A 56,417-nucleotide genomic window follows, 5' to 3' on the forward strand; every position below is an offset into this window, starting at 1 on the left:
ATTGTTTATCAAAACGTCTTAGGTCTAGCACCCTGACGCTCTTGCTGTATCCCGCTCCAAAGATCAATGCTATTAGTAATGCGAATATCCCAATCGCAAAAATAACGGTTGATGGCGAATGCTTGCGCAGCAAGTAAATGCAACAAAAGACGACCGCTTGCGCCAAATAGGAGATACAACGGTAGACCGTTCGTTCTATCGGCGTCAGCTCATCCTTCCATTTATTGCTATCCATAGTATCTCTTGGTAACTATCGCTAGTAATACTTCAATTCTGCGGAACGACATAAGGTTGCGCCGCCGTCGTACCCACAGTGAACAGAGTCTGCGTCCATTTTCCTTGCGGAAGCAATGCACCGCCGATTGTACTCACCGTGTTGTATAGGACCGATGCTTGACTTGGCGGATTGTTAAAATTGCTTAAGGACTGCAGGCCCGCTGAGGCAACGGCAGCGGCAACGTCATACGGAGGCGGTAGCCACGGAGATGCAAGCGCCAACGCGGTCGAGTCCTGGTCCGTGATAGTGGCAGCGGATGGCATCATTGCATTGATTGGAGAAGCATTAGCGTTTGCAGCGATCGCATTAACCTGCGCCATTGCTACCGACTCGTTGCACGGTGAGAACGCCGTACATGCCGAGGGCAGCAGACTATTCTTTTTCTGGTGGAGCATCTGGTTGTACAACTCGACCGCCGATCCAGTAGCCGCGCCCGCCGTGCCGCCCACAAGCGTGCCACCTACGCCCGCCGCCACATTCGCAGCGAGGTGTTGCCGAGTAGTTCCGAGCCCGTATCTGCTGCGACACCCTTGGACAGGCTCTCAAGCTGCCCCGTGAGCTTCGAAGACAGGCCCGCACCAGCCGCACCACCGATCGCCCCGAATGCGCTGCCCCCACCGAGGCACCAATCAGCGCGCCGCCCGCAAGATGCAGCAGCACGCGATTATCGCCGCCTTCATCCAAATAGTTTTTCAATTACCGCGCTCCCTATCACTGCCGCGATTACAGCGATAAATACCCAGTAAAAAGTCTTTTGCTTTTTGCTCATACGTGCCCACTGTTCGGGCGTTGGCCCTCCGCCAGTTGCCATATCAATCTCCTTTACTTGGCGCCCACAGGGGAGGAATGACCCCAAGGCATTACCCCGATGGTTTTTCCACCAGGTGACCCAAACCCAATTTCGACGGCCGTACTACCGGCATACGCATGGGTGACCGCGCCGAACACATTGACACCAAAGGGTATTGGTACTGAAACAAAATATTGACTACCATCACCATTCAGAAATGAATTGGTTGCATCTGCGTCTTGCGCGCCAAATATCCATCCCAGCGTTGCGGTGCCGCTCGGCATCCACGAAACGGCCGATGGATTAGTCATTGATACTCCACTACCAACATACCGGTGGCCGTCATACAGGTTCACCGCAAGCGTCCCATTAGCCGATAGTACGCCCCCGTTGGCGGTCGCGTAGTTGGGCTGGAGAGTACCAGCGGCAGCATCTGCATTCGCCCCCAGAGCCTGAATTGCCGCATTCAGCGTTGCATCGCTACACTGCGCGCCCGCACCGCATACCTGGGTTAGAAAGTCTTTGCGCATCCCGAACGGATTGCCCGTGCCGCCCGTGCCATCGCTATTACCAGTGCTGCGGTTGTACAGGTCCGCATTCGATGCCGTGAACGCGCCCGCGCTACCGCCCACCAGCGCACCACTCAACCCGGCCAGCACGTTCGACGTCACATTGCCCAGCGTCATCGATCCCGTCGCGCCGCCAATCTCATCGGCCAGACCATTCAGCTTTCCAGCCAGCGCCGACGACACCCCGGCGCCCGCCGCGCCGGCCGCCGCCGAGCCAATCCCGCCTCCGGCAAGACCTCCAAGCAGCGCTCCGCCCGCAACGTGCAGCCCCACGCGGTTCGTCCCGCCTTCCGCCCACGAATTCGCCTCGGCCTGGTACTTCGCGTAAGTATCCATGTCACCGGAGGCCTTTGCCGCATCCGCCGCCTTCTGGGCAGTCTCCTGCTTTGCATTCGCGTACGCCGCAATCCCCTGCGCCACCACCTGGCCCGCCGCCTGCGCCGCCGCCATCGTGTCCGCCTGCTGGTTCAGGATATGGTTCACGTCCGGTGTGTTCGAGACCGTGCCGTTCGTGTTTGTGGTATCGCGACTCAGGGCGGCCGCATCCTGCGTCTGGTGCGCGCCGTCCGTGATAATGATCGCCCCGGCACCGATCGCGCTGCGCGTGGTGGCGCTGTCGTCACCGTTCTCGTTCAGGACCATTGGTACCGCACCGCCCGCGCCGCTCACCGATCCCGGCCCAACCGCCTTGCCGGTACTCCCGACACCGACGCCCGCACTGACCCCTGTACTCGTCGCGCTGTAGTGCGACCGGTTCTCGATATCGCTGAACGTCAGCGTGCCGGTCGTCAGGCTGTTCTTCGACGCATCGGCATAGCTCGCAATCACTGCGCCCTTGAGGTCCGTGTTGCCGTTGACGTTGATGTTGAAACCGCCGTCACCCGCCTGGATACCCGCCTGCTCCTTGACCTGGGCATAGTTCGAATCCGCATGACCGTTCTGTGCGCTGAAACTCGCGCTGCCACCGCCCTGGCTGACGCTGAAGCCGCCGCTCACACCGCTCTGATGCACGGTGCTGACGGTCGTATCCTGCACGCTTTCAACGTTCAGGTTGCCGCCCACGTTTGCCGTGACCGTGCCGCCGTTCACGTTCGATCCGATGATGTTCGTATCGCCGCCGCTCAGAATGGTCACGCTGTTCGCACCCGTGACGTGCGCGTTGTTCCGCATGGCCGCGTCGCTGTTCGCATCGCCGTGCGCATTCGATATCGACGCCGACACGCCGAAGCCCTGTGTGCCGTAGGACACGCCGACGCTCGCGCTGCTCGACTTGTTGGTGCTGGCGGTGGTATCGGTATCGGTCGTATTGAGCAGATTGACCTGATTCTTTGCGGCCAGCACCACGTCATTCGCGCTCACGTTCGAACCCGCGACCGTGATGTTGCCCGAGCCCGCCGTCCCGTTACCCGTTGCGATAAACGTGGTCGTGCCGCCCGCCTGGACTGTCGAGCCGGTATGCGTGGTCTGGTCCTCGCTGGACGTGCTTTTGCTCTGACTGCTGCCGAAGCTCAGTTGTGCGCCGATGCTCGGCGCGTTCGGACCCTTGGCGCCATCGGCCAGTGCCTTGGCCCCCAGTGCGGCCATGCCAGCGTTACCGCCTGCCGCGATCGCATGCAGCGCCGTTGCGCGGTCATCGCTGTTGCCGCTCGCAAGGCTCTGCCCCTGCTGGACAGCACCGTTGATCGCATCGCCCACGCTTCCCGCGAGACCGAGCGTAAAGCCACTCTGTTTCATCTCCTGCGTTTCGTCGTGGTGTGACGTATTCGTCGCCGCATCGATGATGACGTTGGCCGCCGTGCCGGTCACGTTCTGCGCGGCAATGACGTCGCTGCCGGTGATATGCAGGTCGTTGCCCGCCGTCATCGTCACGCTGCCGTTCGTGCTGCCCACCAGACTGCCGTTGCTGGTGACGCTGTTGTCGTGCGTCGTGTCCTTCTCCTCGCGCGTGCCATAGTTGATGCTCGCGCCGCCACCGCTCATCGCACCAAAGCCGGAAGCCTGCTCCTCATGAAGCGTGCTGCTCTGGCTCGTATTCTGAGCGGTCGTGATGTCGAGGTCATGACCCGCCGCGAGCGTCATGTCGTTCGTCGAAGCGACGGTGGACCCGTTGATATTCAGATCGTGCGCCGCACTGGCCGCTACGGTATCGCCCGATACGGTCGAGCCGACCGATAGCACCGCATGCGAGGTGGACGTGTCGGTGATCCTGTTGCTCGACAGGACGCTGGCGTGGCTGTTCTGCGACCAGTGGTCCGCGTCGTGCGTTTCGGTCACCGCGCCGACCGTGATATCGCCGGTCGATTGCAGGATGACGCCGCCACCGGTTGCGCCGCTCACACCGCCCGTGCCCACCGATGAGCCGAGAATCGAGAGGTTGCCCGTCCCGGACTGGCCCGCCGCGAGCGTGACGTTCCCACCCGCGTTGATGCTGCTGCCATGGGCGGTTTCGTCGTAGGTCGAATCCTTATGATGCGCGAGATCGCCGCCCATCGACTGGCCGCTATACGTTGCTGTGTCCTTCGCCGCTGTCACCGTCAGGTCGCCGCCCGCCACCATCGTCGCATTGCCGCCCGCCTGAACCTGCGCTCCGGTCAGCGTCGTATCGTTGCCCGAGACAGTGGTAAGGTTACCGCCGGTCGTGATCGTGCTGCCAATGCTGGTTGTGGTGATGCTGTGGTGGCCGTTCAGGCCATCGGTGGTTCCCGCGTCCTGGGTGGCCGTGAGCGTCGTCGTGCCGAGGTTGATGTCGTGGCCCGCGCCGATGGTCGTATCGCCGCCGCTCTGGAGCGCCGCCCCAATCATGTTCACGTCATGGCCTGCGAGCAGCGTCGCGCTGTTGCTCGCGGAGATCGTGCCGACCGACTGGACCGCCATGCCAGTTGCGCTGGACGTGAAGCCGGCGTTGCCACCCGTCACCGCTGCCTGGGCGGTTGTGCTCTGGTCGACGAGATCGCGGCCTGCGCTAACCACCGTATCGACGCCGCCAATGCGTCCGCCGATGTTCGTCACATCCTGCACGGCGGCTACCGTCGTCGCGCCGCCGCTACCGATCACGCCCCGGTTCACGACGTTGTTGCCGATGACCGTGGTCGCCACGTCGCTTGCGACGTGGCCGCTGCTCGTCACATCGCCTGTCGCGTTCAGGTTCACGCGGTTACCGGCCACCAGCGCGCCGCTGTCCTGAAGGTCAACGGTGCTGGACTGCGCGAGATAAACCTGGGGCACCAGCACCGTCTGCTGCGTACCGTCCGGCAGTGTGACGGTCTGGCTCACCAGCCACACCATGTCGGTCGTCAGTTGCGCCATCTGTGCATCGGTCAGCCCAACGCCCACCGTGAGGTCAAACGCCTTCGCATACGACACGCCGTTGTTCATCAGCGCCGTGTATTCGTCCAGGTTGCTGGTGTAAGGCCCGAGGAACGTCCGCCCGGTCAGTTGCGTGACCTGTTCCATCACCAGTTGCTGCTCATACATGCCGTCACCGAGACGCTTCTCGGTTACCTGGGGATTCAGGCCGAGCTGGGCGAGCATGTAGTCGCTTGAAATGAACTTCGTATAGCTCGTCAGGCGCGGATCGGTGACGACGAGATAGGGCGCGCCGGGCGCGCTCTGATACGTGTACAGCGCGCTGGCCGGAAGCTTCAGGCCTGGAATACCGCCTGCTGCGCCGCCGAGCGTCTGCGGCCGGTTACCCGAGGTACTGGTGCTACCCAGCTGGGTGCCGGTTGCGTCACCACCGGATACGCCTGCGCCCGTGACTGTCTGGCCGACGCGATCCACCGAGCCGATGGTAATGTCCTGTGCGTCGGTCTGAACGGTCTGGTTGGCCGCAGCAATCGCGGGCAGCGAGGCAACCGTCGTGGACGGTAGCGGCACAGTGTCGTCTTTGACATCCGGCCTCGTGTCGTCGCTGTCGCTGGTCTTTGCGTGCCAGTAGAAGGTCGAGACATCTGTTTGCGTGCCGGTCTGCTGCAACAGGATGCCGGTATCGTTCACCGAGCCGCCTGTCGCGCGGCGTACGAGGTCACCGCCTGCGGCCATCGTGGACGATTCATTGCTGATCGTGCCGCCGTCTGCGTTGACGCGGATCGAGCCCTGCGCCTGGATCGTTGCTGCTGTGCCGGCGTTCAGAAGCTGGTCGGTCACGGTCGTGGTGGTACACGTGCGGCTCAGTTCAACGTAATCGTGGCTGTCCGTGCCAAGCGTCGTATCGATCCTGACCTGGTCAGGCGCGATGTTCTTCGTCGGATCGTAGTCCGGATAGAAAGTGAGCGTGACCGTACCGTCGCTGTTCTGGACCAGACTCTGGTAATACTGCACCGCGTTATTGGTAATGGTGCGGGTCTGCGGGTCCGCGACACAGTAGGTGGTCGGGCACAGCCTGTAGGTATCCGTCAGTGGCGTAGTGAGCGAGAACGTCTGGCTAGTGGCGTCGATGTTGGTCACCTGTGAAGCAGGCAACGTCACGACCAATGCCTTTGCCAGTTTGCCGATTACCTGACCACCGATGCCCCCCACGCCGCTGAAAATCCACTGCTCATAGATCGCGCTGTGGTAGCTGGCGACTTCGTCAACCGGAATGCCCCCCGTCCACAGCGTCAGCGTCGGCCCCACGGTCGTGACAGGCGTTCCGGCTTCGGTCTGAACGCCCGTGCGCTGGTTGGTCAGCGTCCGCGCGGCCACGTCGATATCGCCCGCCGCCTGGATGCTGGCCGCGCTGTTCGTGATGATGCCCGTCTGGTTCGCGAGCAGGCCCGTGGAGTCGCGCGCATCGTCGCGCGCCAGTTCCATGTTCCCCCCGCTGTAGATCAGGGCGCCGTCCGCGTTCGTCAGCGAACTGCCCGCGTAGATACCAAGGAACGATGCCCCGGCGATGACCGCCTGCGCGCCCTCATTAGTCACGTCCGTGGCGTTCACGATGACGTTGTTGCCAATCACCGCGCCCGTGTTGTTCAGGCTCGCGCTGTGCGTCGTGACCGCATCGCCCTCGATCTCGCCCGCGTTCGTGATATCGCCCGTGGCATTGACGGTGGTCGCCGCCGAATTCATGTCCGCGCCGGTCGCGTTGACGACATTGGCCGCGTTCACCGTCAACGCGTTGCCTGCTTCCAGTGCAGCGGTGTTCGTGAACGTGCCGCCAACACCGAGCGTCAGGTTGTTGTCCGCATGCAGGGCGGTCGCTGCGTTGCTGGCGAAGTCGCCTTGGAGCGCCAGCGTGAGGTCGCGACCCGCCGTGATCCCGCCGTCGCCCGCGAGCGTACCGCTCATGCCGATGTCGCGGTTGGCGCGCACCGCGCCGCCTGCGTTCGACATGGACGCCACCCGCAGGGATACGTCCTGCGCGCTCTCGATGGAGCCGTCGTCATTATTGAGCGTCGCGGCGGGCTGGTTCAGGTTCAGCGCCGTGCCGCCATACAGCCTGCCATCCGTGTTATCGACCGTATCCGTGATGGCAAGGGTGGCGGTGCCACCCGCCACCACCTGGCCTCCGGACCGGTTCGCCAGGTTCTGCGCGTTGACCTGTACATCGCCGTTGCCGCCCAGCACGCCAGCCGTGTTCGTGATCGTGCCGGCAGCGCTGAGCGTGGTCTGTCCCGTTCCCGCGTTGGTGATCGAGCCGGATGTGTTGTCAATGCCCGAACCCGCTACGGCAAGCGTCCCGGCCGCGCCGTTCACGGCAATCACACCGCCCGCGTTGATGACCCTGCCGGACGCGTCGAGCGTCAGGTCTGCGCCGCTCTGTGCCGAGCCGCCCGAGTTGTCGAAATCGCCCTGGGTGGAAACCGTGAGGCCCGCGTCGCCGTAAATCTGCCCGGCGTCGCGGTTAACGATGCCGCTGGCGGCGGCGATGCTCGCGGCCTGCTGCGCGGCGAGCTTGCCCCCCGCATTGTCGAGCGAGGCTGCGGCAGTTTGCAGCGCGCCGTTCGTCCCGATCTGGCCGCCAACGTTAGAGAGTGCCCCGGCCGAGCTTACGGCCAGCGTGCCTGTGCCCGCGTGCCCGATCTTGCCGCTGTCGTTCGTGATCGACTGCGCGCTTACCGTGAGGTCCTGCGCGTTGGAGGCAATCGTGCCGTGTGTGTTGTCCAGCGCGCCGCCCGCGCTGATCGTCTGGGCCGCTGCACTGGTCTGCTGGATCGTGCCGTGACGGTTTATCAGCGCACCTGTGCTCGATACGCGCAACTGGTCGCCGTCAATCAGGCCCGAGGTATTGTCGATGAATGCCCCGGACACGGTGGTATCCGTCGCGGAAAGCCGACCCTGCACGTTGGAGAGCGCGCCCGTCGCCGTGGCATTGAGCGAGCCGCCTGCCGTCACCATGCCGCCGTCGTTGGTGATTGCCCACGCGGCGAGCGTGGCATTGCCAAGCGCCGACACCGTGCCCTGATTGGTCAACGTGTCCGCCGTCAGGCCCACATCGCCGTTGCTGCCGATGACGCCGCCCTGTTCGCCGTCCACCGCCGTACCCGACGCATTCACAAGCGCGCCCGCCGTATTCACTGTCAAGCCGTCGCCGTTGAGCGACACGATGCGGCCCGCCGTGTTGTCGATGGACCCGGCGACGATGCTTTCTTTTCCGGCGGCCTGCAATACGCCCTGCCGGTTGGCGAGCGAGCCCGCCGTCTGCACGGCCAGCGCGCCGCCCGAGAGCGCCCGACCGGCTGTGTTCGTGATCTGGCTGCCTGCCAGTTGCATGTTTGCGGCACTCGCGAGCGTTGCGCCGCTGGTGTCAAGCGTGCCGGTTGCGCTCGCCGTCAGCGCGCCGCCTGCGGTCGCGCTCGCGCCTGACGTGTTCAGATCGCCACCCGTCGCACTCAGCGCAAGATTGCCATTCGCTGCTGTCGTGCTTTCTGCGAGGTTCACCGACGCACCGCGCAGGGTCGCATTGCCGCCAGCGAGGTTCGTGCCGGTGGCCGACAGCACGCCCGCTGCGCTGAGATTCAGATCGCCGCTCTGGCCAACGCTGCCATCCGCATTGATGCCCGCACCGAAGGTGCCGCTTGACGTGACGTTCCCCGCACTGATGGTCAGGTTCTGCTGCGTGTAGGTCGAGCCGCTGTTGTCTACATCGCCCGCCGCTGACACCGCAAGATTGCCGCTCGCGGTTGTCTTGCCGGTGAGAACCAGCTTGCCCTGCGTCGTGAGCGTCAGGTCGCCCGCCTGGGCGGCGATCACGCCCGCATTGGACACCCCGACACCGTATTCATTGCTGACCAGAACGATACGGTTGGCGTACATTCCGCCAAGCTGGCTCACGTCGATGGACACACCTGGCGCTGCGCCGCTGCCTGCGATGGGCGTCGCGGCCAGCGTGTCGTGATTGACCCGATTTGCGCCGGCGATAACATTCAGGTCGTTGGCACGGATGGCCGCGTTAGCCTCCACCGCGCGGGAGATCAGGTCCACCTGATCAATATTGGTCGCGTCCAGGCCCGCGCCCTGGACGGTAATCATGCCGCCAGTTACGTTGAAACCGCTCAGGTTGCCGCCCGCATCGAGCATCGGCGTGCCGGTGGTGAGAATGCCGCGCGTGGTATTGATGAAGCCGCCGCCATCGACCACGATCCCCGAACCGTTTGCCACGACGACTTCGGCCCTGTTGCCCGCCACTTCGAGATAGCCGCGCAACTGGCTGGGCGAATTGCTGTTGACCTGGTTGAGAATGATCCGCGCGGACTGGCCTGGCGAAAGATTCGGGTTACCACTCACCTGTCCTGCGAGTTGCGTGTTCGTGATAACGGGCGAGTTGTTCAGGATCGCGCCGTTTTTCTGCACATCGAACTGCGAATACGTATTAACCGAAACACCCGCATTCGACGCCTTGTTGATATCGACCTGCGGCAGGCCATTGCGCGTCTGGATGACATTCGGCGCGTGCGCACCCGAGGGCACGATCTGCGCATCCGCGAGAACAGGTGCGAGTCCGCACAGCACCAGCGCGGCGAAAGCTGCGTGACGCATGGCGAACAGTGTGATCGGGCGCCGTGAGGCCGATGAATGGGTCTCGCCCTGACTTGCGTTGCCGTGGGCAATGGCGGTTTCCGCAACAGCGACGAGCATACTCCGGCACCGGCTGAAAACCAGCCTGAACATGTTCTTATTCATTCTGCGTAGCGTATTTCTTTAACCTGCCGAAAAATACCTCATACCACCGCTCGGGTAAGTTAAAAATTGTCAATGCAGTGCGAAGCAACAACAGAAATAAAAAACAGGAATTGTCTGATGGGCGCAAAGCGCCAATATGCGCAGACGAGATATGCAAACGAATAAACGTCTGCTTCTCGCCGTGTAATTGAAAAAGGCGCTATCAAGCCACCTTCATTGGAATGCCGACAGAACCGGTTAGTGGTTTGCCGTGGTAAAGCCAGGAGTCACAGGTCTGCCGTTTTTTTGACGTTTATTGTCAATGTTTGTCAAAACGTACCTATCCTAAATTAAAACTGTTGACTGTGATTCCTTTAGATGGTTAATTCGTCGGGTGTTTTCTGGAAAATCAGAAGAGGTCAAATGGAACAACAGAAACAGGACGGCACTGGGGACGAGGAAGAATGCCTGCTTTGCCGTATCACCTATTCGATCTACTCAAACTTTCCGCCAATGCCATCCGCAATGGCGCTGAACATCGAAACCGGCAAATGGTTTCCGTTCGATAGGCTGAAGTCGTATTCAAACGGTTACGAGATGGCCGTAGCCCTGGGCACCGCATGGGCGTGCGATTGTCGCGGGCGCTCACGACAAGCGGACGACGCGAGCATGGCAAGCTCGCTCTATGGCAGCAGCCCGCGCGTGCCGGAGAATCTCGGCAATGCTCAGTCGTTCGTCTATCAGCCCGACATGCCGGACGGCGACGCTGTGCAGCTCGCCGGCGCCGATGGTCGGCCCGGTAACAATCAGGCGCAGAACAAGCAATTTAAGGCGGTGGTCAAAGCACTTGGACTAAGCAAGAATCAAGCACGCCGCCTTCACTACGATATTCAGATGGACGATCTTGAGTATCACGGCATGATGGAGCGCGCCCTGGACCTGTTTGGAGACAAATTGGAATGATCGATACGAAAGAGCAGGTAGGACTTCACCTTTCCGCCTTGATCGGGCTTAACGTTAGCGGAGTGGCGCACGCGGCCGACATGCTTACGTTACAGTTCGGTCCGCTTCGGGAGGTAAAGACCGGCAGAGGAACCATCAAGTATCTGGGCGATTGGGCGCTCCATATTCAGTGCGACTGGCGCATCGAGCAGGGACACGTGATCGTTGCGTCTTATTCGGACTTCGCAGCGTCTGAAGAGAGAACGAGAGTGACAACGGAACGAATCCGTGATCTCCTTGTGACACATGGCCCAACGGCTGTTTTGAATATCGAGGCGGGCGAGAACGGTGATGCCGTCATTTTGCTGGCGAGAGATATGCGACTAGTCATTCTTGCGGATGCGATACCTGATGATGAGGACTGGCGCCTATTCCCCTCGAATCCCGACGCGAAGCATTTCGTGATCGAGGGTGGCAAGGTCGATCCCTGGTCCTTGTCGTAAGGAGAGACTGGACATTGAGCGTCCCCTCATTACCGGTATTCCTGGTAATCGTCAGGTGATGCTCGACATGGCAGAGGTATCGACATTGAATAAATTTTGGAGGTGCTTCTTGCTAGTCATGGCGCTTTGCAGCTTTCGGCCGATATTTGCCGATGAGGTGATCAACGATTCGAATTGCATGCAGTACCTGGGCGGTGGCGGATTTGGAGATTTTGATTGCTATGAGCATCATGCAAGATCCCTTGAAGTCGACAACAAGAAACTGGCGAATTCAATTAAATCCGCACGAGGCATCAAAGGCGCGAGCAAGGCTGAGCTCGATCGGTACATGCGCGCACAAGATGAATCGGCAAAGGCTTGCGATCTAGCCCCTAAACTAGCTTATGATTGGAATATTGAAGAACCGCCAAAAACACACGTGGATATGTACGATGTCACGGGAGCGCGTTGCCATTATTCAATTCGCAAGCAGCAAAACGAAATCCTGCGCGACCTCTATTCGATAAAAACGGGTTGAACGACCCGTTTCGGCAGGGCCATTTAAAGGCGGGTCACGCAGGCAAGCGGCACCACCACGACTGAGCATCGGCCACGTCGCTTATCAACTCGATCCCGCGAGCACGAAGTCGTTAGGCATCGAACGCCGGGCTTACGGGTGCCGCGACGAGGCGTACATATTCCTCAAAATCCGCGCCGCGTTCCCCGGCATTGCGCTCGTGACGAAGCCTCAGGCGGCGGAAGGAGCGAAGCCATGCGATCCGCCCCCGCCAAGCACCACTACTTCCACGCATACCTCATCCCCACCCAGAACCCCCTCGGCGCACCCGGCCCGACGAACTGCTCGTTGACCGGCGCCGTGCCGTTGAACGTATTGCCCGGTCCGGTAAAGAAGTTCTCCCCGAGCGCGCCGAAGCTCGCATAGCGCTTGTCGAGCAGGTTCGACACCGACGCGAACACCTGCAACTGTTTCGTCACCTGGTAGCTGGTGTCCATATCGATCAACAGATAGCCGGAGATCTTGCCGTTCACGTCCTGGTTGTTCTCGTCGCCCTGCGCGTAGATGCTGCCGCGCCACGTCAGATTCGTGCCGATTCGCCATTTCGCGGTGGCCGCGTAATCGAGCCGCAGCTTGACGGTCGTCGCCGGAATGCTCGGGATGTGATCGCCGGGATGCACGGTGATGTTGCCGTTCGCGTCGGCGCTCGAGTTACTGGGGCTGCTTTCGACCCATGTCGACTGGTAGGTCGCATTGACGTAGCTATAGCTGCCGGTCACCGTGAACGGACCGTACTTCGTCTGCCCAGCCAGTTCGACGCCTTGCCGGCGCGTGCGCCCGACGTTCTGGAAAAACCCCTGCGAACTGCCCGCGCCGGTGCTGCTGATGAACTCGATGTCGTTGTCGAGCGTCGTGCTGTAGGCAGCCGCGCTCCATGTCGTGTTGCCGCCGATCCTGCCGCGCGCGCCGACTTCATAGGTCTTCGAAATGACCGGCTGCAACGACGGATCGGAGATGAAGTCGTTCGGCAGCGAACACGGCGCGTTCGGATCGGCGCAGGCCAGCTCGATCGCGGTCGGCGAGCGCATGCCCTCGTTGTAGGTCGCGTAGGCGGTGAGCGCCGGCGTCGGATTCCAGTTGATGCCGACCGCCGGATTGAAGCGCGAGAACGTATGGTGGCCGTCGAGCTGCGGCTGCGTGCCGGATTCGTCGCCGATCGTCGCATCGGCCCAGTTGTAGCGGCCCGACAGCGTCAGCGACCACTGCGGCGTCAGCGACAGCGTGTCGGTCAGGTAGATGCCGTAGTTCGTGTTGTGCGTGTTCGCGTTGGTCTGCTGTGCGAAATTCCCGATGCCGACTGTCGCGCGCGAATCGGTAAACGTCGCGTCCTGCGACGACTGCGTGAAGCGCGAGTCGGCGGCATCGACGGCCATGCCCGCGATGAACTGGTTCTGCATGCCGCCGAGCTTGCCGAGCAGCGTCAGTTGCAGGCTCGCGCCGTAGCTGTCGGTCGTCACGGTGGACTGTACGTTGGTCGCCTGCAACGTGTCGACGGTGCCGTCGGGATTGATCGTGCCGTAGTCGTTGTTGACGTTGCTGCTGGTGTTGGCATTGCGAAAGTGCCGGTAGTACGCGTTGCCGCTCATCTCGACGTTGTCGTTGAAGTAATGATCGCCCGACAGCGTCAGGTAGCCGGCGCTGTTCTGATTCTGATCGGGATACGTGTACGGTTGCCTGGGGTTACCGAGGAACGAGCGCGGAATGGTTTGCGCGCCGTGCAGATCGTTGTCCGCGCCGCCGGCCGATAACGACAGCGTCGTGTCGGCGTCGGTATAGCGCAGCTTGCCGAACGCCTGGCGGATGCGGCTCTCGTTCTGCTCGGCCCAGCCGTTGTCGTTCGCGGCGTTGGCGGTGAAGTAGTAGTCGAGGTTCTGGCCGGTCGTGCCGCCCTGTTCGATCTGCGCGGCCTTGCGTCCCCACGAGCCGCCCTGAATTTCGGCCTCGCCGACCGGGTTGTCCTTGCCGTTTTTCGTCGTGATCGACAGCGCGCCGCCGAGCGTATTGAAGCCGAAAGTCGGATTGGAGCCGGGGATCAGCTGCATCGTGTCGATCGCCTGTTGCGGCAGCAGGTCCCAGTTCACGACGTCGCCGAACGGTTCGTTCACGCGCACGCCGTCGACGAATACCGACAAACCTTGCGGCGTGCCCAGCAGTGGCGACGCGGTGAAGCCGCGATAGAACAGGTTCATCTGATACGGGTTGCCCTGCGCGTCGGAGATCGTGACGCTAGGCAGATTCGCCGCGAGGTAGTCGCTGAGTGTCTGGCGGCCTTGCCGCTGGATATCGGCCGCGTGGACCGTCTGCACGTTGGCCGGCACCAGCGTGAGCGGTGTGCCGATGCCGAGCAGCGGCGTGGTGCCTACGACGACGATCGGCGCGAGGGTCGTGGTGGGTGTCGTGTTGCTGTTGGCGTTGTCGTCGGCTGCGCCGGAAGAGGCAGCGGAAGACGCCGAGGACGGCGCCGACGCCGCGACTGGCGGCTCCGCCTGCGCCCATACGCTCGTGGACAGACCGGCGAGCGCGCCGCCGACGCAGAAGGTGATGCCGGCACGCCGCTGAAGCCGGCGTTTGCGGCGTGCTTGTGATCGCATGCTCATCGTTATTGTCTCCTGCCGGCTTGATTTGTACGCGTGTCGCGCGTTGTTTGACGTTGGTGTAAAGCTTCGCATACGCGTCTGTAAGACGCGCGGGAGCTTTTCCCGATCTGCCGGGGAAGCGTTCCCAAACTCGCGCAAAACCCGCTGCGCGTGCCGGCGCTGAGTAGAATGCAAGCGTCATGTCAAGCGAACCGATCCATTCCTCTTCCGCTGACCGAGCGCCGCCATCGTCGCCGATATGGCGCGACCTCGGCTGGGTCGTCGCCGTGACCGTGCTCGCGGCGGTGCTCGGCGCCGCCTTCGATCTCAGCGAGAAGGTCTACCGGTTCACGCGTGGCATGGAGCGCTTCCAGCTCGACGAGTTGCCGGGCGCGCTGTTCGTGCTGTCGATCGCGCTCGCGTGGTTCGCGTGGCGCCGCTATCGCGATGCGCGCCGCGAACTGCGCCATCGCCGCATGCTCGAGGAACAGGCCGAACGACTGCTCGCCGACAACCGGCGCCTTGCCAGTCAGGCGCTGCAGGCGCAGGAACTGGAGCGCCGCCATCTGGCGCGCGAGCTGCACGACGAGCTGGGTCAATACCTGAACGCGATCTCGCTCGACGCGGCGCGCATCCGCGATCTATCGGGCGAGCGCGAGCCGGAAATTCATCGCATCGCGCTCGGGCTGATGCAGAGCGCGACGCATGTGTACCGCGAGATCGGCGGCATGATCCGCCGCCTGCGGCCGATCGGTCTCGACGAATTCGGCTTGCCGAGCGCGCTCGAACATTGCGTTGACGGCTGGCGCGAGCGCTTGCCCGAGGCGTCGTTCTCGATGACGATCGAAGGGGATTTCAGCGGCCTCAGCGATGCGTTGACGATCACGCTGTACCGGCTCGTGCAGGAAGGACTGACGAATGTGTCGAAGTTCGCGCGCCGCTCGCGCGTCGAACTGTTCATGGTGCGCGCGCCGCGAAAACACAACGGCGCGCAGATCGACGAGATCGTCGTGACGATGGCCGACGACGGCCCCGGCACCGATCTGACCAGGCCGCGCAGCGGGCTCGGGCTGATCGGTATGCGCGAACGCGTCGAGGCGCTCGGCGGCGAATTTCACGTCGCGAGCGAGCCGCAGCGCGGTTTTCTGTTCTGCGCGCGCGTGCCCGCTCAGGCGGGGCTGGCCGAGCCCGTGAACTGAAGCCCGAGGCGGCTTGCCATCTGCGCGAGCTGTACGCCGTTGTCGGCGCCGAACTTCTGCCGGATCACCGATTGGTGGTTGGCCACCGTTTTCTGACTCAAGCCCAGCTTTTCGGCGATGCTCGGCAGCGTATAGCCCTGCACGAGCAGCCGCAGCACCTCGAACTCGCGCGCCGACAACTGACGCCCCGGCGGCCCTTCGTTGAACGCGGTGCGCAGCGCGAGCGCCTGCGAGATGTCCGGGCTCAGGTAGCGGGCACGCCGCGCAATCGAGCGCACCGCTTCGACCAGCACGTCGGGCGCGCTCGCCTTGGTCACGTAGCCGAGCGCGCCCGCGTCGAGCGCGCGCCGCACGAAGATCGATTCCTCGTGCACGCTGAAGATCAGCACGCGCGCGTCCGGTTCGCGCGCGAGCATGCGCCGCATCGCTTCGATGCCGCTTGCGCCCGGCAGCGCCACATCCATCACGACCACGTCGGGCCGCAGCGCGCAAAAACGCTGGTAGGCCTGCGCGGCGTCGCCCGCTTCGCCGCACACCTCGACGTCGGCATTCACTTCGAGCAGACGCCGGTAGCCTTCGCGCACGACCGCATGGTCGTCGACGAGCAGAACGGAGATGGTGTCGGCACTCATGATTGGACTCCGGGTGATGCCCGGTTATCGCCGCCGGCGTCGGGCTCGCGGGCAGCGGCCGCGAACTTGCGTGAGTTGGCGTCGTTGCGGAACAGGATCGGCTGTTCGCGGGCCGCTGCTGTCGCCCCGGTTGCGGATGCAGATCCCGATGCTGCACGCCGCACGATCTTGACCACGGTGTCGTGAAACGGCGACTTGTCGCAGACCGGGTCGGCGTTGGCCGCGTCGCCGGTCAGCAGGTAGGCCTGGCAGCGGCAGCCGCCGAGGTCGAGGTCCTTTTCCTCGCAGCTGCGGCACGGCTCCTTCATCCATTGCAAACCCCGAAAGCGGTTGAACGCGTCGCTGTCGTACCAGATCTCGCGCAACGGCATGTCCTTCACGTTCGGCAGCGTCAGGCCGGGCAGGCCGCGCGCCGCGTGACACGGCAGCGCGGCGCCGTCGGGCGCGACGCCGAGGAACACCGCGCCCCAGCCGTTCATGCAGCGCTTCGGACGGCGCTCGAAGTAGTCGGGCACGACGAAGAAGATCTTGCAGCGCTCGCCATGCGTGCGGCGATAGCGCGCGACCACCGCTTCGGCTTCTTCGAGCTGCTGTTGCGTCGGCATCAGTTGCGCCTGGTTTTCGCGCGCCCAGCCGTAGAACTGCGTGTTCGCCAGCTCCAGATATTCGGCGCCGAGAGCCAATGCCATCTCGATGATCTTGTCGACATGCGGCAGGTTGTAGCGATGCAGCACGCAGTTCATTACCATCGGAAAGCCGTGCCGCTTGAGCGCGACGGCGACGCGCTGCTTCAGCTCGAAGGTGCGCGTGCTGCTCAGGAAGTCGTTCAACTGCTGCGTCGAATCCTGGAAGGACAACTGGATGTGATCGAGCCCGGCGGCCTTCAGATCGCCGAGGCGCTGATCGGTGAGACCGACGCCCGACGTGATCAGGTTCGTGTAGAAGCCGAGCCTGTGCGCTTCTTCGACGAGTACTTCGACGTCGTCGCGCACCAGCGGCTCGCCGCCCGAAAAGCCGAGCTGCACCGCGCCGAGCGCGCGCGCCTCGCGCAGCACGTCGAGCCATTGCCCGGTGGTCAGTTCGCGGTTGTGATCGGTGTAGTCGAGCGGGTTGTAGCAGAACGCGCAATGCAGCGGACAGCGATAGGTCAGCTCCGCGAGCAGCCACAGCGGCGGCGGCACGACGGCGGCCGCGTCGCTTTGCACTTGCGCGCCGGGTTGAGAGGCAGGTTGAGAAAGATCGGTCATCGCGCTACTCCAGCCAGCCGCGCCCATGCGCGTCGGCGATGAAGGCCCGCACCTCGCTGCCGATGCCGGTCGTGTTGAACGCCTGTTCGAGCTCGGCGATCAGCGTATCGATGTCGCGTGTGCCGTCGCAGCGCTTGAGGATTTCTCCCGCGCTTTGATTGAGCTTCACCATGCCCTCGGGGTACAGCAGCACGTGCGCGTTCTGCGCGGGCTCCCATTGCAGGCGAAATGGCTTGGCGATCGCGAGCGGCGTGGCGGGGTCGGCGCGTGTCGAGTCGTTCATTGCGCAAACGCCTTCTCGATCGCGTCGAGCATGGTCCACAGAATGTCGAGCTTGAACTGCAGGATGTCGAGCGCCCGTTCCTGCTGATCGCGTCGCGTGAAATGGGCAAGCGTGACCTCGAGTCCGTGCTGCACATCGCGCTGCGCGAGTGAGATGCGCGAACGGAAATACGCGAGGCCCTCCGCTTCGATCCACGGATAGTGCTCGGGCCAGCTCGCGAGCCGGTCGCGATGCACCTGCGGCGCGAACATTTCGGTCAGCGACGAGCACACCGCTTCCTGCCACGGCGCGCGGCGCGCGAAATTCACATACGCATCGACGGCGAAGCGCACGCCCGGCGTCACGTGTTCGAGCGACCACAGTTCGTCGCGTGTGAGGCCGACCGCATCCGCGAGACGCGCCCAGGTTTCGATGCCGCCTTCCGCGCCATCGTAGCCGTCGTGATCGAGAATGCGCAGCACCCAGCGGCGGCGCGTCTCGCGGTCCGGACAGTTCGACAGCACGGCCGCATCCTTCAGCGGAATATTGATCTGGTAGTAGAAGCGGTTCGCGACCCAGCCGCGAATCTGCTTGCGCGAGCAGCCGCCGCTATTCATCTTCACGTTGAACGGATGGTGGATGTGATAGGCGGTGCCCTTCGCGCGCAACTGCGCCTCGAATTCTTCACGGCTCCAGGCGGGTCGGTCGATGCCTTGAGTTCCCGTGGTACTCACGTCGCGTGTTGGTGTCGTGTCCTGAATGTCTTTCGCGTTCATGCCGTCTCCGTTTTATCGTCGTTCACAGCCGCGCCTCGTTACCGCATCGCTCCGTACTCTTCACTGCGCGCTTCAAAGCTCGAAGCTCATTGCGTCGTACGCGACCTCGATGCCATGCTCGCCCAGCATGCGCCGCTCGGGGCCGTCTTCGATCAGGATCGGATTCGTGTTGTTGATATGGATCAGCACTTTGCGTTTCGCGCCGAGCGAATCGAGTGTTTCGATCATGCCGCCCGCGCCGCTCTGCGGCAGATGGCCCATATCCGCCGAGGTCTTCTTCGACAGGCCGAGGCGGATCATTTCGTCGCCGGTCCACAGCGTGCCGTCGACGAGTAGCAGATCGGCCTCGCGCATCGCCGCCAGCACGTGCGGCTCGATCGCGCCGAGCCCCGGCGCGTAGAACACGCGCCGGCCCGATTGCAGGTTCGTCAGCACGAGACCGATGTTGTCGCCGCGCTCCGGCGCATCGCGATGCGGCGAGTACGGCGGCGCCTTGCTCGACAGCGGCAGCGCGTCGATGCGGATGCCGGGCAGCGCGTCGACGGCGAGCGGCGCGCCGTCGAGCGCGATACGGCGGTGCTCGACTCCGCAGTAGTGCGACAGGATCGGCGCGACCGGAAAGCCGGAGCGGAGGTCTTGCCAGACCGCATCGGTCGCGTATAGCGGCAGCGGGGTGTCGCGTTCGCGCAGCATCAAGAGGCCGGTCACGTGGTCGATCTGCGCGTCGATCACGAGCACCGCGGCGATGCCGCTGTCGCGCGCGCGCCGCGCGGGTTGAAGTTCGGGATGCGCGGCGATCTGCGCGAGCAGATCGGGCGATGCATTGACGAGCAGCCAGTCCTCGCCGTTCGCGCTGACCGCGATCGACGACTGCGTGCGGCGCGTCGCCTTCACCGTGCCGCGACGCACGCCGTCGCAATTGCGGCAATTGCAGTTCCACTGCGGAAAGCCGCCGCCGGCCGACGAGCCGAGTACCTTGATCTTCATGCCGCGCGACGCATGCTGCTGCGCCCCTCTTCGACGGTGGGCGTGAACATCGCGGTGAGCGCCTGCGCGACGCATGCATGCAACGCGGGGTGGCTCGCCAGATGACCCGCCGCGCTGACAGACTCGACGCGCGCCGCCGGAACCGCGCGCGACAGACGTCGCAGATTGCCGCGCGGACACACCGGATCGCGCGCACCATGCACGGCCGCAATCGATACCCCGGCCGCCGCTGCGCGGCGCGCGAGCGACAGCAAACGCGTCTCGCCGAGCCAGCAGCGATGCGCGAGGTAGTGCGCCTGAATCCGGTATTTGCCGATCAGCTTGCGCGCGTGGCGTTGGGGTTCGCGTGGGTTTCGCAGGTTCGCACGTCGTTGTGCGGCGCCTCGCGGCGATGCGCTCGCGAGCACCGCGTTTTCATAACCGCGCCAGGCCAGCGCGAGCGCGCGTTGCCGCGCTTCATTCGCGCCGTATTGCAAGGTCTCGCCGCAACGCGCGGCCAGTGTCGCGGGCTGCTCGCAGCGAGCAGCGGCACGCAGTCTCGACCACGCACGCGGCGCGCGCTTGCGTGAGCCGATGAACAAACCGCGCACTTCGCGCGCGGACGTCAGGAACAGGCCGCGCAGCACGACGCCCGTCACCGACCGCGGACACTGCCCCGCATACGCGAGCGCGAGCGCCGCGCCCCACGATCCGCCGAGCACGCCCCAGCGCGCGAAGCCGAGCCGCGCGCGAATCGCTTCGAGATCGGCGATCAGATAGTCGGTGCGGTTGTGGCGCACGCTGCCGTGCGGCGTCGAGGCACCGGTGCCGCGCTGGTCGATCAGCACGACGCGAAAGCGCTGCAGATCGAACAGCCGCAGCACGCCGGGCTGACTGCCGCTGCCTGGGCCGCCGTGCAGCACCGCGACCGGCACGCCGTCGCGCGCGCCGGCCAGCGCATACCACACGCGATGGCCATCGCGCGTGCGCAGCGTATGGACTTCGAGCGCGGCGGCTGCCTGCGTGTGGCGCGATAAGCTTCGCATCGTCATGGCAGCATCCTCGCGAGCAGGTTGTCGCGATCGATCCACTGATGCTTGAACGCGCCCGCCACGTGCAGCACGATCAGCACGATCAGCGCGAAGCCGATGGCGTGGTGAAGGCCGAAGAACAGCGCGCGCAGATGCGCGTCGTCCCAGCCCCACTTCGGCAGCAGGATGCCCCAGAAGCGCGTGCCGTAGGTGTTGAACGACGAGCCGAGATACCCGGCAAGCGGCATCGCCACCATGCCGACATATAAAAGACCCTGCGTAGTGCGCGCGGCGGCGCGTTGCCACGGTGGCATCGGCGGCAGCGGAGGCCGGTGAAGGACCAGCCGCGCGACGATGCGCAAAAGCACCAGCAGGAAAACCGACAGTCCGAGCGACTTGTGCAGATTGATCAGCGTCGCCTTGACAGGCAAGCCCTTCGGCAATCCGACCATATAAAGCCCGAGTGCGAGCAGCCCGACGATCCCGAGCGCGATCAGCCAGTGCAGCGCGATCAGCAGCCCGGCATAGCGCGGGCCGCCGGCGCTGGCATTTGCGTTGACGTCGATATCAGGCTTCGCGTTTGCAGAATCCGCTGTCCTCATGCCCTGTCTCCATGCAACATCGTTGCGGGACGTTTCTTTTTTGCCGAACACCGTTTCAGTCGCGGCTGACATAGCTGGTTCAGCCGACGATCAGTATTTCGCCACGGCCGTCGACCGCGAGGTCGCCCGTGAATCGGACCGGCAGACGGCCCGCGCGCCACTGCGAAAACGGCGCGATTTCGGCCGCGAGACTGCGTATGAGCAATGACCAGAATACGTCGAAACCGTGTCCGCCGCCGGTGAAAGTAGGGGGCGGCAGTGGCTCTGGCCGTTGCGCGAGCAGCAGCGTGCCACGCCTCATTGCATAGGCATAATGCGCGCCCAGTTGCCCCGCCACGCCGACGGTCCCCGCCACCAGCCGCGACGCCGCGAAGTCGCCCGCGTTGCCGCCGACCAGCACGAGGCCGCGGCGCATCCGGTCGGCGAGCCGCGCGCCCGCGTTGCCGTGGATCGTCAGCGTGCCGCCGCTCATGCCTTCCATATCGCCCGTCAGTGCGCCGGCGGCGAAGTCGCCACTGTCGCCGCGCACCGTCACGCGTCCGCCGCGCATTTCGCAGCCGGTGAAATGCCCCGCGTCGCCGTCGATTTCAAGCAAGCCGCCGCTCATTCTGAAGCCGCTGTAGTCGCCGACCGAGCCGCGCGCGACGAGCCGTCCGCCGTCCATCTGCGCGCCGAGTCGGTCGAGCCACCGCGCGGCGCCGTCGATCAGCAGCGTGGCCATGTCGTCGCCGGACGCAGGCGCGTCGTCGCGCGAAACCTCGAAGACGTCGCCGACCACGCAGCGCTCGTTGCCGGCCGGCAGCACGATGCGCTCGATCTCGGCCACGCTCATGCTGGCCAGCGCCGCGGGTGACAGCGCGGCGGCATCGACGCGAAAGCCGGGTGGTGTCTTCACGCGCAACGTGGTCGTGCTCATGCGTGACTCCCGTTGAGCCCCGCCGCCAGTTCGTGCAGATGAAAGTGGTACGGCCCGAGCTTGCCGCCGTAGTTGCCCGCCGAAATGCGCAGCACGCCGGCCGCGCGGCCGAGTCCGGCGGCCGCGCCGATCCCGGCCGTCATCGCCGCGCCGACGTCGGCGTCGGTCAGACCGTCGATGACGATCTCCAGCACGCAGCCAACGTCCGCGCTCAACTCGCTGCGCCGCGCGAGGCCGATCAGGCTCGGGCAGAACGCGTCGTTGGTCGACGCGGTCGCGCCCGCGTACTTCGAGCCGATCTTCGAGCCCGAGCGCACGATGCCGCCGGGAAACGGCATGATCACGTTCGGCAGCCGGCGCATCGCGGCGACCGCGGCTTCGGCCGCCGCGAGCGCGGCGCCCAGGTCGCGCGCGAGCAGCAGCAGGTTGCCGCCGCCGACGGCCTTGACCGTCGCCGCCATGTCTTCGCAGACGAACTCGCCGTCCATCACCGGCACGCGCCAGTAACGCGTGGGTCCGTTCCCCGCGTCGATCATCTTCGCGATCTGCCAGCCGTCGCCGAAAAAGCGCAGCCCGCTGCCAAGCGGCGCCGGGTCCGACAGCGGCGCGCGGCTCGTGGCCGGATCGATGCCGCCGTAGACGGCCGTGCTCGGACAGGTGAGCACGCACTGGCCGACGCGCCGCCCGATCTGCTTCGCGAGCTCCTTCGACGACACCGCGAACAACAGCACCGCGACGCCGGGCCGGCCGTCGGGCGTGGCCGCGGGCGCGAGCGCACGCTCGACGCCCGCCTCGCAGCCGCAACCGATCACCGAGGTCGCGAAGCCCGCCAGCGAGTTCGCCGCGTGCATCGCCCACGTCGGCGTGTGCGCGGTGATCACGAGCCGCGTCGCCTTCATCGGAAAGGCTTCGGCGAAGGTCGCGTCGATCGCGGTGCCGTTGATGTCGAGCGGGGCGGGAGCGTTCATCGTGGACGCGTCAGGTTAGACATTCGACGGGCAATAGCCGTCCGCCGCGGCAGCAGCGGCAGGCTTCGTCGTCGCTGATCGCGGCGTGCGCGAAGTTGCTCGCGAGGTTCGCGTCGCTATACGCGCGCAGCGTTGTCTCGATGCCGCGATCGAATTGCGGCGCGACGAAATGGATGCCGCCCTTCGGCGTCGCGACCAGCGTGCCGTCGCGCGCGACCAGCTCGCCGTCCTTGAACACATAGGCCGGCGACGTGAACATGCGCTCGCGGTCCGGCTCGTCGCGATAGACGGCGATGTCCGCCGCCGCGCCCGCGCCGAGATGGCCGCGATCGCGCAGACCGAGCAGCCGCGCGGGACCGGCGCGCGTGATGATCGCGATCTCGTACAGCGAGAATTCGCGTTTGAGCTCCGGCAGCGCGCTGGCGACCTGCGCCTCGGGATGCAGCTTCGCCAGTTGCTCATCGCGAAACGGCTTGTCCATCAGCAGGCGGATCAGATGCGGATAGCTCGTGAACGGTCCGCCGTTCGGATGATCGGTGGTCATCGCGACGCGCCACGGGTCGTCGACGAGCAGGAAGATTTCGAGGCCGATGATCCATTGCAGCGCGTTCACGAAGCTCTGTTCGCGATAACGGAACGGCAGCACGCCGCAACCCGCGTCGCACTCGATGTCGCCCACCACCCACTTGTGCGGCCGCGCGAGCGGCGCGTTGCGGAACTGCATCATCGTGTCGCCGGAGGCCGTGACGGTCTGTCCGAAGATGATTTGGCCGACGTCGATCGACACGTTCGGCCGCGCGTTCACGGCCTCGGCAATCTGCCGCGCGCCCGACGAAAACTTGCGCGAACCCTCGGTGCCATAGCTGTGAAACTGGATATGCGTCAGATGGATCGGCAGGCCGTCGGCGGCGTCCATCGTCGCGATGGTCGAGGCGAGGTTGCCGGGCACGCCGAGGTTGCTCGTGTGCACGTGCAGCGGATGCGGCACGCGCAACTCGGTCAGCGCGCGCGTCAGCGTGCGCAGCACGTCGCGCGGCGTGATGCCGTAGTGCGCATGCGGCTCGTCGACGTTTAGCGAGCGCTGGTTGAACTTGAACGCCGAGATGCCGCCGGGGTTCACCACCTTGACGCCGAGCGCCTTGCTCGCGTCGATCGTCCAGCCGACGTAATCGCGCAGACGTTCGAAGTCGTCGCGCGCGGCGAGCATCCGCAGGAACAGCTCGTCGTTGCCGAGCATCACGTACGCGCCATGATCGATGATCGGCGTGTCGCCCATTTCGAGGTGCGTGTGGCGCGCGTTGGACGGCATCATCGCCGGCTCGAACGCGGCCGTGTAGCCCATTTCGGCGTAGCGGTAGCCGGTCGCGAGCGTTCCCGGCGTGCAGACGCCGCATGACGGCAGGCGCAGGTAGCGGCCGTTGTCGTCGCGCGCGGCTTCGTAGGCGGCCTCGCGCGGCGCATCGGCGCGATGGTCCTCGGGCAGCAGCAGGCGCGACAGATTGGTCTTGCCGCCGCCGATATGCGAATGCAGGTCGATGCCGCCCGCCATCACGATCATGCCGGTCGCGTCGTATTCACGATCGACGGGCATGGTGGCGGGCACGTCGACGATGCGGCCGTCGCGCAACGTCAGGTCGCGGCGCTCGCCGTTGACGTTGTGGATCGGGTCGAACAACGTGCCGCCCTTGAGCCGGACGAGAGTCATGGCTGATCCTCGCGCGTACTCGAGCGTTCGCTCAATTGCCCGCTCAATCGCCCGCTCAACTTCGCGGCAATCGACGCCACCGACTCCAGCGCGGCACCACGCGCGGCGGTGAGCGGCATCACGACCGTGCCGTCGACGCGAAACAGATGTCCGCCGCTATCGACGCCCGGTGTCGCGACCGGCACGAACACGGTGTTCGCGCCGCGTGCCCTGGCGGCATCGGCGAGCGCCGGATGACCGAGCACGATCAGGGCAAGCGCGGGATCGAGCGACGCGGGCCACGCGTGCGGCGCGAAGCCCGCGATCCACAGCAGCGCATCGACTTCGCGTTCGGCGAGCAGCCGAGCCGTCCGATAGCGGTACGGATCGTGATCGAGCGGCGCGGTGCCCGCGGCGTGCGCCGGCATCGACACGCGCGTGCGCAGCGGCAAGCCGGACAGCCACGTGACGGTCTGATTGACCGTCAACGCGCCGTCGTCGCCGCCGAGCGTGAGACATGCCGCACGCGTCGTGCGATTCACGGCCTTCACGACCCGGTTCAGCGCTTCGATCAGCAGCGCCGCGTGCGGCGCGGGCAGTGCGGCCGGTTCGTAGACGACCATCGTATAGCGCGCGCCGGCGATGCGTGCGTGCAACGACGCGAGCGCGGTTGCCACGTTGGCTGCGCTGCCATCGCCGTGGCTCAGCGCGGCGGCGTCGCGTCCTTCCGCGAGCGCTGACCACAGCGCGAGCGTGTCGTACGGATCGGTGTCCGGCAGCAGCGTGTCGATCCGCGTTTGCGCGAAGCCGGCCGCGGCGGGGTCCGCTTCGCAGCCGACGAAGACCAGCTCACGCGCGAGTTCGGTGCCCGCCAGCGCGCGCGTGAAAAAGCGCGGATAGCGCCGCGACGGCTGACAGCCGAAGAACACCAGCAGGTCGGCGCGGGCGCGCACTTCGGAGAGCGTCGTAAAGAACGAGCCACGGTCTTGCAAAGCGAGCGTCGCGGGCGTCAGCGCATCGCCGTGCAGATGATCGAGGATCGCGCCGCAGGCGGCGGCAAGCGGATACAGCGCGCGGATGCCGGCGACGTCGGTGGCGAGGCCGCCGAATAGCGGGCGGCGCGCGTTCGCGAGCAACTGCGCGGCGCTCGCCAGCGCGGCATCCTTGTCCGCTTCGTCGCCATCGACGGTGCAAGCGCATTGCGCGTCCGTCGCGCCGTACTGCGCGAGCGCGTGAGCGAGCCGCGAACATTCGGTGTCCGGCACATCGAGCGTGCCGTTGTCGTGGGCAGCGGCGGCCAGGTCGTCGCACAGCAAAGGGCAGAACGGACAGATCCAGTCGCGTGTGAGCGCCGCGGCGCGCGTTGCGCTCGGGCTGGGGGTCGATGGATCGATGGAGGGGCTATGCATGGGGCAGGTTTAGCAAGCTCCATGCCGACCTTTCGACCCTGCGGTAAGCGTGCCTGATCCTGCGTCGGCGCGCGCGTCAAAGGCCCACCGCGCCATACAAAATGTGTGCCGTTCTGGAGCAGAGTGTCAAGCAGAGTGTCACGCGCGAACAGTCCGGCTTGCGTTGCGTTTACCGACAGCGCTGTCAGAACGCGTGGCATGGAAATTGTATGGAAGGCCTACGCGGAATCGGAATGCGCGCAGTCGATCTGTCGATCGTGCAGCGCGGACGCCACCAGCCAGGCGCTTGCGCCGGTGCCGGCCGCGGAGGCCAGATCGTCGCGATTGCGGATGCCGCCCGCGCCGATCAGCGTGGTGTGCGCGGCGGCCTGCGCGCGCACGCGCTCGAACGTCGCGAGATCGGGGCCGGCGTAGCTGCCGACCTGGTCGAGCGTCATCGCGATCACGCGCGGCGGCCACCACGCCGACGAGCGGTCGAGCGCGGCCGCGGCGAGCAGTTCGCCCGCCCGCTCATCGAGTGACAGGAGCGGCGCAAGGCCGGCGCGCCGAGCCGCGTGCAGTGCATGGATATCGCGCAGCGTCTCCGAGCCGAACACAGGCACGAGAGTCGCGAGGTGGGAAGCGGCAGCAGGGCTGTCGTGTTGATCGATGGCGTCGTCGATGCGCTCGAACAGCGCGCGCATCGACGCGTAGTCCGCGAAACCCGCGTCGAGCCACAGTTCGATGCCGGGCAGCGCGGCCCGCAATGCGGCGAGCGTCGAAGCATGCGCGCCGCGCTGCAGGATGGCGCCGAGATCGGCGATATAGAGCGTGCGCGCGCCGCTGGCTTCGAGCAGCGCGCGGGCGGTGGCAAGTGGGTCGCTCGTCGCGACGAGGCGGGACTGGATGGGCCGATAGGCGCTCCGCTCGCCGCGCACCGCGCGTACGACCTGGCCGTCGAGCAGATCGAGAACAGGTATCACCTGCATAGGGGGCTTTCCTTTGACCAGAATCTTTGTCTACGAGTATCTCACCGGCGGCGGCATCGACCCCCAGCTCGCCGGCCCGGGCAGTCTCGCCGATTTGAGCGCGCTGATCGTCGAAGGACGCGTGATGCGCGACGCGCTGGTCGACGCTCTGCGTGAACTCGACGGCGTGCAGGTCACGTTCGCGACCTCGCGCTTCGAAACGCCAGGGGCGGGCGAGGCCCATTGTATGGCCGCGCCCGGCGAATCGATGACGGCGTTCGTCGCGCGCGCGGCGCGTGAGCACGATTACGCGTGGGTCGTTGCGCCGGAATGCGACGGGCTGCTGCTGCGCTTTCACGATGCGGTCGGTACCGCGCGCTGGCTCGGCTGCGCGAAGGAAGCGATCCGCGTCGCGTCGAGCAAGAGCGCGACGGCGGCGTGTCTTGCCGCGCATGGCATTGCCACGACGCCGGCGCTAGAACCCGGCGACCCAGCCGCGCAGCACGACGGCCAGTGGGTGGTCAAACCGGACGACGGCGCGGGCGGCCTCGACACCATCGTGTACGAGCGCTTCGCCGATGCCTGCGCCGAGTACGAGGCGCGCGCGGCGGCGGCGCGCAATCCGGTGCTGCAGGCGTGGGTCGATGGCGAGCCGTTGAGCCTGTCGCTGATCTGCCGCGGCGACGCCACCAAGCTCCTCAGCATCAACCGTCAGCAGATCGGGCTGAGCGGCGGCGACGCGTCGGGTGATGTTGCGCGGATCGTCGAGTTCGACGGCGTGCTGGTCGATCAGATCGACCAGCACAGCGACATGGGCCGCGCGCTCGACACGCTCGCGCATCGCGTCGCGCGGGCCATTCCGGGTTTGCGCGGCTTCGTCGGCATCGATGTCGTCTGGCATCCGCAACTCGGGCCGGTCGTGATCGAAGTGAATCCGCGTTTGACGGTCGCTTATGCGGGGCTGTCGGCGGCGCGCGGCAGCGGCCTGACGCGCGCGCTGCTGGCCGCGCATGGCGTGCGCATCGAGCGCTGCGGCGCGGCGCGCGCCAATTCGCCGACGTACGAGGTGCGCCCTTGAGCCCCGCCCGTTCGAACCCGGCGGCGCGGTTCGGCTGGGACGTCGGCGGCGCGCACGTGAAGGTGTCGCTCGTCGACGGCGGCGACGCCGTGCTGGACGTCGTGCAATGGCCGTGTCCGCTTTGGCAGGGCCTCGACCATCTGCACCGCGCGATCGACCTCGTCTTCGAGCGCTGGCCGCAGGCCCGCACGGACGCCGCGCAGCATGCGGTGACGATGACCGGCGAGATGGTCGACCTGTTCGCGGATCGCGCCGAAGGCGTGCGCGCGATCGTGGCCGCGCTCGCGCAGCGGCTCGGTCCATCACTGCGTTTCTACGCCGGCGCCGCCGGCTGGCTCGCCGCCGCCGACTGCGCGGCCGGCTGGCGTCACGTCGCGTCGGCGAACTGGCTCGCGACCGCGAGCTGGGTCGCTACGTGCATGGCGAACGCGCTGCTGATCGACATCGGCAGCACCACCACCGACATCATTCCGATCGTCGACGGCCGCGTCGTCGCGCGTGCCGCGACCGATGCGGGCCGGCTCGCGACCGGCGAACTCGTGTATCACGGCGTCGTGCGCACGCCGTTGTGCGGCGTCGCGCAGCGGATCGAATTCGGCGGCGCCATGCTGAACGTGATGAACGAATGGTTTGCCACGACCGCCGACGTCTACCGGCTGACCGGCGAACTGGACCCGCTGCACGACGTGCAGCTGAGCGCCGACCAGGGGCCGAAGACGCAGGCGGCGAGCCGCGCGCGGCTCGCGCGCATGATCGGGCACGACGCGCACGACGCGTCGGACGTCGAATGGCTGCACTTTGCGCGGCGCTGGCGCGCGCTGCAGGTGCGCGAAATCGGCGCGAACCTGATGCGCGTGGTCGCCGCGCAGCCGGCGCTCGCGGCCGCGCCGCTGGTGGGCGCCGGCTGCGGCCGCTTCCTCGTCGCCGCATTGGCGCGCGACGAGGCGCGCGGCTATATCGACTTCGGCGCGTTGGCGGGCGTGCTCGATGCTTGCGCGGCATGGGCGGCGACCTGCGCGCCGAGCGTGGCGGTCGCGCTGCTCGCGGCGCGCAATCCGGGGACGCGGCGCGCCGGCGCACGAGTAGCGCAAAGAGGGGCAGGGGACACGATATGGCGAGCGGGACAAGTTCGGTGATGAACGAGGTTGCGAAACGACGCGACCCGGCCGGGCACTCAACTGGACACGAGGGCAACAGTCATGTGGGTGGTCAAGATCGGAGGCAGCCTGAGTCACGACCCGGCACTGCGCCACTGGCTCAGTGAGCTATGCGAAGTCGGCGGCGGACGGGTCGTGATCGTGCCCGGCGGCGGCGATTTCGCGGACAAGGTCCGCCAGTACCAGGGCGAGTGGAACTTCGACGATCTGGCCGCGCACAACATGTGTCTGCTCGCGATGACGCAATATGCGCTGCTGATGCAGGGCGTTTCGCCCGAACTGGTAATCGCGTCGAGCGAGGCGAAGATTCGCCGCACCCTGCGTGACGGTCATGTGGCCGTGTGGGCGCCGACCGCGCTGATGCGCGACACGCCCGACGCGATGAGCAACTGGGACACGACCTCGGACAGCCTCGCCGCCTGGCTATCGACGATGCTCAACGCGGAGCGGCTGGTCGTCGTCAAATCCTGTCCGATCGCCGTCGACGATCCGCTCGAAACGCTGGCCGCGTCGGGGGTGATCGACCGCAAGTTCGTCGACTACGTGAACGATGCGAACTATGTGGTCGAATTGCTCGACAAGAGCAACGTCGCGCTGATGCGCGACCGTTTGCTGAATATTCCGGTGATGTGAGCGGCTGCTACAGCCGCGTCGCGTTCGTCGAGCCCGGCAACGGCGCGCCGCCATCGACGCGAATCTCTCCAGCCGGCCGATGCAACGCGCTCGCCCATTGCGCGACGCGCTCGGGGTCGAGCCGCGAGCGGCGCCCGTCGGCGCACAGCGCGGTGCGAAAACCGGCCACGTCGGGCGCCAGCGCGCGGATCTGCGGCAGTTGCGCCCAGCCGAGCGCACCGGCGATGCCCGCCATCGCGCCGCGCTGACGCGCGAGCCGCAACCAGCGCGCGAGCGAGTCGACATCGACGTGATCGAACAGCGTGCCGCCGTCCTTGCTCGCGGTATCGAACATCAGGCCGGCGAAGCCGAGCGCCGCGGTGTGGCTGACCAGTTCGTCGTCCATGCCGCCGTCGCATAGCAGCACCGGCACGACGCTAGCCGGCAGATTCGCGAGCTGCTCGATGCAGCGGCGCGCGGCCGGTCCGCGCGCGACGCCGACCTTCACATAGTCGACGCCGGCATCGCTGACGTCGATCACGCGCGCGGCGATCTCGTCGAACGCGTCGGCCGGCACGTCGCCGATCGCCGCGCTGATCGGCTTGACCGGGTAGCGCGCGCGAAGTTGTTGCGCGATGTTCGTGATGGCGCCGATCGACAGGCCGCCGAGCGCGCCATCGTCCGGCTCTTTCAGGTCGATCAGCTCGGCGCCGGCGCGGGCGGCGTCGAATGCTTCGTCAGCCGAGCGGACGCTCGCGAGCAATGCGGTCATCGGGGTTCTCCGCGGAAGGAAGGGTTTTCAGTGATGGGCCGAAGCGGCGGCCTGATGCGCCGCGTCTGCGAGGCTCGCGCGATATCGCGCGATCGCGGCGACGAGCCAGCTCCATGCGGTGCGCTCGTTGTCGCCGGCGGTTTTGTCGATCGCGATCTGCAGATACGCCATTTCTCGATCGACCTTGTCGGCCGGCAGCATGAAGAGCCGGCTCACCAGAATCGCGCCTTCCACGACCGCCGACTGCGCGCGATTGAAGCCCGCGAACGGCGCGTGGTTTTCACGGTGCACGCATTTCATCACCAGCACCGGGCGCTCCGCGTCGTCGCGCAGCTCGTCGAGTTCGAGCTCGGCGTGGGCCAGCGACTCGGCCAGACGTACGCTCGGCACGCGGCTCGCGGCCACGGTCGGCCAATCGGTCGCGCAGTGCGTGACGCAGCCCGCGAAGATACGCACGTCGATGGTGAAGTTCAGCACCGCCGCGCGCGTCGCGATCACGTTGTCGAGCGTGACCGACGGGCGGAACGGCGCAAGGATGATGCGCTCACCCTCGTAGCGCGCGCCCATTGGCGCGATATGAGGACGGCCATCGCACGCTGCCGTGGTGACGATCGTTTCGTGGATCATGGCTGGGAACGTGTGTCCCGACAGCGCCGGAAGGCCGGCCGTCAGCAGAGGTCGAACACAAACGGGAACCGCAAAGGGGCCGCGGCGTGCGGCCCGGTTGCGGGCTTAACGCGTAGCGACATACATCACGATTTCAAAACCGAGGCGTACGTCGGTGTAGCTCGGAGTCGTCCATTGCATACGTGCTTTCTCCTTCGGTTGAAACAGCGGGTGGAACAGCGTTGCGCCGCCGGCCCGGCGTGATGCCCGGTGTCGACGGCAGCCGGCATCATGCAAGCTCCGTGCCCATGCGCGTTCCGGCCGGCCAGGCGTGCGTGCATTCGACGGCCAATACAGCACCCGGCGAATTGCGCCACGCCGTGGCGCTCGCGCGGGTTGCCAGACGCAAAGAGCCGCGCGGTGTGGCGAAAACGAAGCAAAGTGTGCCATCGCGATTCGCTAATTCGATTGCGCTGTCACGCCGCGCCCGCCTCGCTCACCGACACATTCTGCTCCGATTCGCGTCGCACGGCTCGAAAAAGAACCTCACGATGTGATAGCGATAACCGATCCGTTAAGTCTGCCAAATAAAATCGTGAATTCACCTTGGGCGTGTCCGTGCCTACAGTGCAACTCAAGCGCTTCGTTCTTCCGGCAGTGCGCTTGCCACCTTCGAGGACACGTCATGAACGATTTCAGTCAACCGCCGATCCAGCCCGAACCTCAAGCGCGCGATCCGCACAATCCGCGCGAACGGTACGCGGCGGGCGTGATGAAATACCGCGAGATGGGGTACTGGCAACCGGACTACGAACCGAAAGACACCGACGTGATCGCGCTGTTTCGCATCACGCCGCAAGCCGGTGTCGAACCCGAGGAAGCGGCGGCCGCGGTGGCCGGCGAATCGTCGACCGCGACGTGGACGGTGGTGTGGACCGACCGCCTGACCGCCTGCGACATGTATCGCGCGAAGGCGTATCGCGTCGAGCCGGTGCCGGTGTCTCGCGCCGACGAGCCGCAGTACTTCGCGTATATCGCTTATGAACTCGATCTGTTCGAAGAGGGCTCGGTCGCGAACCTGACCGCGTCGATCATCGGCAACGTGTTCGGCTTCAAGCCGCTGAAGGCCTTGCGGCTCGAAGACATGCGCATTCCCGTCGCGTATCTGAAGACGTTTCAGGGGCCGCCGACCGGCATCGTCGTCGAGCGCGAACGGCTCGACAAGTATGGTCGGCCGCTGCTCGGCGCCACGGTCAAGCCGAAGCTCGGTCTGTCGGGCAAAAACTATGGACGGGTGGTCTACGAAGGCCTGCGCGGCGGCCTCGATTTTCTGAAGGACGACGAGAACATCAACTCGCAGGCGTTCATGCACTGGCGCGACCGCTTCCTGTTCGCGATGGAGGCCGTGAACCGCGCCCAGGCGGAGACTGGCGAGCTCAAAGGGCACTATCTGAACGTGACGGCCGGCACGATGGAGGACATGTACGAGCGCGCCGAATTCGCGAAGGAGCTCGGCTCGTGCATCGTGATGATCGACCTCGTGATCGGCTGGACCGCGATCCAGTCGATGTCGCGCTGGGCCCGCAGGCACGACATGATCCTGCATCTGCATCGCGCGGGGCATGGCACCTACACGCGGCAACGCAACCACGGCATCTCGTTTCGCGTGATCGCCAAATGGCTGCGCATGGCGGGCGTCGATCACGCGCATGCGGGCACCGCGGTCGGCAAGCTCGAAGGCGATCCGCTGTCGGTGCAGGGCTACTACAACGTGTGCCGCGACGCGCACAACGCGGTCGATCTGTCGCGCGGCATTTTCTTCGACCAGCCGTGGGCCGGCTTGCGCAAGGTGATGCCGGTCGCCTCGGGCGGGATTCACGCGGGGCAGATGCATCAGCTGCTCGACCTGTTCGGCGACGACGCGATCCTGCAGTTCGGCGGCGGCACGATCGGCCATCCGGCCGGCATCCAGGCCGGCGCGACCGCGAACCGCGTCGCACTCGAAGCGATGGTGAAGGCGCGCAACGAGGGCCGCGACATTCTGCGCGAAGGGCCCGACGTGCTCGAAGCCGCCGCGCGCTGGTGCACGCCGCTCAAGCAGGCGCTCGATACCTGGCGCGACGTGAGCTTCAACTACGCATCGACCGATACGCCCGATTTCGCCGCCACGCCGACGGCGGCCTAGCCACGCCGAGGTTTTCCCGCGAGCGCCTCACGAGCGCATCCGCAACGCGGTGCAACGGCACCGCGCGGGGCACCGTTGACGCCGTTCCGAACGCGACATCCATCCACGAGGTTCGTCATGCGTATTACTCAAGGAACGTTTTCTTTTCTGCCCGAGCTGACCGACGAGGAAATCGGCCTGCAGATCGACTACGCGCTGCGCCAGGGCTGGGCCTGTTCGGTCGAATTCACCGACGACCCGCATCCGCGCAACACCTACTGGGAAATGTGGGGTCTGCCGATGTTCGACCTGCACGACGCGGCCGGTGTGTTGCAGGAGGTCAGGGCTTGCCGCGAGGCGCGGCCGCAGCACTACATCAAGGTCAACGCGTTCGACTCCGTGCGCACCTTCGAGACGATGCGCCTGTCGTTCATCGTCAACCGGCCGGACGTGGAGCCGGGCTTCCGGCTGTTGCGGCAGGACGGGCAGGAGCGCACGCAGCGCTACAGCATGACGGGCTACGCGGGCGACCGGCCAGCGGGCGAGCGTTACGGCGCGGCGGGCTGACGCCGCTGATCGCACAACAACGCACACGACGACCCGCAGCGAGGAGCAACCATGACAGACGCCGCCATCGTGGACGCACTGCCCGCGTCCACCGCGCACAGCGACGCCGCCGCGCCCCACATCGACCTCGCGGCACTGTACCGCGACTCGGGCATCGGCGACGTGCTCGGCGAACTCGATCGCGATCTGGTCGGGCTCGCGCCCGTGAAAACGCGCATTCGCGAAGTCGCCGCGCATCTGCTGGTCGAGCGCGCGCGGGCTTCGCTGGGTCTCGCGGGCGGCGCGCCGACCTTGCATATGTGCTTCTCCGGCAACCCCGGCACCGGCAAGACGACGGTTGCGCTGCGCATGGCGGAAGTGTTGCACCGGCTTGGCTACATTCGCCGCAATCATCTGGTGTCGGTCACACGCGACGATCTGGTCGGCCAGTACATCGGCCACACTGCGCCGAAAACGCGCGACGTGCTCAAGCGCGCGATGGGCGGCGTGCTGTTCATCGACGAAGCGTATTACCTGTATCGCCCGGAGAACGAGCGCGACTACGGGCAGGAAGCGATCGAAATTCTGTTGCAGACGATGGAGAACCAGCGTAGCGACCTGGTCGTGATTCTGGCCGGCTACGCGTCGCGAATGGAAGTGTTCTTCGAGAGCAATCCGGGTTTACGCTCGCGCATCGCGCATCACATTACGTTTCCCGATTACGAGGAAACGGAGTTGCTCGAAATCGCCGAACGGATGCTCGGCACCATGCATTACCGCTTCGATGCCGCGTCGCGCCGCGCGTTCGCCGACTATCTGGCGCGCCGCATCCGCCAACCGAATTTCGCCAACGCGCGCTCGGTGCGCAACGCGCTCGACCGCGCGCGGCTGCGCCAGGCGAATCGCCTGTTCGCGAGCGCCTTGCAAGGCGGCGAGCCGATCGACGCCGCCACGCTGACGCTGATCGATGCCGCCGACGTGCGCGCGAGCCGCGTGTTCGACGCGCCGCCGCAGTCCTCGCATTCGCCTTCCACCGCGCGCGCCGTCACGGCGCCGCCGGGCTGAATCACGACACCATCGACGGAGAACGCCATGCAGGACGGACGCACGACACTTTCGAAGTTCCTGATCGACACGCTCGATCGCCCGCCGTGTACGGACGACACGCGCGACACTGCAGGACTCTCCGCGCTGCTGATCGACGTAGCGGCGGCCATCAAGTCGATCTCGGCGATGCTGACCAAGGGCGCGCTAGGCGGCAACTACGGTTCCGCGCAAACGCTCAACACGCACGGCGAGCAACAGAAGAAGCTCGACGTCTCGAGCAACGAGATCTTCGTGCAGCAATGCGAGTGGGACGGCTTGCTGGCCGCGATGGTGTCCGAGGAAATGGAGCACGTCTACGCGATTCCGCCGGACTATCCGCGCGGCGAGTATCTGCTCGCGTTCGATCCGCTCGACGGCTCGTCGAATATCGACATCAACGGCGTGGTCGGCTCGATCTTTTCGGTGCTGCGCACGCGCGACCCGGCAGAGGATGCAACCAGCGAAGCCGCGTTCCTGCGGCCGGGGTGCGAACAGGTCGCGGCCGGCTATGCCGTGTATGGACCGTCGACGATGCTGGTGCTGTCGGTCGGCAATGGCACGCATGGCTTCACACTGGAGCGCGACATCGGCAACTTCGTGCTCACGCATTCGAACATCCGGATTCCGGAGGAAACCGGCGAGTTCGCGATCAACGCATCGAACGAGCGCTTCTGGGAGCCGCCCGTGCGCCGCTACGTGCAGGAGTGCAAGGACGGCCGCAGCGGTTGCCGCGCGCGCGACTTCAACATGCGCTGGATCGCGTCGATGGTCGCGGAAGTGCATCGCATCCTGATGCGCGGCGGCGTGTTCATGTATCCGCGCGACTCGAAAACGCCGGCGATGGAAGGACGCCTGCGCCTGCTCTACGAAGCGAACCCGATGAGCTTCCTGGTCGAGCAGGCGGGCGGTCTCTCGATCACCGGCCGGGAACGCATTCTCGACGTCGCGCCGCGCGCGCTGCATGGCCGCGTGCCGGTGATTCTCGGCTCGAAGAACGAGGTCGAGCGCATTGCGCGCTATCACGGCGAATACGATCGCGGCGAGGACAAGCCGTTCACGTCGCCGCTGTTCGGCACGCGCTCGTTGTTCCTGCCGGATTTCACGGCGTGATCGGCGACCGACGGCGCGCTCAGCGCACAGAACACAGTCATCCGGAGACAAACGCATGTCAGTCAAACATCCGATCATCGCGGTGACCGGCTCGAGCGGCGCCGGCACCACCACCGTCATGAAGAGTTTCACGCATATCTTCAGACGCGAGCACATCAATGCGCAGATCGTCGAAGGCGACGCGTTCCATCGCTACGACCGCAACGGCATGCGCGCGGCGATGCAGGAGCGCGAACGCGACGGTGTGCCGAATTTCAGCCACTTCGGGCCGGAAGCGAATCTGCTCGAAGAACTCGAAGCGCTGTTCACGCGCTACGGCGAAAACGGCAGCGGGCAGTTTCGCCACTACGTGCACGACGCGGGCGAAGCGCAACTGTACAAGCAGGACGGCGGCACCTTCACGCCGTGGGAGGAGGTCGCGCCCAATACCGACCTGATGTTCTACGAAGGGCTGCATGGCGCGGCGGTGACCGACAAGGTCGATATCGCGCGGCATGCGGATCTGCTGATCGGCGTCGTGCCGATCATCAACCTCGAATGGATCCAGAAGCTGCACCGCGATCAGACGATGCGCGGCTACACGCACGAAGCGGTGGTCGACACGATCCTGCGGCGCATGCCCGACTACGTGAACTACATCTGCCCGCAGTTCTCGCGCACGCATGTGAACTTCCAGCGCGTGCCGACCGTGGACACGTCGAATCCGTTTACCGCCCGCGAGATTCCGCAACCGGACGAGAGCTTCGTCGTGATCCGCTTCGCGCGGCCGAAGGGTATCGATTTCCAGTATCTGCTGACGATGCTGCACGACTCGTTCATGTCGCGCCCGAACGTGATCGTCGTGCCAGGCGGCAAGATGGGACTCGCGATGCAACTGATCTTCACGCCGATGATTTTGCAACTGATCGACCGACGCTCGCGCGCCTGAGCGGCACCAGACGGATACCGAGGTTCATTTCGCAAGGAGAGATTCGATGAGTGCAGTCGCGCAACCGCTTCACGCACCCGCCACGCGCTCGATGGCCGACGCGCTGCGCATGCTCGCGCTCGACGAAGCGCGGCGCGTCGCCGACCGCGCGCGTTGAGCCCGCCGTTCGCCAAGATTTCATTTCATATCGAGGAGCACGCAATGGCCTTCATCACCCTGCGGCAACTGCTGGATCACGCGGCCGAACACGACTACGGCGTGCCCGCGTTCAACGTCAACAACATGGAGCAGATTCACGCGATCATGCGCGCGGCCGAGGCCACCGCTAGCCCGGTGATCCTGCAGGCGTCGGCCGGCGCGCGCAAGTACGCCGGCGAGCCGTATCTGCGCCATCTGGTGCTCGCCGCGCTCGAAGCGCACCCGGACATTCCGCTCGTGCTGCATCAGGATCACGGCGCGAGCCCCGCGGTGTGTCAGCAGGCGATCCGCTCGGGCTTCACGTCGGTGATGATGGACGGCTCGCTGCTGCCCGATCAGAAAACCCCCGCCGCGTACGACTACAACGTCGAGGTGAGCCGGCGCGTGGTGGACGCCGCGCATGCGGTCGGCGTGTCGGTGGAAGGCGAACTCGGCTGTCTCGGTTCGCTCGAAACCGGCACGGCAGGCGAAGAGGACGGCGTCGGCGCACAAGGCAAGCTCACACGCGAGCACCTGCTGACCGATCCGGACGAAGCGCGGCGCTTCGTCGACGCGACCGGCGTCGATGCGCTCGCGATCGCGATCGGTACTTCACACGGCGCGTACAAGTTCAGCCGCGAGCCGACCGGCGACATCCTCGCGATCGACCGGATCGCCGATATCCATGCGCGCATTCCGAACACGCATCTGGTGATGCACGGTTCGTCGTCGGTGCCGCAGGAATGGCTCGCGGTGATCCGCGAATATGGCGGCGAGATTCCGACCACCTACGGCGTGCCCGTCGACGAAATCCGCCGCGGTATCGCGAACGGCGTGCGCAAGGTCAACATCGACACCGACATCCGTCTCGCGATGAGCGGCGCGATGCGCAAGTCGCTCGCCAATGCGCGCGCGGAGTTCGATCCGCGCGCGGCATTGAAGGCCGCCACCGCCGCGGCGAGCGCGATCTGCGTCGAGCGATTCGAGGCGTTCGGTTGCGCGGGTCAGGCGGCGCGCATCAAGCCGCTGCCGCTCGACACGGTGGCGAGCCGCTACCACTAACGCCACTGCCACGGAGAACGCAATGCGCGAATTCCTGATTGCGCCGTCGCTGCTGTCGGCGGATTTTGCCCGGCTCGCCGACGAGATTCGCGACGTGACGGCGGCCGGCGCGGACTGGATTCATCTGGACGTGATGGACAACCACTACGTGCCGAACCTGACAGTCGGCCCACTCGTGTGCTCGGCGATCCGGCCGTACACGACGCTGCCGTTCGACGTGCATCTGATGACCACGCCCGTCGATCCGCTGGTGTCGGCGTTTGCCGAGGCCGGCGCGAACCTGATCAGTTTTCATCCGGAGGCGACGCTGCACGTGCATCGGACCATCGAACTGATCCGCTCGCACGGTGCGCGCGCGGGGCTGGCGCTGAATCCGGCCACGCCGCTCGCGGCGCTCGATCACGTGCTGGAGATGCTCGACGTCGTGCTGGTGATGTCGGTGAATCCGGGCTTCGGCGGCCAGGCATTCATCGCCGAAACGCTCGACAAGCTGCGGCTGCTTCGCGAGCGCGTCGACACGACGATGCAGCGCACCGGGCGGCCCTTGCTGATCGAAGTGGACGGCGGCGTGAAGGCGTCGAACATCGCGCGCGTCGCCACGGCGGGCGCGGACGTGTTCGTTGCCGGCTCGGCCGTGTTCGGTGCGGGCGATCGCGCGCAGGCGATCCGCGGCATGCGCGGCGAACTGGCTACTGTCGACGAACCCGCGGGGGTGGCCGCCATGCAGTGATGGCGCTGCTGTTTCAGCGCTTTTTCATCGTCTCGCCCGGCGCGCACCATGCGCTGAGATCTTCTTCAGGCCGGTCGACCGCGCAGCCCCAGTCGAGCGGCTGGTCCTGATCGAAGCGCTTGCCGAGCCGCCATGCAATCTCGGCGCGCGCAAGCTGCACGCCCATATAGAACGCGTGGCCGCCGTCTGTTTCGAGGTTCAACTGCGGGTACAGCGCGAACGGATCGTCGCCGCGACGATGGCCGTCGCGGTTGTACACGTGAATGCCGTCGGCGCTGATCTGCACGCGGAAATTCGGGTCGCGCACGCCGCGCGCGAATTCGTCGATTTCTTCGGCGCTGTACGGAAACGGCCGTTTCGCGTGGACCGTCGCGAGTTCGGTGCTGATGCCCTTCGGCAGCACCTGAGCATCGCGCGCGGCATGCATCACGCGGCGCGCGACATCGGCTTCGCGCAACGCGCGCCGCGCATGCTGGCTCACCGACGTCGCCAGCACCGCGCCAACGCGCAATTCAGCCGCCATGCCGAGCAGCACCGCGTTGATGCCGCTCGTGTCGGCCTCGGTCAGTTCGGTCACGTTGCCGATGCCCATCATGATCGCGATGTCGGGATAGCGCTCGCGCAAACGCACATAGCGCGCAATCGACGCGGCCAGCCCGAACGGAATCGGATCGAGAATCGGATCGGCGAGAAACGCGCGGCCGCGCGCGGACAGCGCGTCGATCGCGGCGTCGAGCGAAGCGGGGTCGGCCGGTTCGCGCGCGACGAGGATCGGCGTCGACGGCACTTCGTCGGCGATCCATAGCGTGTCGAGGTTCAGGCTCATCAGATAGTCGGCGCCCGCGCGGCCGCCGCGCAGCAGTTCGTCGTTGCGCATCGAATCGACGCTGACGCGATAGCCTTCGGCCTTCAGCCGCCGCACCGCGTCTTCGAGAAGCGGAAACGGCGTGTCCGGCAGGCAGCCGATGTCGATCACGTCCGCGCCTTGGGCCGCATACTCGCGCGCCCTTGCCGCGATGCCGTCGAGGTCGAGGCGCGGCGCATCGACGATCTCCGCGAAAATCTCCGTGTCGTAGCGGCTCAGATCGAACGGCTTCGCCTTGCGGCCGAAAAATTGCGGCAAGTCCTTGACCTCCTCGGGACCGCGTTCGAACGGTACGCCGTAGTGCGCGCTCAGCGCGTCGAGATCGCCACGGCAGCGGCCCGGCACGATCACGCGCTGGGCGGCGAGCGGCGCGCTCACGCGGCGCTGGATCAGGTCGGCGGTCATCAACCCGGCCACTTGCAGGCCGATTTCGCGCACCTCCCAACTGAACGGCGTCGGCGCCATGCCGTCGAGCACGCGCCGCAGGCTCGGTTCGGCAAGCCGGCCGGTCAGGAAGAGGAGGTGGTCCATGCGAGGTCGAGGGTCGCGAGGCGTTGGGTGAGCGCCGCTTCGAGTTCGTCGAGCGAGCGCGCGAGCGTCGTGTATTCGAAGCGCGCCAGACGCTCGACGTTGTCGAGTTCGATCGCCCGTGGCCGCAGTTCGACCCATTCGTCCGGGCTATGCGTGATCACGCTCGGTTCGGTGTCGCACGCAAAGACGATGCCGGGGATGCATTGCTTGCCGGCCTGCGCGTACATATTGGTCGGCAGCGTATCCGAGATGCCGTAAGCACATTTGGCGACCGTGTTGCTGGTGGCGGGTGCGATCACGACCGTGTGATACACGCCGTGATACAGCATGCCGACCGGCACGCCGCTCGCGCTGTTGTCGCGCAGTACGCGAAAGTGTTCGCGCAGCTTGTCGAGCGACCAGCCATAGAGCGGCAGCACTTCCTCGGCCGCCGCGGACAGAAACAGATCGACGCGCGGCAAGCGCCGCGCGAGCGCGATCGATTCTTCGAGCATATGACCGGAGCCGGTCACGCACCACGCGAAGTGCGCATCCGGCTTGAAGTCGGCGAGATCGCGGGCGCCCTTGCGAGCAGACTCGCTAGGGGACCTGAGGGACGACCCGGTCATGCGTCGAGATCGAACGGCATGCCGTCGGCCGGCGAGCCTTCATGCGACAGCCGGATGTGCAGCCGGCGCATCTTGCGATACAGCGTATTGCGGCTGATGCCGAGCGCCTTCGCGACGTTGCTGACGTTCCAGCGGTGCTCGTCGAGCAGTGACAGCACCGTTTCGCGCTCGTTCAGCTGGATCGCGTTCAGCGAAGAAATGTCCGCCTCGTCGGCGAGATGCCCGTCCATGTCCGCGTTCGCGAGGCGCAGCGCAATCGGCAGGTCGACCGCCGACGTGCGTTGCGTGACCTCGGGCGGCAGATGCTCGCAGCGGATCGGCTCGCCGTCGGACAGCGCGATGGCCATCTGCAACACGTGCCGCAGCTGACGGATGTTGCCGGGCCACGCGTAGGTGAGCAGCGCGTGTTCGGCTTCCGGCGTCAGATCGGGCGGATCGTCGGTTTCGTTCGCGAGCAGATGATGGATCAGCGGCAGCTTGTCGACGCGCTCGCGCAGCGCCGGCAGATTCAGCTCGACGCCCTTGAGCCGGTAGTACAGATCCTCGCGGAATTGCCCGCTTTGCACGAGTTCGAGCAGATTGCGGTGGCTCGCGCTGATCAGCTGGAAATTGACCTTGACGGTGGTCTCGGCGCCGAGCGGCGTGACCTCGTGTTCCTCGATCACGCGCAGCAGGCGTGCCTGCAACACGAGCGGCATGTCGCCGATCTCGTCGAGAAACAGCGTGCCGCCGTTGGCCTGCACGATCTTGCCGCGCCGTCCTTCGCGCTGCGCGCCGGTAAACGCGCCCGCGCGATAGCCGAACAGCTCGCTCTCGATCAGGTTCTCCGGCAGCGACGCGCAGTTGACCGGCACGAACAGACCGGCGGCGTGCGGGCTGATGCTATGCAAGGCCTGCGCGAAGACTTCCTTGCCGGTGCCGGTCTGGCCGCGCAGCACGATCGGAATCTTGCGCTGGATCACGCGCGCGGCCAACTGGATCTGCGAGGCCATGCGCGGGTCGCCGAATTCGAGGTGCGCGATCTCGTCGAGCTTCGGTACCGGCGGATGTTTCTCGTGTTTTTCGGCGGCGTTGGCGCGCATGGCGGAGTCGGGGACGAGCACGCGCGTCACGCGCCCCGTGGCGTTCTGCGGCGTCTGCGCGACGAGGAAAAAGCGGTTCGTCGCGTTTGCGCTGTAGACGGTGACCGGATGGAACGAGCCGCGAATGCTGCGCGCGATCATGTCTTCGAGCGACGCGTTGAATGCTTCCTCGATGCGCCGGCCGCGCAGCTCGCTCAGCGAACGGAAGCCCAGCTGGAACAGCGCGCTGCGATTCGCGGCGAGCACGGTGCTGTCGTCGCCGACCGCGAGCTTGCCGCCGTGCAGCGTGCCGACGAATTCCGGGCGGCTGTGGAAATGGATCATGTTGGCGTGCCGGTAGCGCGCATCGAGCAGACGGTTTTCGATCATCTGCCGCGACATGCCGACCAGCACCAGCGAGTGCTGCTGCAGCAGCTTCGAGCGGCTCGTGACGTCGAGCACGCCGGCGATTTCGCCGCCGTCGTCGAAGATCGGCGCGGCCGAGCACGTCAGCGACGTATAGCGCGGATAGAAATGTTCGTGCTGACAGACGGCGATGCAGTCGCGCTCCGCGAGGCAGGTGCCCATGCCGTTGGTGCCGGCTTCGCGTTCGCTCCACAGCGCGCCGACGCGAAAGCCGTCGACGGCGACCGCCTCGGCGAACGGCACGGACGACACCTGATGCACGATCACGCCGCCAGAATCGACGAGCACGACCGCGAGCTCGGGATCGGCCAGTTGCTGATAGAGCGTCGTCATCTCGAGCTTCGAACACGCGATCAGATCGCCGAGCGCCTCACGGCGCGCGCTGAGTTCGTACTCGGTGAGCACCGGCGGCGGCACGAAACGCGCGGGGTCCAGCTGGAATTCGTTGATGCAGCGCGTCCACGACTGAGCTACGGGTTCGCTTGTCGGGCGGGTGGTCAACTGATGGTTGACCACGTTCAGAACTTCCCGGACGTGCGTACTGCTGTCAGCGAGCAACGACATGGGATTTGCCTCCGTTGCGTCATTTCGCAAGCGTGACTGCTTCGCACGCCGCGAATGCCGCTTTATCAAGCCTGCCTGCCCCTGGCGCGGCGCAATCTCGGTTCGCCTGCGCCCTCCCGACCGGCCCTATTACGAGGCGGGTGTTGAAAACTGTACGCCCGATGCAGGATTGGTTCAACAGAAAGTCACACTGGGTTTACCTCACTGTGCCCGGATTTTGCTTTTCTCGATGCGCGACGCGTTAAACGGGTTGCAGGTTGCATGCCTGTCGCAGCTTCGGCACAGAGTGTGCCGCGCGTCGTTCAGTTCTGCTGTTCTACTGTTGCATCGTTTCGCTCGTCATCACAGCCTGTTCAATCCTGGGCCGCGCCGCGGCGGAGATCAAATCATGGATCGTTTCGATACTATTCGCCTTGCCGCATTTTCCAGCCTCGGCGCCAATCCCGGCCCGCAAGTCGGCGCGTTGCCCGAGCGCCTGGACATCGTATTCATCGAGAATTTCATCGGCCAGACGGTCATCGGTATCGATAGCAGCGAGTTGCATGTTGCGCAACCGGTGCGTGTGAACCTGGCTATCGGCGTGCCAGCGATCCGCGCCTGCGCGACGGACCGGATCGAAGATACGGTCAACTACGCGGCCGTGCGCGGGGCGCTGCTCGATCTGTTCGCGTCGCATCGCGTGCGGCTGCTGGAGGCGCTTGCCGAGACGATCGCGCAACTGCTGATCGCCGACTTCGGCGCGCACTGGGTGCGCGTGTCGCTCGCGAAGCCGGCCAAGTTCGCCGACCTCGCGGCTGTCGGCGTGCAGATCGAGCGGCGTCGCGGCGATGGCTCGGCGGCGGCCGTGGGTCTCGCGCGGTACGCGTCGCTGGGCGAGGGGCTGGTGCCGAATTGAGGGGGGTGCCTAGCCGGGGGCGCCCAGCCGGGCGCGCCGAGCGGGGCGCGCAGAATGCCCGGCGCGTTTCAGACCGTGGTCATTTCGCCACGGTCGACGTTTTCTGCGGACCGAGTCCGCACGCCTGATATGCGCTGGTTTGCAGCGCGCGGAAGCGCCTGGTTTGCGCCTTGGCGTGGTCGACGCGGAATTCCGCGCCGCCTTCGCCGCCTAGCGTCGCGTACTTCGAGAAGGTCGACTGGTCGACGAATTCGTCGTAGGGCAACGACGCGGCCATCTTGTCGATCACGCACGAGCACTTGTAGACGTTCGCGAAATCGTGGCCGTTATCGTCCATGCAACTGAGCACGTATTCGACGCGACCCTCGGTCGGATAGTTGTAGCCGCCCGCCCACGCGAGCGGCGCGGCGAGCAGGAGCGAGGTAAAGGCGAGAAGCGCGCGACATCTGTTGGTCATTGAATGCCTCTGCGAAAGCATTGAGCCTGCTTCGCGAACCGCTGCGCGAGATGCGTGCCTTGCGGCCGCGAGGCGACGGGATGCGCGAGGAGGCGGGGCCGGCAACGGCGCCGCGTCTCCTGCGCTTGCATGCGCCGTCAGTTCGGCGCGAACGGATGCGCGACGCTGCCCTTCTTCGCCAGCACTTCAGCCGCGCTCGGGTCGCCGCTGACCGCGCGCTTGATGGCCTCGCGCGTCGCCTGATAGTTGAACTGCTGGATCTTCTTGTCGTCCTCGGCCTGCCAGTGAATGAACACGCCGACGCAGAGGAACAGATCGTCGGCTTCTTCCTGCGGGATCGTGCCGTCCTCGACACTGTCGGCCACCGCGAGCGCGACCGCGTGCTGCGCCGGGCCGAACATCTGCACGGCCTGCTTGGCGCCTTTGATCGTCACCTTGTTGAACAGGATCGTATTGGGCTTCGTGATGAGATTGGGCGCGACGACGGCGAGCAGCGACGTGAAGCCGTCCTTGTTGTTGGTGAGGGCGTTGCAGAACGCGGTTTCCGCAGCCGAACCTCGCGGTCCGATCAGCAAGTCGATGTGCGCGACCTCGTTGCCGTCGCCGACGAGCGACTCACCGATCATGACGCGGTTGATCTTGGCCATTCTGTTCCTCCAAAAGAGTAGGTATGGACCTGCTGACGAGGCGCCGCCCGCGATCGTCCAGATCAGCCTCGCGAGAGCGGTGCGGGAATGCACGGCGGTACTAACTAACAGGTTCCGTGCCAGTTGTCGCTGAGGGCCTGCTGACGCGGCTGTTCGGGTCTTCTTCAGTCCAGACGATTCAGGGTTAACCGCGCCCTTCGACGCAGCGCGCAAGAAACAGCGTGGCCACCGCGAGGTCCGCGCTGGTGCCGGGATTGATCGCGCGTGCCTTCAATTCGGCATCCCAAGCATCGAGTTGCGGATCGCTTGCCGAGCGGCGCGCGGCGGATCGCGCTTGGCGCCAGCGCGCGCGCTGTTCGCGTGCCACGAGCGTGACACTCTGCGCCAGCGCGAGGCCGTGCTTGCGCACAATGTGAGAGTCGGGCCAGCCGCCGAGGAACGTGAGAAACACGTTGAGCATCGCGATTTCGCCTGGATCGGCGGGCGCGGGTTCGGGCGTTGGTCTCGAGGCTTCGAGGTAGGCGGCGAGGCCGGTGTCGAACAGGTCGGCGAAACCGTTCGCGTACTGCCGCGCGATGCTGTCGCGTTCGCTGGCAAGCCGCATCGCGTCGCGCAGGCCGATCGTCGGCGGTGCGTGGACCGATTGCTCGGGCGCGTCGCCGAGGCCGCCGGGATTGGCGAGCGCGATCGCGCGGTAAGCAAGCCGAGCGTCTTCGACGTCGAGCCGGCTCAGCACGTCGCCGACGGCCGCCCGCCACGCTTGCGCCGACACCGGCGGTTCGCCGGTTTCGTCGAGGGCCGCGGCGAGCGGCGCGACCAGCAGCACGATGCCGAGATTCGTATTGCAGCCGACGGCCTCGCGCGTGCGCGTGACCGCGTCGAGAATGCGCTGTCCGACGCGCTCGCCGCGCGCGAATAGCGCGTCGAGCGACGCGTCCGCGCTGGCGAGGAACTGGGCCGCGTGCATGCCGTGGCCGGGGCTTTGGGTGCTGACGTTGCCGGGTTTCGGCGTGGTGACGTCGAGCGCGCAGGCTTCGAGGAAGGCCGCGCGCGCGTGCTCGACGGGAATCGCATGAGTGTCGGGCATCGCGCTCAAGCCCGGCGCTGCGCAGACTGCTCGGGCAACCCGGCGCTAGCGGCTTGCTCGGCCAGCCTGCGATCGAGCAGATCGTCGACGAGCGCCGCCGCGACATCGAGCGGCACGACCGACTGCAAACCGCGCCACGCGGCCACGCCGTTGACTTCGAGCACGAGGGGCAGCGCGGCGTCGTCGGCATTCGGGATCAGGTCCACGCCCGCGTAGTCGAGCCCGAGCGCGGCGGTTGCGCGCACTGCCGTCTGTGCGAGCGGGACCGTGAGCTCGGCGGGCTCGCAGCGCGCGCCTTGCGCGACGTTGTGAATCCAGCCCTTGCCGCCGCTGCGCCGCATCGCCGCAACCGCCTTACCGCCGATCACGAGCACGCGCCAGTCGAAACCGGGCCGGCCACTCGCGACGAAGCGCTGCAGATAAGCGACCTGCCGATAACGGGCGAGCGACGGCAACGGCGCGAGCAGCCCGCCGCGCGCGCCGAGCCGTTTGAGCCCGTGGCCTTGCGAGCCGAACAGCGGCTTGAGCACGACCTGACGGCCGGCGGCCGCTTCGCGCATCAGTACGCGTTGCGCGAACGCGGCGGATTCGCCGGCCCAGGTGGCCGGTGTCGGCACGCCCGCGCGATGCAGCAGGAAGCTCGTCATCGACTTGTCGACGCTGCGCTCGATCGCGCGCGCGTCGTTGTACACCGGCACGCCAGATTCACGCAGCGCGTGCAGGATGCCGAGCCGCAGCGTCACCTGCTCGAAGCTGCCGCCGGCGATGCCGCGTACGAACACCGCGTCCGGCAGCGTGCGGCCGAAGCCCGGGATCGCGATGCCGTGCGGCAGCCACGTGGTGTCGATGCGGCAATCCGCGAGATCGACGCAACGCGCTTCGGCGCCGCGCGCGCGGAACGCCTTTTTCAGCCGGCCGGTGTGCCAGCCGGTCTCGTCGGTCATGATCGCGATGCGCACGCCTGATGTGATCATCATCGCGCGACGGACTCGCCGCCCCACTGTTTGCGCAGCAGGCCGCCGTCGAGCCGGCCGCCATGATAGGTCGTGCCGCTTTCGAGGCTGCTGACCCACACCTCGGCGGGCGCGAACAGCGCGGGATCGATCTGATAGAAGTCGAAGTTGACGGCCGTGAAGACGTCCGCGAACGGCCGGCCGTAGTCGCGCGAATTGGCGGAGGGGAGGGTGTCGGCGAGACGTTGCGCGATCTCGTCGTGCTGGACGCTCAGGTGCACGCGGCCGCCGTACAGGATCGCGTCGTTGGTGCGGCCCATCGCCTGAATGCCGTCGGGCGCGGGCGGCGGCAGCGGCGCCGAGCCCGTCCCCGCGACGATCTCATCGAGCGGTACGCCGAGCACGTGCACCTTGTGCAGCGCAACTTCGACCACGCGGGCGACGACCTGTACCGTTCCCGCGACAGAGTGTGTCGGCGTGACGATCAGCGTCAGGTGTTCGGGCGCGAGGCCGCAATCGTGCAGCACCTTGTCGATCACGACCTGCGGCGGCAGGCGGTCCACTTCGAGCACCAGCGCGCCGCGCTCGTGGCGGTCGCGATAGCCGAGTTCGTCGAATAGCGGCTCCTTGACCGCGAGCGCGCGCGCGGGCCCCGAGCCGAGCGAAAAGAATTTCTTGCCACCGGTCTGCTCCCTGGTCGCCGACAGGCTCCAGCCCGCGTACTGGCTGCCGAGACAGGCGAGCACCGGCGACGACGTGCTGACCTCGAGCATCGTCGGCCACAGCGGCGCGGCGTCGAAGTTCGCGCGTACCGCGACGCGGCCGAGACCGCCCATGCAGATGCGCGCGATCAGCACGCCGGCGTCGAGGCCGCCGCGCGCGTCGACGCCGGCGTCGGCGATCACGGTGCCATCGCGCGTGCGCGTCAGTGCGACGCCGAGCTGTGCCGCTTGATCGACGAGCCGTGCTACGAGGCGCTCTGAAAGCGCGTTCACGCTCGGCAACGCGGCGGGCGCGGAAGTCTCAGCTGTGGGCGTGGAGGCAGGCATGGTCGGGTTCATCGCAGGTTTCGATTCGTTGGACGACGCGTTCGTGCTGCGCGTCGAGCGCGGTGAGCACCGCGTCCACCGATGCCGCTCGCACTTGCAGCGTGCAGACCGGCTGCCCTGTGTCGATGCGGGTGCCCGGCATCGGTACGTCGCGGCATTGCGGATCGCGCAGGCAGGCGTCGGAGAACGCGGCCGAGACGCTGAACGGCCGCTGCGCGAACAGCACGCGCTGACCGGCGCGCCAGCGCGGCGCGCGGGCGAGCGCGAGGCTCGCGGCCGACGGCGCGCGGCCGTGGCGGCACGCGTCGAGGTGGCAGGCGAGCAGGCCGGCCGGCCATGCATCGGGCGACGCGGTTTCGTAGAGCGCCATCGTCGACGAAGGGCGCGGGTTGATTTCGAGCACGTCGAACGAGGCGCCGTCCGACAGGAAGTCGCAGCTGTTGATGCCGACGAGGCCGGTGTTTGCGCACAGCGCGTCGAGCGCTTGCTGCACGCGTGCGATGAACGCTGGCGGCAAGTCGATCGGCCCGATCGAGCCCGCATGCACGAAGCGCAGATCGCCGATCGCGCAGGTGAATTGCTCGGCGAAACCGATCAGATGCGCGACGCCGTGCGCGCCGATGAAAAGCGCCGACAGCGAGCGGCCTTGGCCAATGCGCTGGAAGTAGCCGTGCGCGGAGTCGGTCGTCAAATGGAACGAGTCGGCCGCCTCGATATGCGTACCGCCACAACCATCCGCCTGCTTGAACAGCCAGCCCTCGGCTGTCGCGGGCCGCTCGAACGACACAGCCGGATGCGCAATCCGCAACGCGTCGAGCAGCGCGAAAAAACGCCGCGGCTCGCGCACGGCCGCGATCGCCTCGGCAGCGTTGCCGAGAAAGCGCGGCAAGCCGGATTCGCGGCACAACTGAGGCATCAAAGCTTCGAGCCCGCTGCCGCCGATCCAGCCAAGCAAACCCGGCAAGCGCGCGACACGCGCAAGCGCATCGACGAGCCGCGCCCGGTCGATCCCGAGCGCGCCATCACCACGGCCGATGTCGAACCATAGCTCGGCGGCCTCGCGCGTGTCGCGGTCGCCGAAGACATCGAGCGCGGCGACATGCAGGCCGGCGCGCGCCGCGGACTGCGCGAGCAAGCGCGCGGACTGCCCGACGACCGCGACCAACGGCGCATGCATGAGCGGGCGGTGCGACTTCATGACGACCGCGCTCAGCCGAGACCGGCCGCGACCGCGCGGGCCTCGTCGTAGGCTTCCGGGAATCCCAGGTAGACCGGCTTACCACCCGTGCGCATGCGCACGAAGAGGCGATGCTCGACCTGATATTTGACGTTGCCGATCGCCAGCGCGCCGATGCCGACCGCGCCCGCGTTCGGCACGCCGTCGATCGGCTTGCCGTCGTTCATCACATTCACGCCGGCGATCCCTTCGGGCGGCACCGCGTTGACGTCGGCGGCGACGAGCAGGCGCTTCGCATGCACGAGGTCGTCCCTGCCGACCACCTGCGCGCCCGCGACGGCGGTGGCGAGCACGATTTCCGCGTCGGCGAGCGCGCCGCGCAGTTCGTCGGGCGTCGTGGCGCTGATGCCGTTCGTGAAGATGCCGAAGCGCTCGTTGACTTCGGCCGAGGCCCCGAGCGCGCGATTGCGGTCGTGGTGGCTCGCGATCGTCACGTCGGCGCCGCGCGACGCGGCGATCGCCGCCGCGATGCGCCCGACCGCGCCCGTTCCGCCGAGAATCAGCACGCGCTTGCCGCCCAGCTCCACGCCGTGCTGTTTGCCCAGATGCCGCTCGACCAGCGCGACGAGCGCGGCCGCGGTCGTGTACGAACCGCTCGGATCGGCGAACACCGAGACCTCGAACGGCGGGACCATCGCGCGGCGCGCGGTGTCGAGCATGTCGGCGGCCTGCATCACGTCCCGTCCGCCGATGAAGATGCCGGTGCGCGACACCCCTTTCGGGCCGCGCGAGAAGATCGCGTCCTGCGTCAGATTCGCGACCATGCCCGCTTCGACGTTGCAATACGGCACGATGACCTGATAGCCGGCGTCGGCGGCCATGTTGACGTCGAACGGACTCATCTGCGGCGTGGCCGTGAACATGTGCAGGATGTAGGGCCTTTCAAGGGTTTCTGACATGGCAGGGGCTCGTTTTAGTGGCAATCTCGGGGACGGGGCGCAAGGCAAGGCCGCGCCGCGCGTGGCAGCGCCTTATGTAAGCGGCGGCCTGAGAGGTGCAGCGCATCATGCGGCGTCGATGTGCGGCGCGCGCGCCTCGGCGCCGCTGATCGCCGCGCCGCTGTTGCGGCCCGCGACGACGCTGCATTCGATATGCGGCAGCGCGCTCGCGACGGCGCGCGCGGTCGCGAGCGCGCGGTCGGCCTCGCGCGCGCTCGCGAGCACCGCGAAGCCAGTCGGGCCCCACGAGGTCTGGCCGATGCCGGCGGTGCGTTCGGCGGCGACCGCGCGCAGTACGTGCTCGACGTCGGGACTCGCGAACACGCCGCCTTGCGCGCTCGCGAAATATTCGCCGATGGTCTGCTGCAGCTCGGTGAGGCCGTGCGCGAACGGCGCGAAGTTATGTTCGGCGGCGCCGGGCAGGATCTGCATCAGCACCAGGTGGCACAGATGCGCGGCGAGCCGCTGCGGAAACGGCGCGAGCGATGCGAGCGCGCTGCGTTCCTCGGTACCATGCAAGCCCTCGCGGCTGTTGTCGCTGACGAGCAGCACGCGCCACGGCTGCGGAAACGGCTGGCGCGACAGCAGCGGCGGCATGCTCTGGCGCAGATCGCCGGGCGGGCCGCCATCGAGCAGCAGGCCGCCGCACTCGAAGCCGAGTATGCCGATGCCGGAGCGGGCGCCGCGCCCGAGCAGACTGGCGAGCTCGGCGCTCCTCGCCGGCAGGCCGACGAGGCGCGCGAACGCGGTGCCGACCGCCAGCGCCAGCTGCGTGCCGGAGCCGAGGCCGGTGTGCGCGCGTGGCGCCTCCAGCACGTCGATCGCGAGTGTCGCCGGTCCATAGGCGGCCTGCAGCCGCGCGAGACTCAGCGCGATGCGCTCGCGCTCGGCCTCGCTGACCACGCCGCCGATCTGCTCGCGTTCGGCGAGCCGCGCTTCGATCCGCGTGCCGTGCGTATCGATGACGAGCCCCAGGCTGCCGAACGCACGCCCGAGCGACGCGTTCGGATCGAGAAAGCCCAGATGCAGCCGCGCGGGCGCATCGATCGTGATGGGGGCGCGTGGCGGCAGGCGGCGGAGCTGAAGCGGCATCTCGAGTGTCCTCAGGTGTCCTTGCGGGTGCGCGAGACCGGGTTCGGCCGCGGGGCGTCCGCAACGCGTCGCGGGTTCCAGCGATAGTGCGCCCGGCGACGTCAAGCGAAAGCCGTACCAGGCACGCGCAACGGCCGCCGCCGCGGGTTCGGCCCACTGGAACCGCTAAACGGGCACGCCGCGCCCCACGCGGTTTCGCCGCCGCATGGACGCTGTGTGACGCCGAAGGCGCACTGTGTCACGCGCTGTTTCATCCGGCGACAGGAACGCGTGTCAACTGCCTTGGGCGGGTTTGGGCGCGTCGTACTTGATATAGCGGAAGCGCTGATCGTCGGCGGGCGTGCCTTCGAGCGGGCCGTCCTCGAGGCCGGGCTGCCAGTGGACCACCGATTCGATCTTCGTCGCGAGCGCGAAGTCCTTGTCGGTGATGCCCTTGGCGCTGTGCGTCTTCAGCTTCACGGTCACGAATGCGTACGAGACCGTCAGATCGGGGTGGTGCCAGGCGGCTTCCGCGAGGTGGCCCACGGTGTTGACCACCATCAGCGTTCCCTTCCAGCCCTCGGTGCGGTATTTGCGCCGCAGCCAGCCATCTTCCAGATACCAGTGCTGCAGCGGACCGACGAGGCGCTGCTGGATCTCTTCGTCGGTATAGACGTGCTCGGTGTTTGCCATGGCTGTTGCTCCTCGAATGCGCGAATCGATCGCCGAACGAAGCATCGTTGCAAGTGACAGGCCCGTGCCGCGGCATGTGATTCGCAAAGGACACGATTCGTATCACGCAAGTGACACAGTATGTGCCGCATCGCGTGACGCAGGCCCTTCAGCTTACCGCCATGCAAGCATCGGCGTGCAACGCCCGAGTGCCACGACACCTCGCGCGTGCCGAGTCGCCGGGCCAGCGCAGCCAATAGCGGCAAACGTTGCCGCTATTCCGGCATGGAATGTGCGTCGGCCGTTCATGCGTCGCGAAGCCCGACATCGAATCGGGATAGCGCGTTAATCGTTACCTGCACTCGAGAAGGCGCGCACGATGCGATGAGGTAGCGTGGGTCATTCGTGAGTTGAACAGCAGGACAATTCTGGAGGAGACATGAACTTACGCACTGTAGTTCTTGGGCTCGCGATCCTCGCATCCGCAGCCTTTGGCTCTCTGGCTGCGCAGGCCGATTCGCAGCTCGACGCGCTGATGAAAAATCCAGCCAACTGGGCGGCCCAGGCGGGCGATTATGCGAATCACCGCTACAGCCCGCTCAAGCAGATCAACGAGAACAACGTCGGCAAACTGCAGGTCGCATGGACCATGTCGACCGGGGTGCTACGCGGCCATGAAGGCTCGCCGCTCGTGATCGGCGACACGATGTATGTCCACTCCCCGTTTCCGAACAAGGTCTTTGCGGTCAATCTGAAGGATCAGACGTTCCTCTGGCAGTATCAGCCGAAACAGGATGAACAGGTCGTCTCCGTGATGTGCTGCGACACCGTCAATCGCGGTCTCGCGTACGGCGACGGCAAGATCTTCCTGCAGCAGGCCGACACCAAGCTCGTCGCGCTGAACGCGAAGACGGGCGACGTGGTGTGGACCGCGCAGAACGGCAATCCGAAAGCCGGCGAAACCAACACCAACGCGCCGCACGTATTCGGCGACAAGGTGCTGACCGGGATCTCGGGCGGCGAGTTCGGCGTGCGCGGTCGTCTGATCGCGTACGACATCAAGACCGGCAAACCGGCCTGGACCGCGTACAGCACGGGCTCCGACAACGATATGCTGCTCGACCCGCAAAAGACGATGACGTATTCCAACGGCCAGATGGTGCCGGTGGGCGCGGATTCGTCGCTGAAGTCATGGAAGGGTGATCAGTGGAAGCTCGGCGGCGGCACCACGTGGGGCTGGTATGCGTGGGATCCGAAACTCAATCTTGTGTACTACGGTACCGGCAATCCGGGCACATGGAACCCGACGCAACGTCCGGGCGACAACAAATGGTCGATGTCGATCTTCGCGCGCGACCTGAATACCGGCATGGCCAAATGGGTCTACCAGATGACGCCGCACGACGAATGGGACTATGACGGCGTCAACGAAATGATCCTGTCCGATCTGACGATCAACGGCAAGCAGGTGCCCGCGATCGTGCACTTCGACCGGAACGGCTTCGGCTATACGCTCAATCGCGTAACCGGACAGCTGCTGGTCGCGCAGAAGTACGACCCGGCGGTGAACTGGGCCGACCGTGTCGACCTGCAAAGCGGCCTGCCGATTCGCAACGCGGCGTACTCGACGCAGGCGGCCGGCTCCGATCACAACGTGAAGGGCATCTGCCCGGCGGCACTCGGTTCGAAGGACCAGCAACCGGCGGCATACGATCCGAATTCGCACCTGTTCCTCGTGCCGACCAACCACGTCTGTATGGATTACGAGCCGTTCGATGTCGACTACGTATCGGGACAGCCGTATGTCGGCGCCACGCTGTCGATGTATCCGGGCCCGAACGAGGGCAACGCGATGGGCAACTTCATCGCGTGGGATGCGAGCAAGGGCAAGATCGTCTACTCGAAGCCGGAGAGGTTCTCGGTGTGGTCGGGTGTGCTGGCGACCGGGGGCGGCATCGCGTTCTACGGCACGCTGGAAGGCTACCTGAAGGCGGTGCGCATCAAGGACGGCAAGGAACTGTGGCGCTTCAAGACGCCGTCGGGAATCATCGGCAACGTCTTCACGTATGAGTATCAGGGCAAGCAGTACGTCGGCGTGTATTCGGGCATCGGCGGCTGGGCCGGCATCGGCATGGCGGCAGGTCTGGAGAAGCCGACCGAAGGTCTGGGTGCGGTCGGCGGCTACAAAGATCTCGCGAAGTACACCGCGCTCGGCGGCACGCTGTTCGTGTTCGCGATTCCTGGCGAAAAGAGCTGAACGAACGGCTGAAATGAAAGGCTGAACCAGCGGGGCGGCTTGAACAGGCACGGCCGCCCCGTCAGCCTCGCGCAAGCATTGACTCACCCCCGGATCGCGCCCGTTGGTGGATGCGTCGATGAAACGCATCGGGGCGCGGCTTATTCCCAGATGGAGACATGTGCATGAAAGGCCGATCTATCCTGTTGCTCACGGTGTTGCCCGCAGCGCTCGTCGTGCTGCCCGTCGGATACGCGCAGAACAATCCTTCGATTGCGCAGGTCGCGTACAAGGTGGTCGACGGCACCAAGGTGGACAGTAATACGCTGCTGGGCTGGAAGACGTGGCGCGCGCTCGCCTGCGAACGCTGCCACGGCGCGCAGCAGCAGGGCATGGTCGGGCCGTCGCTGATCGACGCGTTCAAGACGCTGGACAAGACCGAGTTTCATCGCACGGTGTTCGGCGGCCGGGTGGACAAGGGCATGCCCGATTTCAGCACGAGCCAGATGATGCAGAAGAACTGGGAAAACCTCTACGCGTACCTGAAAGGGCGCTCCGATGGACAGATCAAGCCGGGCGATCTGAAGGCCATCGACGCCAAATAACGCCGTGCCGTCATTCTTCCGGAGGCTCACGATGCGTGATAAGAGAAGCATGTCCGTGCATGTCAGCGTGATCGCGGCCGCGTTGTGCGGCGCGGCGCTCGCGAGCGCCGCGGTCCGGGCGGACGGCCCCGCGCTGCCGAACAACGACGGCGCGGATGGCGTGCTCAGGGTGTGCGCGGACCCGAACAACATGCCGTTGTCGAACGACAAGGGCGAGGGCTACGAGAACCGCATCGCGGCCCAGATGGCGAGCGACTTCGGCTACAAGCTCGAATACACGTACTTTCCGCAGCGCATGGGCTTCGTGCGTCACACGCTGCGCGAGAAGGAGGACGGCAGCGAGCGCTATCGCTGCGACCTGATCATCGGGGTGCCGAAGGGCTATGACATGACGTCGACGACGCAGCCGTATCTGCGCTCGACCTACGCAATGGTGCTGCCGAACCGCCCCGAGTTCGCGAGCATCAAGACGCCCGACGACCTGCTGAAGCTGCCGCCCGATCAACTGCACAAGCTGCGCTTCGGCATCTTTTCGCAAACCCCCGCGGTGGACTGGCTGCTCGGCCACAACCTGATCGACCAGGCGGTGTCGTACCAGGTGCAAAGCGGCGATCCGGCCGTGTACCCGGGCCAGATGATCGAACACGACCTGCGCGCGGGCAACGTCGACGTGGTGTTCCTATGGGGGCCGATTGCCGGCTACTTCGCGAAGCGCGCCGGTGATTCGGTCAGACTCGTGCCGTTCCCGCCGGGGCCGGGCATCCGCTTCGACTACACGATTTCGATGGGCGTGCGCTACGGCGAGAAGGACTGGAAGGACAAGGTGGATCAATGGATCGGCGCGAATCACGACAAGATCGACAGCATCCTCGCGACCTACCAGGTGCCGATGCTCAAACCGGTCGACGCGCCGGCGGGCAAGCCTGGCGACGCGTCGCAATGACGCGCGCGGGCGGCGCCTGGCTGCGCGCGGCACGCGCCGCGCTGATGGGGACGCTGTGTGTGCTGTGCCTCGCGCCAGCCGCCTCGCGTGCGGCGAGTCCGGCGTCGGCGCCGGGCGGCGACGAGATCACGCCGGCCGAGCGGCTGATTTTTCTGACCGATCATCTGCACGGCGTCGCCGCGCAGACCGAACTCGACTACGCGCTGATCGATTCCGGGCAACCGTCTCGCAGCGCCGATGTCGTCAAGGTGCTGGTGCTGAGCGAGAACAACGCGAAAGGCGACGCACAGGTGTCCGACCATAGCGGCAGCGTGAACCTGCCGATCGGCGGCCTGCAGTGCAATCCGGCAATCATTTATTTTCTCGAACACGACATTGCGGAGATGCAGGGTCTCACCGGCGGGCAGCGCCGCTATTTCCAGCAGCGTCTGCGTCTCGCGCTCGCCGCGGGGCCGCAGATCGAGAGCGTGCCGAGCGAGGTCGGCGGCAAGCCGGTCAGCGCGCGGCGCATCGTCGTGCAGCCTTATCTTAACGATCCGAACGCGGAGCGCTTCGCACAATACACGGGCAAGCGCTACACGTTCCTGCTCGCAGACGGCGTGCCGGGCCA

At 65.9% G+C, this 56,417-nt stretch carries 50 protein-coding genes (1 of these 50 running past the window's edge); 19 read left to right on the plus strand and 31 right to left on the minus strand.

Features of this window, described 5'->3' with window-relative positions:
• Positions 1–267 precede the first annotated feature (267 nt).
• The 3 genes from OKW39_RS38060 to OKW39_RS38070 form a co-directional block, all read right to left on the minus strand.
• A complete protein-coding gene (locus OKW39_RS38060; protein WP_429510048.1) occupies positions 268–597 on the minus strand; it encodes a hypothetical protein in 330 nt (109 codons plus the stop codon).
• 356 nt (positions 598–953) lie between these two features.
• Positions 954–1,088 carry a hypothetical protein gene (locus OKW39_RS38065; RefSeq protein WP_429365046.1) on the minus strand — a complete coding sequence of 45 codons (135 nt, stop codon included), beginning with the start codon at positions 1,086–1,088 and terminating at the stop codon, positions 954–956.
• An 11-nt stretch (positions 1,089–1,099) separates the two neighbouring features.
• Positions 1,100–9,739, minus strand: coding sequence for a hemagglutinin repeat-containing protein (locus tag OKW39_RS38070; protein ID WP_429564993.1), 8,640 nt, complete (start codon positions 9,737–9,739; stop codon positions 1,100–1,102).
• Positions 9,740–10,141: 402 nt separating this feature from the next.
• On the opposite strand from OKW39_RS38070, the gene OKW39_RS38075 reads away from it, so the two are divergent.
• From OKW39_RS38075 to OKW39_RS38085, 3 genes are all read left to right on the plus strand, one after another.
• Positions 10,142–10,681, plus strand: coding sequence for a hypothetical protein (locus OKW39_RS38075; RefSeq protein ID WP_341809930.1), 540 nt, complete (start codon positions 10,142–10,144; stop codon positions 10,679–10,681).
• The gene (locus tag OKW39_RS38080) at positions 10,678–11,163 is read left to right on the plus strand and encodes a hypothetical protein (protein WP_090809023.1); all 486 of its coding nucleotides are present in this window, start codon (positions 10,678–10,680) and stop codon (positions 11,161–11,163) included. The genes OKW39_RS38075 and OKW39_RS38080 overlap by 4 nt, the downstream gene beginning before the upstream one ends.
• A 67-nt stretch (positions 11,164–11,230) precedes the next feature.
• On the plus strand, positions 11,231–11,680 hold the full coding sequence (locus OKW39_RS38085) for a hypothetical protein (RefSeq protein WP_429564994.1): 450 nt from the start codon (positions 11,231–11,233) through the stop codon (positions 11,678–11,680).
• 260 nt (positions 11,681–11,940) lie between these two features.
• Here the strand turns inward: OKW39_RS38085 and OKW39_RS38090 are convergent, their stop codons facing one another.
• A complete protein-coding gene (locus tag OKW39_RS38090; RefSeq protein ID WP_429564995.1) occupies positions 11,941–14,316 on the minus strand; it encodes a TonB-dependent receptor in 2,376 nt (791 codons plus the stop codon).
• Between the two features lie 179 nt (positions 14,317–14,495).
• Here OKW39_RS38090 and OKW39_RS38095 point away from each other — a divergent pair, with 179 nt between their 5' ends.
• On the plus strand, positions 14,496–15,494 hold the full coding sequence (locus tag OKW39_RS38095; protein ID WP_429334349.1) for a histidine kinase: 999 nt from the start codon (positions 14,496–14,498) through the stop codon (positions 15,492–15,494).
• Here the strand turns inward: OKW39_RS38095 and OKW39_RS38100 are convergent.
• The 12 genes from OKW39_RS38100 to OKW39_RS38155 form a co-directional block, all read right to left on the minus strand.
• Positions 15,464–16,126, minus strand: coding sequence for a response regulator (locus OKW39_RS38100; protein WP_090809031.1), 663 nt, complete (start codon positions 16,124–16,126; stop codon positions 15,464–15,466). The two genes, OKW39_RS38095 and OKW39_RS38100, sit on opposite strands and share 31 nt — an antisense overlap.
• The gene (pqqE, locus tag OKW39_RS38105) at positions 16,123–17,373 is read right to left on the minus strand and encodes a pyrroloquinoline quinone biosynthesis protein PqqE (RefSeq protein ID WP_429564996.1); all 1,251 of its coding nucleotides are present in this window, start codon (positions 17,371–17,373) and stop codon (positions 16,123–16,125) included. Before pqqE ends, OKW39_RS38100 begins: the two co-directional genes overlap by 4 nt.
• 4 nt (positions 17,374–17,377) lie before the next feature.
• The gene (gene pqqD / locus OKW39_RS38110) at positions 17,378–17,656 is read right to left on the minus strand and encodes a pyrroloquinoline quinone biosynthesis peptide chaperone PqqD (protein ID WP_187611479.1); all 279 of its coding nucleotides are present in this window, start codon (positions 17,654–17,656) and stop codon (positions 17,378–17,380) included.
• A complete protein-coding gene (pqqC, locus tag OKW39_RS38115) occupies positions 17,653–18,411 on the minus strand; it encodes a pyrroloquinoline-quinone synthase PqqC (protein ID WP_429564997.1) in 759 nt (252 codons plus the stop codon). Before pqqC ends, pqqD begins: the two co-directional genes overlap by 4 nt.
• Positions 18,412–18,483: 72 nt before the next feature.
• On the minus strand, positions 18,484–19,398 hold the full coding sequence (pqqB, locus tag OKW39_RS38120; RefSeq protein WP_184052047.1) for a pyrroloquinoline quinone biosynthesis protein PqqB: 915 nt from the start codon (positions 19,396–19,398) through the stop codon (positions 18,484–18,486).
• The gene (locus tag OKW39_RS38125) at positions 19,395–20,429 is read right to left on the minus strand and encodes an alpha/beta fold hydrolase (RefSeq protein ID WP_429564998.1); all 1,035 of its coding nucleotides are present in this window, start codon (positions 20,427–20,429) and stop codon (positions 19,395–19,397) included. Before OKW39_RS38125 ends, pqqB begins: the two co-directional genes overlap by 4 nt.
• Positions 20,426–21,010 (minus strand): cytochrome b, encoded by a 585-nt coding sequence (locus OKW39_RS38130; RefSeq protein WP_429334345.1) that lies wholly within the window; start codon positions 21,008–21,010, stop codon positions 20,426–20,428. Before OKW39_RS38130 ends, OKW39_RS38125 begins: the two co-directional genes overlap by 4 nt.
• 79 nt (positions 21,011–21,089) lie before the next feature.
• Positions 21,090–21,926, minus strand: coding sequence for a formylmethanofuran dehydrogenase subunit C (locus OKW39_RS38135; protein WP_429564999.1), 837 nt, complete (start codon positions 21,924–21,926; stop codon positions 21,090–21,092).
• On the minus strand, positions 21,923–22,894 hold the full coding sequence (fhcD, locus tag OKW39_RS38140) for a formylmethanofuran--tetrahydromethanopterin N-formyltransferase (RefSeq protein WP_184067288.1): 972 nt from the start codon (positions 22,892–22,894) through the stop codon (positions 21,923–21,925). The genes OKW39_RS38135 and fhcD overlap by 4 nt, the downstream gene beginning before the upstream one ends.
• 10 nt (positions 22,895–22,904) lie before the next feature.
• Complete coding sequence (locus OKW39_RS38145; RefSeq protein WP_429565000.1) at positions 22,905–24,599, minus strand: formylmethanofuran dehydrogenase subunit A; 1,695 nt, start codon at positions 24,597–24,599, stop codon at positions 22,905–22,907.
• Positions 24,596–25,987 (minus strand): formylmethanofuran dehydrogenase, encoded by a 1,392-nt coding sequence (locus OKW39_RS38150; RefSeq protein ID WP_429565001.1) that lies wholly within the window; start codon positions 25,985–25,987, stop codon positions 24,596–24,598. The genes OKW39_RS38145 and OKW39_RS38150 overlap by 4 nt, the downstream gene beginning before the upstream one ends.
• 218 nt (positions 25,988–26,205) lie before the next feature.
• Positions 26,206–26,955: a HisA/HisF-related TIM barrel protein gene (locus OKW39_RS38155; protein WP_429565002.1), complete on the minus strand. Its 750-nt coding sequence runs from the start codon at positions 26,953–26,955 to the stop codon at positions 26,206–26,208.
• A gap of 13 nt (positions 26,956–26,968) precedes the next feature.
• On the opposite strand from OKW39_RS38155, the gene OKW39_RS38160 reads away from it, so the two are divergent.
• The 3 genes from OKW39_RS38160 (at position 26,969) to OKW39_RS38170 (ending at position 29,802) form a co-directional block, all read left to right on the plus strand.
• Complete coding sequence (locus OKW39_RS38160; protein ID WP_429565003.1) at positions 26,969–28,012, plus strand: ATP-grasp domain-containing protein; 1,044 nt, start codon at positions 26,969–26,971, stop codon at positions 28,010–28,012.
• The gene (locus tag OKW39_RS38165) at positions 28,009–29,148 is read left to right on the plus strand and encodes a hydantoinase/oxoprolinase family protein (protein WP_429565004.1); all 1,140 of its coding nucleotides are present in this window, start codon (positions 28,009–28,011) and stop codon (positions 29,146–29,148) included. The genes OKW39_RS38160 and OKW39_RS38165 overlap by 4 nt, the downstream gene beginning before the upstream one ends.
• 63 nt (positions 29,149–29,211) lie before the next feature.
• Positions 29,212–29,802, plus strand: a complete 591-nt coding sequence (locus OKW39_RS38170) for an aspartate/glutamate/uridylate kinase (protein ID WP_018424588.1) — start codon at positions 29,212–29,214, stop codon at positions 29,800–29,802.
• Positions 29,803–29,809: 7 nt separating this feature from the next.
• Here the strand turns inward: OKW39_RS38170 and OKW39_RS38175 are convergent, their stop codons facing one another.
• The 3 genes from OKW39_RS38175 to pqqA all read right to left on the minus strand — a co-directional run bounded on the left by OKW39_RS38175 (position 29,810) and on the right by pqqA (position 31,609).
• The gene (locus tag OKW39_RS38175) at positions 29,810–30,553 is read right to left on the minus strand and encodes a (5-formylfuran-3-yl)methyl phosphate synthase (RefSeq protein ID WP_429565005.1); all 744 of its coding nucleotides are present in this window, start codon (positions 30,551–30,553) and stop codon (positions 29,810–29,812) included.
• Positions 30,554–30,580: 27 nt separating this feature from the next.
• Positions 30,581–31,180, minus strand: coding sequence for a DUF447 domain-containing protein (locus OKW39_RS38180; protein WP_429334337.1), 600 nt, complete (start codon positions 31,178–31,180; stop codon positions 30,581–30,583).
• A 105-nt stretch (positions 31,181–31,285) separates the two neighbouring features.
• Positions 31,286–31,609 carry a pyrroloquinoline quinone precursor peptide PqqA gene (gene pqqA, locus OKW39_RS38185; RefSeq protein ID WP_311734754.1) on the minus strand — a complete coding sequence of 108 codons (324 nt, stop codon included), beginning with the start codon at positions 31,607–31,609 and terminating at the stop codon, positions 31,286–31,288.
• Between the two features lie 235 nt (positions 31,610–31,844).
• On the opposite strand from pqqA, the gene OKW39_RS38190 reads away from it, so the two are divergent.
• The 7 genes from OKW39_RS38190 to rpe all read left to right on the plus strand — a co-directional run bounded on the left by OKW39_RS38190 (position 31,845) and on the right by rpe (position 38,962).
• A complete protein-coding gene (locus tag OKW39_RS38190; protein ID WP_429334336.1) occupies positions 31,845–33,344 on the plus strand; it encodes a form I ribulose bisphosphate carboxylase large subunit in 1,500 nt (499 codons plus the stop codon).
• A 117-nt stretch (positions 33,345–33,461) separates the two neighbouring features.
• On the plus strand, positions 33,462–33,890 hold the full coding sequence (locus tag OKW39_RS38195; RefSeq protein ID WP_429565006.1) for a ribulose bisphosphate carboxylase small subunit: 429 nt from the start codon (positions 33,462–33,464) through the stop codon (positions 33,888–33,890).
• Positions 33,891–33,941: 51 nt separating this feature from the next.
• Positions 33,942–34,934, plus strand: coding sequence for a CbbX protein (gene cbbX, locus OKW39_RS38200; protein WP_429565007.1), 993 nt, complete (start codon positions 33,942–33,944; stop codon positions 34,932–34,934).
• A gap of 27 nt (positions 34,935–34,961) precedes the next feature.
• Positions 34,962–36,065, plus strand: coding sequence for a class 1 fructose-bisphosphatase (locus OKW39_RS38205; protein WP_429565008.1), 1,104 nt, complete (start codon positions 34,962–34,964; stop codon positions 36,063–36,065).
• Positions 36,066–36,120: 55 nt separating this feature from the next.
• Positions 36,121–36,993 carry a phosphoribulokinase gene (locus OKW39_RS38210; protein WP_429565009.1) on the plus strand — a complete coding sequence of 291 codons (873 nt, stop codon included), beginning with the start codon at positions 36,121–36,123 and terminating at the stop codon, positions 36,991–36,993.
• A gap of 201 nt (positions 36,994–37,194) precedes the next feature.
• Entirely contained in the window at positions 37,195–38,232 is a 1,038-nt protein-coding gene (gene fba / locus OKW39_RS38215) for a class II fructose-bisphosphate aldolase (protein WP_429565010.1), read from the plus strand.
• A gap of 22 nt (positions 38,233–38,254) precedes the next feature.
• Positions 38,255–38,962 carry a ribulose-phosphate 3-epimerase gene (rpe, locus tag OKW39_RS38220; protein ID WP_184052012.1) on the plus strand — a complete coding sequence of 236 codons (708 nt, stop codon included), beginning with the start codon at positions 38,255–38,257 and terminating at the stop codon, positions 38,960–38,962.
• A gap of 13 nt (positions 38,963–38,975) precedes the next feature.
• Here the strand turns inward: rpe and OKW39_RS38225 are convergent, their stop codons facing one another.
• The 3 genes from OKW39_RS38225 to OKW39_RS38235 are packed head-to-tail and all read right to left on the minus strand — an operon-like array spanning position 38,976 to position 43,017.
• Positions 38,976–40,358 carry a DUF6513 domain-containing protein gene (locus OKW39_RS38225; RefSeq protein ID WP_429365063.1) on the minus strand — a complete coding sequence of 461 codons (1,383 nt, stop codon included), beginning with the start codon at positions 40,356–40,358 and terminating at the stop codon, positions 38,976–38,978.
• Positions 40,337–40,966: a flavoprotein gene (locus OKW39_RS38230; RefSeq protein ID WP_429292271.1), complete on the minus strand. Its 630-nt coding sequence runs from the start codon at positions 40,964–40,966 to the stop codon at positions 40,337–40,339. Before OKW39_RS38230 ends, OKW39_RS38225 begins: the two co-directional genes overlap by 22 nt.
• Positions 40,963–43,017: a sigma-54-dependent Fis family transcriptional regulator gene (locus tag OKW39_RS38235; RefSeq protein WP_187611462.1), complete on the minus strand. Its 2,055-nt coding sequence runs from the start codon at positions 43,015–43,017 to the stop codon at positions 40,963–40,965. The genes OKW39_RS38230 and OKW39_RS38235 overlap by 4 nt, the downstream gene beginning before the upstream one ends.
• Positions 43,018–43,405: 388 nt before the next feature.
• On the opposite strand from OKW39_RS38235, the gene OKW39_RS38240 reads away from it, so the two are divergent.
• Positions 43,406–43,912 (plus strand): dihydroneopterin aldolase, encoded by a 507-nt coding sequence (locus tag OKW39_RS38240; RefSeq protein ID WP_429365065.1) that lies wholly within the window; start codon positions 43,406–43,408, stop codon positions 43,910–43,912.
• Between the two features lie 79 nt (positions 43,913–43,991).
• Here the strand turns inward: OKW39_RS38240 and OKW39_RS38245 are convergent, their stop codons facing one another.
• The 9 genes from OKW39_RS38245 to OKW39_RS38285 form a co-directional block, all read right to left on the minus strand.
• The gene (locus OKW39_RS38245; protein WP_184064719.1) at positions 43,992–44,369 is read right to left on the minus strand and encodes a hypothetical protein; all 378 of its coding nucleotides are present in this window, start codon (positions 44,367–44,369) and stop codon (positions 43,992–43,994) included.
• Between the two features lie 137 nt (positions 44,370–44,506).
• A complete protein-coding gene (gene fae, locus OKW39_RS38250; protein ID WP_090809086.1) occupies positions 44,507–45,016 on the minus strand; it encodes a formaldehyde-activating enzyme in 510 nt (169 codons plus the stop codon).
• A gap of 184 nt (positions 45,017–45,200) precedes the next feature.
• Positions 45,201–46,103, minus strand: a complete 903-nt coding sequence (locus tag OKW39_RS38255) for a triphosphoribosyl-dephospho-CoA synthase (protein WP_429565011.1) — start codon at positions 46,101–46,103, stop codon at positions 45,201–45,203.
• 5 nt (positions 46,104–46,108) lie between these two features.
• Complete coding sequence (locus tag OKW39_RS38260; protein WP_429565012.1) at positions 46,109–47,080, minus strand: ATP-grasp domain-containing protein; 972 nt, start codon at positions 47,078–47,080, stop codon at positions 46,109–46,111.
• Complete coding sequence (mch, locus tag OKW39_RS38265) at positions 47,077–48,117, minus strand: methenyltetrahydromethanopterin cyclohydrolase (protein ID WP_429334323.1); 1,041 nt, start codon at positions 48,115–48,117, stop codon at positions 47,077–47,079. The genes OKW39_RS38260 and mch overlap by 4 nt, the downstream gene beginning before the upstream one ends.
• Positions 48,080–49,303 carry an ATP-grasp domain-containing protein gene (locus tag OKW39_RS38270; protein ID WP_429565013.1) on the minus strand — a complete coding sequence of 408 codons (1,224 nt, stop codon included), beginning with the start codon at positions 49,301–49,303 and terminating at the stop codon, positions 48,080–48,082. Before OKW39_RS38270 ends, mch begins: the two co-directional genes overlap by 38 nt.
• A gap of 11 nt (positions 49,304–49,314) precedes the next feature.
• Positions 49,315–50,241, minus strand: a complete 927-nt coding sequence (locus tag OKW39_RS38275; RefSeq protein ID WP_187618284.1) for an NAD(P)-dependent methylenetetrahydromethanopterin dehydrogenase — start codon at positions 50,239–50,241, stop codon at positions 49,315–49,317.
• Between the two features lie 105 nt (positions 50,242–50,346).
• Positions 50,347–51,372 (minus strand): beta-ribofuranosylaminobenzene 5'-phosphate synthase family protein, encoded by a 1,026-nt coding sequence (locus tag OKW39_RS38280; protein ID WP_429365069.1) that lies wholly within the window; start codon positions 51,370–51,372, stop codon positions 50,347–50,349.
• Between the two features lie 273 nt (positions 51,373–51,645).
• Positions 51,646–52,044, minus strand: a complete 399-nt coding sequence (locus OKW39_RS38285) for a 4a-hydroxytetrahydrobiopterin dehydratase (protein ID WP_090809095.1) — start codon at positions 52,042–52,044, stop codon at positions 51,646–51,648.
• Positions 52,045–52,462: 418 nt separating this feature from the next.
• Between OKW39_RS38285 and OKW39_RS38290 the strand changes: the two genes are divergently transcribed.
• The 4 genes from OKW39_RS38290 to OKW39_RS38305 form a co-directional block, all read left to right on the plus strand.
• Positions 52,463–54,280 (plus strand): methanol/ethanol family PQQ-dependent dehydrogenase, encoded by a 1,818-nt coding sequence (locus OKW39_RS38290; protein ID WP_090809097.1) that lies wholly within the window; start codon positions 52,463–52,465, stop codon positions 54,278–54,280.
• Positions 54,281–54,444: 164 nt separating this feature from the next.
• Complete coding sequence (locus OKW39_RS38295) at positions 54,445–54,864, plus strand: c-type cytochrome (protein WP_090810412.1); 420 nt, start codon at positions 54,445–54,447, stop codon at positions 54,862–54,864.
• A 31-nt stretch (positions 54,865–54,895) separates the two neighbouring features.
• Positions 54,896–55,807 carry a substrate-binding domain-containing protein gene (locus OKW39_RS38300; RefSeq protein ID WP_167368752.1) on the plus strand — a complete coding sequence of 304 codons (912 nt, stop codon included), beginning with the start codon at positions 54,896–54,898 and terminating at the stop codon, positions 55,805–55,807.
• Positions 55,804–56,417, plus strand: partial view of a hypothetical protein gene (locus OKW39_RS38305; protein ID WP_429565014.1) — the 5' portion only. Its footprint extends 157 nt past the window's final position; only the first 614 of its 771 coding nucleotides appear in the window; it begins with the start codon at positions 55,804–55,806; the stop codon falls past the right edge of the window. The genes OKW39_RS38300 and OKW39_RS38305 overlap by 4 nt, the downstream gene beginning before the upstream one ends.

Source organism: Paraburkholderia sp. MM6662-R1, assembly GCF_050436245.1.
Classification (GTDB): domain Bacteria; phylum Pseudomonadota; class Gammaproteobacteria; order Burkholderiales; family Burkholderiaceae; genus Paraburkholderia; species Paraburkholderia tuberum.

Bases quoted from the DNA above. Each gene is read 5' to 3' on its own strand.
- OKW39_RS38060 (WP_429510048.1), bottom strand. From the start codon at position 597: ATGGCGCAGGTTAATGCGATCGCTGCAAACGCTAATGCTTCTCCAATC.
- OKW39_RS38065 (WP_429365046.1), bottom strand. From the start codon at position 1,088: ATGGCAACTGGCGGAGGGCCAACGCCCGAACAGTGGGCACGTATGAGC.
- OKW39_RS38070 (WP_429564993.1), bottom strand. From the start codon at position 9,739: ATGAATAAGAACATGTTCAGGCTGGTTTTCAGCCGGTGCCGGAGTATG.
- OKW39_RS38075 (WP_341809930.1), top strand. From the start codon at position 10,142: ATGGAACAACAGAAACAGGACGGCACTGGGGACGAGGAAGAATGCCTG.
- OKW39_RS38080 (WP_090809023.1), top strand. From the start codon at position 10,678: ATGATCGATACGAAAGAGCAGGTAGGACTTCACCTTTCCGCCTTGATC.
- OKW39_RS38085 (WP_429564994.1), top strand. From the start codon at position 11,231: ATGGCAGAGGTATCGACATTGAATAAATTTTGGAGGTGCTTCTTGCTA.
- OKW39_RS38090 (WP_429564995.1), bottom strand. From the start codon at position 14,316: ATGAGCATGCGATCACAAGCACGCCGCAAACGCCGGCTTCAGCGGCGT.
- OKW39_RS38095 (WP_429334349.1), top strand. From the start codon at position 14,496: ATGTCAAGCGAACCGATCCATTCCTCTTCCGCTGACCGAGCGCCGCCA.
- OKW39_RS38100 (WP_090809031.1), bottom strand. From the start codon at position 16,126: ATGAGTGCCGACACCATCTCCGTTCTGCTCGTCGACGACCATGCGGTC.
- pqqE (WP_429564996.1), bottom strand. From the start codon at position 17,373: ATGACCGATCTTTCTCAACCTGCCTCTCAACCCGGCGCGCAAGTGCAA.
- pqqD (WP_187611479.1), bottom strand. From the start codon at position 17,656: ATGAACGACTCGACACGCGCCGACCCCGCCACGCCGCTCGCGATCGCC.
- pqqC (WP_429564997.1), bottom strand. From the start codon at position 18,411: ATGAACGCGAAAGACATTCAGGACACGACACCAACACGCGACGTGAGT.
- pqqB (WP_184052047.1), bottom strand. From the start codon at position 19,398: ATGAAGATCAAGGTACTCGGCTCGTCGGCCGGCGGCGGCTTTCCGCAG.
- OKW39_RS38125 (WP_429564998.1), bottom strand. From the start codon at position 20,429: ATGACGATGCGAAGCTTATCGCGCCACACGCAGGCAGCCGCCGCGCTC.
- OKW39_RS38130 (WP_429334345.1), bottom strand. From the start codon at position 21,010: ATGAGGACAGCGGATTCTGCAAACGCGAAGCCTGATATCGACGTCAAC.
- OKW39_RS38135 (WP_429564999.1), bottom strand. From the start codon at position 21,926: ATGAGCACGACCACGTTGCGCGTGAAGACACCACCCGGCTTTCGCGTC.
- fhcD (WP_184067288.1), bottom strand. From the start codon at position 22,894: ATGAACGCTCCCGCCCCGCTCGACATCAACGGCACCGCGATCGACGCG.
- OKW39_RS38145 (WP_429565000.1), bottom strand. From the start codon at position 24,599: ATGACTCTCGTCCGGCTCAAGGGCGGCACGTTGTTCGACCCGATCCAC.
- OKW39_RS38150 (WP_429565001.1), bottom strand. From the start codon at position 25,987: ATGCATAGCCCCTCCATCGATCCATCGACCCCCAGCCCGAGCGCAACG.
- OKW39_RS38155 (WP_429565002.1), bottom strand. From the start codon at position 26,955: ATGCAGGTGATACCTGTTCTCGATCTGCTCGACGGCCAGGTCGTACGC.
- OKW39_RS38170 (WP_018424588.1), top strand. From the start codon at position 29,212: ATGTGGGTGGTCAAGATCGGAGGCAGCCTGAGTCACGACCCGGCACTG.
- OKW39_RS38175 (WP_429565005.1), bottom strand. From the start codon at position 30,553: ATGACCGCATTGCTCGCGAGCGTCCGCTCGGCTGACGAAGCATTCGAC.
- OKW39_RS38180 (WP_429334337.1), bottom strand. From the start codon at position 31,180: ATGATCCACGAAACGATCGTCACCACGGCAGCGTGCGATGGCCGTCCT.
- pqqA (WP_311734754.1), bottom strand. From the start codon at position 31,609: ATGGCACACTTTGCTTCGTTTTCGCCACACCGCGCGGCTCTTTGCGTC.
- OKW39_RS38190 (WP_429334336.1), top strand. From the start codon at position 31,845: ATGAACGATTTCAGTCAACCGCCGATCCAGCCCGAACCTCAAGCGCGC.
- OKW39_RS38195 (WP_429565006.1), top strand. From the start codon at position 33,462: ATGCGTATTACTCAAGGAACGTTTTCTTTTCTGCCCGAGCTGACCGAC.
- cbbX (WP_429565007.1), top strand. From the start codon at position 33,942: ATGACAGACGCCGCCATCGTGGACGCACTGCCCGCGTCCACCGCGCAC.
- OKW39_RS38205 (WP_429565008.1), top strand. From the start codon at position 34,962: ATGCAGGACGGACGCACGACACTTTCGAAGTTCCTGATCGACACGCTC.
- OKW39_RS38210 (WP_429565009.1), top strand. From the start codon at position 36,121: ATGTCAGTCAAACATCCGATCATCGCGGTGACCGGCTCGAGCGGCGCC.
- fba (WP_429565010.1), top strand. From the start codon at position 37,195: ATGGCCTTCATCACCCTGCGGCAACTGCTGGATCACGCGGCCGAACAC.
- rpe (WP_184052012.1), top strand. From the start codon at position 38,255: ATGCGCGAATTCCTGATTGCGCCGTCGCTGCTGTCGGCGGATTTTGCC.
- OKW39_RS38225 (WP_429365063.1), bottom strand. From the start codon at position 40,358: ATGGACCACCTCCTCTTCCTGACCGGCCGGCTTGCCGAACCGAGCCTG.
- OKW39_RS38230 (WP_429292271.1), bottom strand. From the start codon at position 40,966: ATGACCGGGTCGTCCCTCAGGTCCCCTAGCGAGTCTGCTCGCAAGGGC.
- OKW39_RS38235 (WP_187611462.1), bottom strand. From the start codon at position 43,017: ATGTCGTTGCTCGCTGACAGCAGTACGCACGTCCGGGAAGTTCTGAAC.
- OKW39_RS38240 (WP_429365065.1), top strand. From the start codon at position 43,406: ATGGATCGTTTCGATACTATTCGCCTTGCCGCATTTTCCAGCCTCGGC.
- OKW39_RS38245 (WP_184064719.1), bottom strand. From the start codon at position 44,369: ATGACCAACAGATGTCGCGCGCTTCTCGCCTTTACCTCGCTCCTGCTC.
- fae (WP_090809086.1), bottom strand. From the start codon at position 45,016: ATGGCCAAGATCAACCGCGTCATGATCGGTGAGTCGCTCGTCGGCGAC.
- OKW39_RS38255 (WP_429565011.1), bottom strand. From the start codon at position 46,103: ATGCCCGACACTCATGCGATTCCCGTCGAGCACGCGCGCGCGGCCTTC.
- OKW39_RS38260 (WP_429565012.1), bottom strand. From the start codon at position 47,080: ATGATGATCACATCAGGCGTGCGCATCGCGATCATGACCGACGAGACC.
- mch (WP_429334323.1), bottom strand. From the start codon at position 48,117: ATGAACCCGACCATGCCTGCCTCCACGCCCACAGCTGAGACTTCCGCG.
- OKW39_RS38270 (WP_429565013.1), bottom strand. From the start codon at position 49,303: ATGAAGTCGCACCGCCCGCTCATGCATGCGCCGTTGGTCGCGGTCGTC.
- OKW39_RS38275 (WP_187618284.1), bottom strand. From the start codon at position 50,241: ATGTCAGAAACCCTTGAAAGGCCCTACATCCTGCACATGTTCACGGCC.
- OKW39_RS38280 (WP_429365069.1), bottom strand. From the start codon at position 51,372: ATGCCGCTTCAGCTCCGCCGCCTGCCGCCACGCGCCCCCATCACGATC.
- OKW39_RS38285 (WP_090809095.1), bottom strand. From the start codon at position 52,044: ATGGCAAACACCGAGCACGTCTATACCGACGAAGAGATCCAGCAGCGC.
- OKW39_RS38290 (WP_090809097.1), top strand. From the start codon at position 52,463: ATGAACTTACGCACTGTAGTTCTTGGGCTCGCGATCCTCGCATCCGCA.
- OKW39_RS38295 (WP_090810412.1), top strand. From the start codon at position 54,445: ATGAAAGGCCGATCTATCCTGTTGCTCACGGTGTTGCCCGCAGCGCTC.
- OKW39_RS38300 (WP_167368752.1), top strand. From the start codon at position 54,896: ATGCGTGATAAGAGAAGCATGTCCGTGCATGTCAGCGTGATCGCGGCC.